Annotated in this window: 49 protein-coding genes; 38 read left to right on the plus strand and 11 right to left on the minus strand. The window is 68.7% G+C overall.

The window, feature by feature from the left end; translation table 11 throughout:
- Nucleotides 1–188: 188 nt before the first annotated feature.
- Entirely contained in the window at nt 189–422 is a 234-nt protein-coding gene (locus tag VFY73_RS01270) for a hypothetical protein (RefSeq protein ID WP_329716089.1), read from the minus strand.
- 335 nt (nt 423–757) lie between these two features.
- Here VFY73_RS01270 and VFY73_RS01275 point away from each other — a divergent pair, with 335 nt between their 5' ends.
- From VFY73_RS01275 to VFY73_RS01395, 25 genes are all read left to right on the plus strand, one after another.
- Complete coding sequence (locus VFY73_RS01275; protein ID WP_329716090.1) at nt 758–1,024, plus strand: flagellar biosynthetic protein FliQ; 267 nt, start codon at nt 758–760, stop codon at nt 1,022–1,024.
- Between the two features lie 44 nt (nt 1,025–1,068).
- On the plus strand, nt 1,069–1,845 hold the full coding sequence (locus tag VFY73_RS01280; protein ID WP_329716091.1) for a flagellar biosynthetic protein FliR: 777 nt from the start codon (nt 1,069–1,071) through the stop codon (nt 1,843–1,845).
- Nucleotides 1,842–2,942 carry an EscU/YscU/HrcU family type III secretion system export apparatus switch protein gene (locus VFY73_RS01285; protein WP_329716092.1) on the plus strand — a complete coding sequence of 367 codons (1,101 nt, stop codon included), beginning with the start codon at nt 1,842–1,844 and terminating at the stop codon, nt 2,940–2,942. Before VFY73_RS01280 ends, VFY73_RS01285 begins: the two co-directional genes overlap by 4 nt.
- Entirely contained in the window at nt 2,939–5,029 is a 2,091-nt protein-coding gene (locus VFY73_RS01290) for a flagellar biosynthesis protein FlhA (RefSeq protein WP_329716093.1), read from the plus strand. The genes VFY73_RS01285 and VFY73_RS01290 overlap by 4 nt, the downstream gene beginning before the upstream one ends.
- 25 nt (nt 5,030–5,054) lie before the next feature.
- Nucleotides 5,055–5,819: a flagellar hook-basal body protein gene (locus VFY73_RS01295; protein ID WP_329716094.1), complete on the plus strand. Its 765-nt coding sequence runs from the start codon at nt 5,055–5,057 to the stop codon at nt 5,817–5,819.
- A gap of 56 nt (nt 5,820–5,875) precedes the next feature.
- On the plus strand, nt 5,876–6,664 hold the full coding sequence (gene flgG, locus VFY73_RS01300; protein WP_329716095.1) for a flagellar basal-body rod protein FlgG: 789 nt from the start codon (nt 5,876–5,878) through the stop codon (nt 6,662–6,664).
- A 77-nt stretch (nt 6,665–6,741) separates the two neighbouring features.
- Complete coding sequence (gene flgA, locus VFY73_RS01305) at nt 6,742–7,422, plus strand: flagellar basal body P-ring formation chaperone FlgA (RefSeq protein WP_329716096.1); 681 nt, start codon at nt 6,742–6,744, stop codon at nt 7,420–7,422.
- Entirely contained in the window at nt 7,419–8,027 is a 609-nt protein-coding gene (locus VFY73_RS01310) for a flagellar basal body L-ring protein FlgH (protein WP_329716097.1), read from the plus strand. Before flgA ends, VFY73_RS01310 begins: the two co-directional genes overlap by 4 nt.
- A 2-nt stretch (nt 8,028–8,029) precedes the next feature.
- Nucleotides 8,030–9,193 (plus strand): flagellar basal body P-ring protein FlgI, encoded by a 1,164-nt coding sequence (locus VFY73_RS01315; RefSeq protein WP_329716098.1) that lies wholly within the window; start codon nt 8,030–8,032, stop codon nt 9,191–9,193.
- Nucleotides 9,194–9,214: 21 nt separating this feature from the next.
- Complete coding sequence (locus VFY73_RS01320; protein WP_329716099.1) at nt 9,215–9,568, plus strand: flagellar basal body rod protein FlgB; 354 nt, start codon at nt 9,215–9,217, stop codon at nt 9,566–9,568.
- A gap of 20 nt (nt 9,569–9,588) precedes the next feature.
- The gene (flgC, locus tag VFY73_RS01325; protein ID WP_329716100.1) at nt 9,589–10,011 is read left to right on the plus strand and encodes a flagellar basal body rod protein FlgC; all 423 of its coding nucleotides are present in this window, start codon (nt 9,589–9,591) and stop codon (nt 10,009–10,011) included.
- Complete coding sequence (gene fliE / locus VFY73_RS01330) at nt 10,008–10,340, plus strand: flagellar hook-basal body complex protein FliE (protein ID WP_329716101.1); 333 nt, start codon at nt 10,008–10,010, stop codon at nt 10,338–10,340. The genes flgC and fliE overlap by 4 nt, the downstream gene beginning before the upstream one ends.
- Nucleotides 10,341–10,402: 62 nt before the next feature.
- Nucleotides 10,403–11,863 (plus strand): flagellar basal-body MS-ring/collar protein FliF, encoded by a 1,461-nt coding sequence (fliF, locus tag VFY73_RS01335; protein WP_329716102.1) that lies wholly within the window; start codon nt 10,403–10,405, stop codon nt 11,861–11,863.
- The gene (locus VFY73_RS01340; protein WP_329716103.1) at nt 11,860–12,477 is read left to right on the plus strand and encodes a hypothetical protein; all 618 of its coding nucleotides are present in this window, start codon (nt 11,860–11,862) and stop codon (nt 12,475–12,477) included. Before fliF ends, VFY73_RS01340 begins: the two co-directional genes overlap by 4 nt.
- Nucleotides 12,478–12,587: 110 nt before the next feature.
- Complete coding sequence (locus VFY73_RS01345; RefSeq protein ID WP_329716104.1) at nt 12,588–13,262, plus strand: FliH/SctL family protein; 675 nt, start codon at nt 12,588–12,590, stop codon at nt 13,260–13,262.
- Complete coding sequence (locus tag VFY73_RS01350) at nt 13,262–14,578, plus strand: FliI/YscN family ATPase (RefSeq protein WP_329716105.1); 1,317 nt, start codon at nt 13,262–13,264, stop codon at nt 14,576–14,578. The genes VFY73_RS01345 and VFY73_RS01350 overlap by 1 nt, the downstream gene beginning before the upstream one ends.
- Entirely contained in the window at nt 14,575–15,072 is a 498-nt protein-coding gene (locus tag VFY73_RS01355; RefSeq protein ID WP_329716106.1) for a hypothetical protein, read from the plus strand. The genes VFY73_RS01350 and VFY73_RS01355 overlap by 4 nt, the downstream gene beginning before the upstream one ends.
- Complete coding sequence (locus tag VFY73_RS01360; protein ID WP_329716107.1) at nt 15,069–15,941, plus strand: hypothetical protein; 873 nt, start codon at nt 15,069–15,071, stop codon at nt 15,939–15,941. Before VFY73_RS01355 ends, VFY73_RS01360 begins: the two co-directional genes overlap by 4 nt.
- Nucleotides 15,938–16,342 carry a flagellar hook assembly protein FlgD gene (locus VFY73_RS01365; protein WP_329716108.1) on the plus strand — a complete coding sequence of 135 codons (405 nt, stop codon included), beginning with the start codon at nt 15,938–15,940 and terminating at the stop codon, nt 16,340–16,342. The genes VFY73_RS01360 and VFY73_RS01365 overlap by 4 nt, the downstream gene beginning before the upstream one ends.
- 32 nt (nt 16,343–16,374) lie before the next feature.
- Nucleotides 16,375–17,583 (plus strand): flagellar hook-basal body complex protein, encoded by a 1,209-nt coding sequence (locus VFY73_RS01370; protein WP_329716109.1) that lies wholly within the window; start codon nt 16,375–16,377, stop codon nt 17,581–17,583.
- 1 nt (nt 17,584) lies between these two features.
- Entirely contained in the window at nt 17,585–18,817 is a 1,233-nt protein-coding gene (locus tag VFY73_RS01375) for a FliM/FliN family flagellar motor switch protein (RefSeq protein ID WP_329716110.1), read from the plus strand.
- A 31-nt stretch (nt 18,818–18,848) separates the two neighbouring features.
- The gene (locus VFY73_RS01380) at nt 18,849–19,253 is read left to right on the plus strand and encodes a hypothetical protein (RefSeq protein ID WP_329716111.1); all 405 of its coding nucleotides are present in this window, start codon (nt 18,849–18,851) and stop codon (nt 19,251–19,253) included.
- A gap of 38 nt (nt 19,254–19,291) precedes the next feature.
- On the plus strand, nt 19,292–20,149 hold the full coding sequence (gene fliP, locus VFY73_RS01385; RefSeq protein ID WP_329716112.1) for a flagellar type III secretion system pore protein FliP: 858 nt from the start codon (nt 19,292–19,294) through the stop codon (nt 20,147–20,149).
- 22 nt (nt 20,150–20,171) lie between these two features.
- The gene (locus VFY73_RS01390) at nt 20,172–20,978 is read left to right on the plus strand and encodes a sigma-70 family RNA polymerase sigma factor (RefSeq protein WP_329716113.1); all 807 of its coding nucleotides are present in this window, start codon (nt 20,172–20,174) and stop codon (nt 20,976–20,978) included.
- A gap of 29 nt (nt 20,979–21,007) precedes the next feature.
- Complete coding sequence (locus VFY73_RS01395; protein ID WP_329716114.1) at nt 21,008–22,129, plus strand: hypothetical protein; 1,122 nt, start codon at nt 21,008–21,010, stop codon at nt 22,127–22,129.
- Between the two features lie 13 nt (nt 22,130–22,142).
- Here the strand turns inward: VFY73_RS01395 and VFY73_RS01400 are convergent, their stop codons facing one another.
- From VFY73_RS01400 to VFY73_RS01420, 5 genes are all read right to left on the minus strand, one after another.
- Complete coding sequence (locus VFY73_RS01400) at nt 22,143–22,574, minus strand: hypothetical protein (RefSeq protein ID WP_329716115.1); 432 nt, start codon at nt 22,572–22,574, stop codon at nt 22,143–22,145.
- An 18-nt stretch (nt 22,575–22,592) separates the two neighbouring features.
- Entirely contained in the window at nt 22,593–23,306 is a 714-nt protein-coding gene (locus VFY73_RS01405) for a tetratricopeptide repeat protein (RefSeq protein ID WP_329716116.1), read from the minus strand.
- A 51-nt stretch (nt 23,307–23,357) separates the two neighbouring features.
- Nucleotides 23,358–25,604: a S8 family peptidase gene (locus VFY73_RS01410; RefSeq protein ID WP_329716117.1), complete on the minus strand. Its 2,247-nt coding sequence runs from the start codon at nt 25,602–25,604 to the stop codon at nt 23,358–23,360.
- Nucleotides 25,605–25,711: 107 nt separating this feature from the next.
- The gene (locus tag VFY73_RS01415; protein ID WP_329716118.1) at nt 25,712–26,512 is read right to left on the minus strand and encodes a carbon-nitrogen hydrolase family protein; all 801 of its coding nucleotides are present in this window, start codon (nt 26,510–26,512) and stop codon (nt 25,712–25,714) included.
- A 94-nt stretch (nt 26,513–26,606) separates the two neighbouring features.
- A complete protein-coding gene (locus VFY73_RS01420) occupies nt 26,607–30,890 on the minus strand; it encodes a YhdP family protein (protein ID WP_329716119.1) in 4,284 nt (1,427 codons plus the stop codon).
- 126 nt (nt 30,891–31,016) lie between these two features.
- Between VFY73_RS01420 and glnE the strand changes: the two genes are divergently transcribed.
- The 4 genes from glnE (at nt 31,017) to VFY73_RS01440 (ending at nt 36,189) form a co-directional block, all read left to right on the plus strand.
- A complete protein-coding gene (gene glnE, locus VFY73_RS01425) occupies nt 31,017–33,887 on the plus strand; it encodes a bifunctional [glutamate--ammonia ligase]-adenylyl-L-tyrosine phosphorylase/[glutamate--ammonia-ligase] adenylyltransferase (protein WP_414654361.1) in 2,871 nt (956 codons plus the stop codon).
- A 3-nt stretch (nt 33,888–33,890) separates the two neighbouring features.
- Nucleotides 33,891–34,505, plus strand: coding sequence for a rhombosortase (gene rrtA / locus VFY73_RS01430; RefSeq protein ID WP_329716120.1), 615 nt, complete (start codon nt 33,891–33,893; stop codon nt 34,503–34,505).
- Nucleotides 34,502–35,422: a DMT family transporter gene (locus tag VFY73_RS01435; protein WP_329716121.1), complete on the plus strand. Its 921-nt coding sequence runs from the start codon at nt 34,502–34,504 to the stop codon at nt 35,420–35,422. The genes rrtA and VFY73_RS01435 overlap by 4 nt, the downstream gene beginning before the upstream one ends.
- An 80-nt stretch (nt 35,423–35,502) precedes the next feature.
- The gene (locus VFY73_RS01440; RefSeq protein WP_329716122.1) at nt 35,503–36,189 is read left to right on the plus strand and encodes a glutathione S-transferase; all 687 of its coding nucleotides are present in this window, start codon (nt 35,503–35,505) and stop codon (nt 36,187–36,189) included.
- 10 nt (nt 36,190–36,199) lie between these two features.
- On the opposite strand, the gene VFY73_RS01445 is transcribed toward VFY73_RS01440, so the two are convergent.
- Nucleotides 36,200–37,195, minus strand: a complete 996-nt coding sequence (locus VFY73_RS01445) for a MerR family transcriptional regulator (protein WP_329716123.1) — start codon at nt 37,193–37,195, stop codon at nt 36,200–36,202.
- 370 nt (nt 37,196–37,565) lie between these two features.
- Here VFY73_RS01445 and VFY73_RS01450 point away from each other — a divergent pair, with 370 nt between their 5' ends.
- From VFY73_RS01450 to VFY73_RS01485, 8 genes are read left to right on the plus strand one after another with little or no spacing between them, the layout of a single operon-like run.
- The gene (locus VFY73_RS01450; protein WP_329716124.1) at nt 37,566–38,900 is read left to right on the plus strand and encodes an NAD(P)/FAD-dependent oxidoreductase; all 1,335 of its coding nucleotides are present in this window, start codon (nt 37,566–37,568) and stop codon (nt 38,898–38,900) included.
- On the plus strand, nt 38,900–39,718 hold the full coding sequence (locus tag VFY73_RS01455; protein ID WP_329716125.1) for a DUF1365 domain-containing protein: 819 nt from the start codon (nt 38,900–38,902) through the stop codon (nt 39,716–39,718). Before VFY73_RS01450 ends, VFY73_RS01455 begins: the two co-directional genes overlap by 1 nt.
- Nucleotides 39,715–40,938: a cyclopropane-fatty-acyl-phospholipid synthase family protein gene (locus VFY73_RS01460; RefSeq protein ID WP_329716126.1), complete on the plus strand. Its 1,224-nt coding sequence runs from the start codon at nt 39,715–39,717 to the stop codon at nt 40,936–40,938. Before VFY73_RS01455 ends, VFY73_RS01460 begins: the two co-directional genes overlap by 4 nt.
- Nucleotides 40,939–40,946: 8 nt before the next feature.
- On the plus strand, nt 40,947–41,492 hold the full coding sequence (locus VFY73_RS01465) for a chalcone isomerase family protein (protein WP_329716127.1): 546 nt from the start codon (nt 40,947–40,949) through the stop codon (nt 41,490–41,492).
- Complete coding sequence (locus VFY73_RS01470; RefSeq protein ID WP_329716128.1) at nt 41,489–42,778, plus strand: MFS transporter; 1,290 nt, start codon at nt 41,489–41,491, stop codon at nt 42,776–42,778. The genes VFY73_RS01465 and VFY73_RS01470 overlap by 4 nt, the downstream gene beginning before the upstream one ends.
- A complete protein-coding gene (locus VFY73_RS01475; RefSeq protein ID WP_329716129.1) occupies nt 42,775–43,311 on the plus strand; it encodes a DUF3833 domain-containing protein in 537 nt (178 codons plus the stop codon). Before VFY73_RS01470 ends, VFY73_RS01475 begins: the two co-directional genes overlap by 4 nt.
- A 9-nt stretch (nt 43,312–43,320) precedes the next feature.
- On the plus strand, nt 43,321–44,106 hold the full coding sequence (locus tag VFY73_RS01480) for an SDR family NAD(P)-dependent oxidoreductase (protein WP_329716130.1): 786 nt from the start codon (nt 43,321–43,323) through the stop codon (nt 44,104–44,106).
- 22 nt (nt 44,107–44,128) lie between these two features.
- Entirely contained in the window at nt 44,129–44,566 is a 438-nt protein-coding gene (locus tag VFY73_RS01485; protein ID WP_329716131.1) for a nuclear transport factor 2 family protein, read from the plus strand.
- 4 nt (nt 44,567–44,570) lie between these two features.
- On the opposite strand, the gene VFY73_RS01490 is transcribed toward VFY73_RS01485, so the two are convergent.
- Nucleotides 44,571–45,800 (minus strand): hypothetical protein, encoded by a 1,230-nt coding sequence (locus VFY73_RS01490; RefSeq protein WP_329716132.1) that lies wholly within the window; start codon nt 45,798–45,800, stop codon nt 44,571–44,573.
- A complete protein-coding gene (locus tag VFY73_RS01495) occupies nt 45,797–46,462 on the minus strand; it encodes a sigma-70 family RNA polymerase sigma factor (protein WP_329716133.1) in 666 nt (221 codons plus the stop codon). Before VFY73_RS01495 ends, VFY73_RS01490 begins: the two co-directional genes overlap by 4 nt.
- Before the next feature lie 143 nt (nt 46,463–46,605).
- Between VFY73_RS01495 and VFY73_RS01500 the strand changes: the two genes are divergently transcribed.
- A complete protein-coding gene (locus tag VFY73_RS01500) occupies nt 46,606–47,037 on the plus strand; it encodes a hypothetical protein (RefSeq protein ID WP_329716134.1) in 432 nt (143 codons plus the stop codon).
- On the opposite strand, the gene VFY73_RS01505 is transcribed toward VFY73_RS01500, so the two are convergent.
- Both VFY73_RS01505 and VFY73_RS01510 read right to left on the minus strand, forming a co-directional pair.
- Nucleotides 47,018–47,467, minus strand: coding sequence for a hypothetical protein (locus tag VFY73_RS01505; protein WP_329716135.1), 450 nt, complete (start codon nt 47,465–47,467; stop codon nt 47,018–47,020). The genes VFY73_RS01500 and VFY73_RS01505 overlap by 20 nt on opposite strands.
- A gap of 268 nt (nt 47,468–47,735) precedes the next feature.
- Nucleotides 47,736–48,465, minus strand: a 730-nt coding sequence (locus VFY73_RS01510) for a CorA family divalent cation transporter (protein WP_329716136.1), incomplete at its 5' end; no start/stop codon positions are given.

Raw genomic sequence — 48,465 nt, forward strand, 5'->3', positions numbered from 1 at the left:
AAGAAACGGTCAAGGCTGCCCATCTGACCCACGGGCTTGGGCGTCCATCGACGCTTGGCCCAAAGTCTTTGCGGCATCACCCTGACCGGCCTGGTTCATGATGCCATCGGCTTCAATCACGTCGGCCTGAGGAAGATACGAAGTCTTGCAATGCAACACTGACCCAGACAGCTGCTGAGAAGGAAACGTCACCCAAGGGCCGCTGCGCGGCCCTTGGTGCTTCTGGCAATCGCTGAAGCTCGGCGCCCGAGTTCGATCAGCTCGATGTCCTTGCGCAGCAGGTCATTGACGAGGGTCGAGAGCTCGACGCCCTTGGCGGTAGCCAGCGCTGCGAGCGTGGCCTGCACCTGGTCGTCGAGGTAGACGGGCAGGCTGAGCTTGGCGCCCGGCCGATCAAACTGAAGAACCGCTGCAGCCCGCATGAATGCTGGGGTTGCGGGCGATTGCCGATGGTGCGGTTTGCAGGAAACGGGTCCAATCGATATCGAATCCTTGCAAACTGCACCGAGGTTTGGATGGGCCCGAAGCCGGCTGATGTGATCAAGACCTGTTCCGCACCGAGTTGGCTAACCTGATCGACCATCGGCACGACCCCGCCTGATGCCAATCAGAGGTGGCATTTCGGCACATCGGAGGGTTTACCCTTATAAACAACCTTCAACCCGTGCGAACTTCTGACTGTTCGTCACCCCACCTGCCCCTATAGACTCCCGCCTCACACGTCGATACAGACGCACACAACATGAGAGGGAGTCCAATGCGCGCTGACATGGCGCTTCAGATGCTGGGCGATCTGTTCTGGACCGGGCTGCTGGTGTGCGCCCCGGTGCTGGGCCTGACGATGCTGGTGGGCTTGGTCATCAGCGTGCTGCAAGTGGTCACCCAGGTGCAGGAAATGTCCCTGACCTTCGTGCCCAAGCTGGTTGTCGCGGCCGGCACGCTGGTGATCTTCGGCCCCTGGATGCTGCGCACGCTGTCGGCCTTCTCGGTCCGACTCTGGTCCGGCATTCCGGCCATGTTCTGACCGCCCCCCGGCCGTCAGACGACATTACTTCTTCTGCAAACGTCATGCTGGGCATGGACGCGGGCTGGCTTGTCGCCGCACTGTTGGTGTCGGTGCGGCTGGGTGCGCTCGCCCTGATGGCACCGCCGTTGGGCGGCGCGATGGTGCCACCGACCGTGCGCGTGGCCATCGTGCTCAGCTGGGCCGCAGTGCTGGCGACAGTGAAGCCGATCGGGCCTGAACTCCTGTCGGCCGGCGGTGTGCCCGGTGTCGGGCCCTTGCTGGCCGCAGCGGCTTCCGAGGCTGCCCTGGGCGCCGTGATGGCGCTGGGCCTGAACATGGCCTTCGCGATGTTCAGCTTCGGCGCCCGCCTGGCCGATGTCCAGATCGGCTTCGGGATGGGCCAGGTGTTCGATCCGATGACGCGCCAGCAACTGCCCATCCTGAGTGCCATCTTCACCCAGGTCGCGCTGGTCGGGTTCTTCCTGCTGGACGGACACCACGCCCTCTTGCGCGGCGTCGCGCTGAGCCTTGAGGCCACGCCGCCCGGGCACGCCTGGCTGCTCGATCCGTTGCTGTCGGCAGTGGCCAGACAAGCCGGGCAGATGTTCAGCCTTGGCTTCGCGATGGTGGCGCCGGTGGTGTTCTGCCTCACGCTGGTCGAGCTGGGTCTGGGTGTGTTGTCACGCAATCTGCCGCAGATGAACACGCTGGTGGTCGGCGTGCCGATCAAGGTGGTCGTGGGCTTGGCGGCCCTGGCCGTATGGGCCACCGCCAGCGGCGGCGTGATGCAGCGGGCCTACGCCAGCACGTTTGCGATGTGGGGGGTGCTCTGGCGATGAGCAGCGAGCAGGATCTCGACCGCAACGAAGCCGCCACGCCGCACAAGCTGGACGAGGCGCGCAAGAAGGGCCAGGTGGCCAAGAGCGCCGACATGGTCTCGGCGCTGGTGTTCACGGTTGGCGCCGTGGCGCTCTACGCCAAGGGCTGGGAGAAGCTGGTCGAGCTGTTCAGGTTCGACCACCATCTGATGGGCTTCGCGCGCGCTGCGCGCGGCGGTCCCGACGATGGCTGGCGCTTGTGGGATCTCGCTGCCCACGTCGTGCAAGGCGGCCTCGTGCTGGTGCTGCCCGCGATGGGGGCGCTGATGATCGCCGGGATCCTGGCCAACATCGGACAAACGGGCCCGATCTGGAGCTGGCATCCGGTCAAGCCCGACTGGAATCGCCTGAACCCGATGAACGGCTTCAAGCGGGTCATGTCGCTGCGCACCCTGTTCGACGCCTTCCGCGCGCTGGTCAAGCTGACAGTGCTGGGCGTGGTGGTCGGCAGCACTGTGCGCGACATGGTCCCGCACTTCGGTCAGCTAGGCGATGTGACGCCGTATGGCCACGCCGGCCTTTTGCTGCAGGACCTCGGCTCGCTGGCCTTGCGCGTCGCCCTCGCGCTTTGCGTGATCGCGTTGCTTGACTATGGCTACACCCAGCGCGAGTTCGCCAAGAACATGCGCATGAGCCGTCGCGAGATGCGCGACGAATCGAAGAATCGTGACGGTGATCCTCGCATTCGCGCCCGGTTGCGCGAGTTGCGCCGCGAAATGCTCAAGCGCAGCCTGGCCGTGCAGCGGACGGCGCAAGCCGACGTGGTCATCACCAACCCGACCCATATCGCCGTCGCCCTGCGCTACAAGCACGGCGAAATGGCGGCGCCGGTGCTGGTCAGCAAGGGCGCTGGCGCACTGGCCGCGATGATGCGGTTGATCGCGGCACGTCACCGGGTCCCGGTACTGCGCAGCCCGGCCCTCGCGCGCGCGCTGCACGCGAAGACCCGACTCGACGCGCCGATTCCCACCGAGCTGTACCCCGATGTGGCGCGCCTCATGGTGTGGGTCCTCAACATGAAAGCTGCGCGGCGCGCAACGATGGATAGCAGAGCATGAGCGCCCCGGCAACCACTTCGGGCGGCTTCTTCAGCCGCCACAGCGACATCGCGATGATCGCCCTCGTGCTGGGCGTTCTCGTCGTGCTGTTCACGCCTATCCCGTCGGGCGTGCTGGACTTTCTGATCCTGTCGAACTTCTGCTTCGCCTTCCTCATCCTGCTGCTGACGTTCTACATGGCGCGGCCGGTGGAGTTCTCCACCTTCCCGTCGCTGTTGCTGATCGCCACGCTGTTCCGCCTGTCGCTGAACGTGGCTGCCACACGCCTGATCCTGTCTTCAGCAGACGCGGGCAAGGTCATCGGCGCGATTGGCTCGTATGTCGTGGGCGGCAACTACGTTATTGGCCTGATCGTCTTCCTGATCCTGATCGTCGTGCAGTACGTGGTGGTCACGAACGGCGCGCAGCGCGTCTCGGAGGTCGCAGCCCGCTTCACGCTCGACAGCATGCCCGGCCAGCAGATGAGCATCGATGCTGACCTGAACATGGGCTTCATCGATCAGGCCGAAGCGCAGCGGCGCCGCAAGAACATCGAGAAGGAAGCGGCCTTCTATGGCGCGATGGACGGCGCGAGCAAATTCGTCAAGGGCGATGCGATCGCGGGCATCCTGATCCTGTTGATCAACATCGTCGGCGGCATCGTCATCGGGGTGATGCAAAGCGGCATGCGCTGGGACGAGGCGCTGAAGACCTACACGCTGCTGACGATCGGCGACGGCATCGTCACGCAGGTGCCCGCGCTGGTGATCGCGGTGGGCACCGGCATCATCGTCACGCGTTCGGCAGCCGACGGCAACCTGAGCCGGGAGGTGATGCGCCAGATCACCTCGTTCCCGAAGACCCTGGTGCTGGTGGCCGTGGCCCTGTTGGTCCTGTTGGCGCTGCCCGGCATTCCCGCGCTGCCGACCATGGCGCTGTTGCTGATCATGGGCTCGGCCGCCATGTGGGCCTATCGTGCCGCGGCACGCAAAGCTGCCGCCGAGGCCGTGGCCGCCGAGACCCCCGAAGACGCGGCAGGCGGACCATCGGCCGACGCCGGCGACGACCCCTACACCGCGATGGCCGTCGAGCCCATCGAGGTGCACGTGGGCGCGTACTGGGCCGCCCAGGCCGGCGCGGCCGGGAGCCCAGTGATGGAGCGCATCGCAAGCTTCCGCAAGCAGCACGCGCTGGAGTTCGGCGTGGTGCTGCCGCGGGTCCGCTTCCGCGACGCGCCCAAGCTGGGGGTGCATCAGTACGAGATCCACATCGACGGCGTGCCGGTCGGACGCGGCGAGGCGCGCGCGGATCGCCTGCTGGCCATCCATCCTTCCGGGGACCTGAAGTCGATTCCCGGTGAAGCGACACGCGATCCCACCTACGGCCTGCCCGCGCTCTGGATCGAGCACCGCCAGCGCGAAGCGGCCCTCGCGAGCCGCTACACGCTGGTCGACGCCAACACCGTGCTGCTGACGCACCTGACCGAGGCGCTGCGCCGCGAATCGGCCACGCTGATGACCCGCGCAGAAACCGAGCGACTGCTCGATCGCATCCGCAAGACGCAGGCCTCACTGGTGGAAGAGCTGATCCCGACGGTGCTGTCGGTGAGCGACGTTCAGCGCGTGCTGCAGGGCCTTCTGCGCGAGAAGGTCAGCATCCGCCACCTGGACGCCATTCTCGAAACACTCGCCGATGCAGGACGGCAGACCAAGGATGCCTCGGCGCTCGTCGAGCGCGTTCGGCAACGGCTGGGCGCGGCGATCTGCCAGTCGCTGGTCGGTGAGGGCAATACCTTGCACGTCATGACGCTGGACCCGCAGATCGAAGGCCAGTTGCTGCACGGCCTGCGTGACGTCTCCACCGGCGCCGCGCCGGCCGTCGATCCGTTGCTCGCCGAGCAATTCGTGTCGCGCCTGGTCCAGCACGCGGAAAAGATGATGAAGAGCAATCTGCTGCCCGTGCTGTTGTGCGCACCGGACCTGCGCCGGCACCTTCGCCTGCTCAGCGAACGCGTGCTGCCTCACCTGCGTGTGGTGGCGATGACCGAGGTGCCGACCACCGTCGAACTGCGTTCATTTGCCGTCGTGGCCGCCAGTGCCCCTCATTGACCGTCCGGCACCCTCGAGAACCTGTATGACTTCGATCACTGCCATCACCCTGAATGCCCTGGCCAACGACCAGGCCCGCATCGAACGCATCGCGTCCAACCTGGCCAACGTGCAGACGCCTGGGTACAAGCGCGAGCTGGTGGTCGAGCGCAGCTCGGCGCCCAGCGACTTTGCACAAGCCATGGCATCGCTCACCGCCCAGGGTGGCGACGCCGTTGCGAACCAAGTGGGCGCGCCCGGGCCGCAAACCTCCCTGGCAGCCATCAGCCGTGACATGCACACGGCTACCTTGAAGCCGACCGGCCGGCCACTGGACCTGGCCCTCTCCGGCCCCGGCTTTTTTGAAGTGGCCACCGACCACGGCCCGGCCTACACGCGACGCGGCGAGTTCCAGATCGACGCCCGCGGGCGCCTCGTCACGGCCGAGGGCCATGCCCTGCTGGGCCAGGGCGGCGAAATCACCCTGACCCAGGGCAAGCCCACCATCGACGCCGCGGGGCGAGTCTTCGACGGCGACAACCCGGTGGCGCAGCTGCGCGTCGTGACGGCCGACAGCGCGCAACTGAGCACGCTGGGCGCGGGCTTGTACGCATCCGGCGGCGTCGTGAACGAAGTGCCTTCAGGTCACGTGCAGGTTCGTCAGGGTTTTGTCGAGAACTCGAATGTCGACACCGCCCACGAAATGGTCAGCCTGACCGGAAACGTGCGCCACTTCGAAGCCTTGCTGCGTGTGGCCCAGGGTCGCGACGAAATGCTCGGCACCGCCATTCGACGGCTTGGTGAAGTTTGACCTCAACCGCCGCCGTCGACCGACCGATTCACTGAAACCCCACCCTCCAACGATCCATGTTCGACGCCTTCCAGATCGCCGCCACCGGCATGCATGCCCAGCAGCAAAATGTGGACGCGATCGCCAACAACTTGGCGAATGTCAACACGACCGGCTTCAAGAAGACGCGCGTCAGTTTCACGGACCTGGTTTCGCGCCAGACCGAAGCCGGCGCCAACAACCCGGCCGGCAACGTCGAGGGCGCGCCGAGCCCCATGCATGGCACGGGCGTCGCCATCGCGCAGATCGCCCGGTCCTTTGACGCCGGCGAAGCCAAGAAGACCGATTCCGCCTACGACGTCACCATCGCCGGCGACGGCTTCATCGAAGTCGTGTTGCCCGATGGCAGCCGCGCCTTCACCCGCGGAGGGACGCTGCGGGTCTCGGCGGACGGACAACTGGCCACCGTCACCGGCCAGGCGCTGAAGCCCAATATCTCGATTCCGGAAGACCTGCAGGACCTGACCATCACGCCAGATGGCCGAGTGCTGATCAAGACGGCGCGCCATCCCGCAGCGACTGAAGTCGGCCAGCTGGAGCTGGTGCGCTTCATCGCCCCTTCCGCCCTCGAATCGCTGGGCGACGGCTTGTTCAAGGCCACTGAGCAGGCCGGCGAACCGATCGCGTCGCGTGCGGGGCAGGACGGCGTCGGGACGATTCGCCAGGGCTTCCTCGAAGGCTCCAACGTGAAGCTGGTCGAGGAGATGGTCAACCTGATGGTGGCCCAGCGGGCCTATGAAGCCAGCGTCAAGGTCGTGCAAGCGTCCGACGAGATGTTGGGCATGGTGAATAACCTGCGCAAATGAACTTGCGGTGCATTTCCACGATGCGCGCCGTGGCGTGCGCTGCGGCATGGGTTCTGGCCGGCTTGCCCGCAGCGGCTGTGTCCGCCTCGTCCGAAGCACCGCCGCTCGCCTCGAACGAAGGCTGGGTCAGCCCTGCCATGTTCTTCGAGGCCGCCGAACGTCAGCTGGCGTCGGCGTGGAAGCCTCACTTCAGTCGCATGGAAGTGAGCATGCCGCGCCAAGGCGTCCGCGGCCTGGTGATCGACGCCGGGCCGTACGAGTTGGTCGCCCGTGCGCCACAGCCGCACCGCAACATGAGCGCGCGCATGTCGGTCTGGGTGGACGTGCGCCAGGGCGGCGTCAGCCGGCGCTCGGTGCTGGTGCCGGTGCAAGTGCGTGCCTGGCAAAGCGGGATGGTTGCGCTGCGCGACATGGCGGCCGGCTCGCGCCTGTCCAGCGAGTTGCTGCAGGAGGCAGAAGTGGATGTCGCCGCCGGTGGCCAGTGGGCCTGGCAGGGGAAGGTCGACAACCAGGTGTTGCGCACACCGGTTCTCGCCGGCCACTACGTTGGCGTGCAGCAAGTCGGCACGCCCCATGCAGTCTCGCGCGGTGAACGCGTCGAACTGCTGCATCAAGTGGGCGCCGTGCGGGTTTCCGCCGCTGCCAATGCTCTTCAAGACGGCGATGCCGGACAACACATTCACGTACGCATCGATGCCGCTCAAGGCGCGGTGCTCGCACGGGTGATCGAGCCGGGCCGGGTGGAGTTGATCAAATGAAAACGACGAAGACCAGCCGCTTGTCGGCCATCTGGCGCGTGGTGCTCGGCCTTGCAACCTTGCTGGCCCTCCAGGCCAGCCACGCGCAAAGCCTGTACGACGAGACGACCTTTCGCGCCCTGACCTCCGACCACAAGGCCTTCCGCGTCGGCGATGTGCTGACGGTGCAGGTGGTCGAGAACGCAATGGCGACAGCCAATGCCGACACCGGCACGCAGCGGCGCAACAACCTGGGCGTGGACCTGTCGGTCACGTATCCGCGTGTCAAGGCGGCAGCCGCGAACGCCGGTGTGTCCGGTGACTTCGATGGGGGCGGCCGCACCGAACGCGCGGGACGCCTGGTCGCTCAACTCACCGTGTCGATCCGCGACGTGCTGGCCAACGGCGACCTGTTGGTGGCGGGCGAACAGCAATTGACCATCAATGACGAACGTCAGCGCATCACGCTGACCGGGCGCGTCCGTCCTCAAGACATTTCCGAGAGCAACACGGTGCTGTCCACCCGCATCGCCGACGCCGACATCACCTATGTCGGCGAAGGCCATCTGGCGGATCGGCAAAAACCGGCCTGGTGGCGGCAGGTGGCAGATTGGCTGGGATTCTGACGATGCGACTGTTCAACAAATCCTGGAGCGGGCTGCTGCGTCATTTCGCCATGGCGGTCGCGCTGCTGGCGTCGGCCGTCGGCGGCGCCTCGGCGGCGCCGGTCAACGCAAGCGGCGATGGGCCTGTGCGCATCAAGGACCTGGGCCGCCTGCAAGGCTGGCGGGACAACGCGCTGGTAGGCTACGGCATCGTCACTGGCCTGGCGGGCACGGGCGATTCGCCGTCGAACCGGGCGACGCGCCAGGCCATGTCCAACCTGCTGTCGCAGTTCGGCCAGGCCGTCCCAGTCGATCAGGTGCAAAGCCGCAACGTCGCGGTGGTGATGGTGACGGCCTCGCTGCCGGTGCTCGCACGCGAAGGCGACACGCTCGACGTGACGGTGACCTCCAGCGGCGATGCACGCAGCCTGGTCGGCGGCTCGCTGCTGATGACGCCGCTGCGCGCGGCCAACGGCCGGACGTTCGCGCTGGCACAAGGGCCGCTGTCGGTCGGCGGCTACCGCTACGACGCGAATGGCAACGTGGTGCAGAAGAACCACCCGACAGTCGGTTCGGTCCCCGGCGGGGCCACGGTGGAAGTGGGCATGCCCCGCTCGCCTGCCGAGCCCACCCAGGTCACTTTCGTGCTGGGCAACCCCGACTACACCACGGCCATGCGCGTGGCAAATGCCATCAACAGCGCGTTCGGGACGCAGGTGGCCGAAGCGCGGGATGCGTCCGGCATCGAGATCCGCATCCCGGAGGACGACCGTGCGCGGCCCGTGGCCTTCCTGGCTCGCGTCGAGAGCGTATCGGTCGAGCCCGACCGCCGGGCGAAGGTGGTCATCAATGAACGCACGGGGACGGTGGTCGCCGGCGGCGACGTGCGCATCCAGCGCGTGGCGGTGTCGCATGGCGACCTGCGGGTGTCGATTGCCACCGAGACCTCGGTGTCGCAACCGATCACCGTCGGCAGCATGGCTCCGAACGCCCGGACCGCCATCGTCACCAACAGCCAGGTGGACGTCACCGAGAGTCCTGGTACCGGCTACGTCGCCAGCGGCAACACGGTGGCCGACCTGGTGCAGGCACTCGCGCGCATGCGAACGAACACGCGCGACATCATTTCAGTGCTTCGTGCGGTCAAGGCCGCCGGGGCCCTGCACGCCGAACTTGTCGTGCAGTGACAGTGGAGGAAAACCTGAGACATGAACACACCCAGCATTGAAGCGCTGACGCTGCCGGCGCTGTCGACGGCGATGGACGCCGCCATGATTCGCCAGCAGGTGACCGCCAACAACATCGCGAACGCCAACACCCAAGGCTTCACCGCACAACGGGTCAGCTTCGATGTCGCGATGGAAGCTGCGGCCGGAGGGGCGGATGCGCCGCTGCAAGCGCGGCTGCAACCGCAGGTCGGCTTGAGTGTCGATGGCGCGGTGCGCCTGGACAGCGAAGTCGCCGCCATGGCGCAGAACAGCGCGCACTACCAAGTCCTGCTCAAGGCCCTTAACCGACACCTGTCCATCATGGCCACCGCCGTCAGTGACGGCAAGCGCTGAGCCGGAGTAAGAGTAAGAGCATGACGAACAATCCTTTCGCGATCTCCGCCATCGGCATGGACATCGAGCGCCTGCGCGTCGACGTGGCAGCAATGAATCTGGCCAATGCGCACGTCGCCGTCTCGGCGACCGGCGAAGGCTATCGCCCGCTGCAGGTGGTGGCTCGCGTCAATGCCAACGGAAGCTTCTCGACGCAGTTCGACCAGTGGCTGCAATCGCCGGCCGTGAGCGTCGAGCCGACCTTGAACGCACCGCGCCAAGTGCTGGAGCCGGGTCACCCGCTGGCCGACGACAAGGGCTTCGTTCGCTATCCGGCCATCGACCACACGACCGAGATGTTCACGATGATGGGCGCCATGCGCGCCTACGAGGCAAACGTGGCCGCGATGAACACCAGCCGCGCGATGGTGCTGAAGGCACTGGACATCGGAGGTGCGCAATGAGCCTGCCCGATTTCCTGCCGCCGGTGGCGCCGCTGCCGGCCGTCGAATCGACCCAGGCGGCCAGGCTGGCGGCCATCATGCAGCCAGCTCCTGCCGAGAACGTCGCCGCTCCGGGCTTCGGCCAACTGGTGACGCAAGGACTGGAGCAGGTCAACAACTCGCTGCTGGACAGCCAGATCGACATGCAACGGCTGGCGGCCGGCGAAGTGGGCAACCTGCACCAGGTCATGTTGCGCCTGGAGCAATCGCGCCTGTCGTTCCAACTGATGATGCAAGTGCGCAATCGACTGCTGGAGTCCTATCAGGACGTGATGCGCATGCAAGTGTGAGCCGGCGACGGCAAGCGCGAATGGCATGACGCAAGGTGTTGGATTCGAGGGTTGAGGAACAGATGGACTTGAAATCGTTGTGGACAGGGCTGAGCAGAGGCGCCCGTTGGGGCTTGGGCCTCGGCGCTGCGACGATCGTGATCGTCACGATGGCACTGGGCTACTGGGCCTTGCACACCGATCACGAGGTGCTGTTCGCGAAGCTGTCGGCGCAAGACGCTGCCGCGATGACGCATGAGCTCGATCAGATGAAGGTGCCGTACCGCCTGGGCGACGACGGCACCACCATCCTGGTCGACCGCGCCACGGTCCACGCCACTCGACTGAAGCTGATGGGCAAGGACCTGCCGCTGCACGGCGCCGTCGGATTCGAGTTGTTCAACAACTCCGACTTCGGCATGACCGAGTTCGCGCAGAAGGTGAACTACCAGCGCGCACTGCAAGGCGAGCTGACCCGCACCATCCTGTCGCTGGCCGAAATCGAAACGGCCCGAGTTCACCTGGCGCTGCCGGAAGACGGCCTGTTCAAGCGGGACCAAAGCCGCGCCAAGGCCTCCATCACGCTGACCCTGCGCGACGGACGGTCGCTGCGGCGCGAGCAGGTGCGCGGCATCCAGCGCCTGGTCGCCGCAGCGGTGCCCGGCATCGAGAGCCGCGACGTGACGCTGGTCGGCGCGCAGGGCGTGGCGCTGACGCAGGAGACCGAAGACGGCGCCGACGGCATGACGTCGTCGCTGCGCGTGGACCTGAAGCGCGACATCGAGCAATACCTCGCCCACAAGGCGAACACCGTGCTCGACAAGGCCTTCGGCCCGGGCCAGGCGTTGGCCAGCGTCGATGTCACGCTGGACATGAACCAGGTACGGATGACCACCGAAGACGTGCTGACGCCCCCCGCGGCCAATGGCGAAGGCCCAGTCGGCGTCGTACTTCGCGAGCGCGAGACCATCCGCGACAGCAAGGGCGCTGCGGCCGCCGCCGTGGACGCCGTGCCGTCCGGCAGCACGCACCGAGAAGTGGACTATCAGCTCGGCCGCCGGGTGGAACAGGTCGTATCCAGCCCGGGGACGGTCACCCGCCTGCATGCCTTGGCGATCCTGAAGACTCCGCTGAATCCGGCGCAGGTCGAACAGGTCAGGCACCTTCTTTCCAGCGCCGTCGGCGCCACCCGTGAACGGGGTGACATCGTGGTCGTCCAGCCGCTGGAAGGCCTGGCGGCGAACGTCGTGACCGCACCGGCGACCAACGTAGCAGCCCAGGCCGAAGGCACCGGCGGCAACGCGCCGCGCGACGCCGCGCCCGGCACGGGCGGCTCGACGTCCATGGCGAGCTCGCTGACGGTCGCGCAGGGCCTGATAGGCATCCTCGCAGCGCTGATGCTGATCTCGCTGGTCATGTGGGCCCGCCCGCGGCGAACGGCAGTCGCAGCACCATTGGATCCGGCGCAACGCGACGCGACGCTGGCCCAATTGCGGGACTGGCTGAAGCAACCTGCATCCCCGTCGCACGAGGATGTCCGGTGAACGCGCTCTTCGCCGACATGGTCACTTCCGAAACGTCGCAGCCCGCTTCGCAACCGCCTCGCCGTTCCGCAGCCTTGCTGCTGCACTCGCTGAGCGATACGGACCGGGCCTGGGCCTTGTCGCAACTCGATTCGGGCGCACGCGACGCGCTGCGGCCCTTGCTTGATGAGTTGCTGGAGCTCGGCGTCCCCCGGGACCCGGTCTGGGTCCGCCAGGTGCTGGCCGAATCGGCGCCTTCGCCGTCGGGCCGGATGGACGCGATCCACGCCCCGCGAGAGCGCATCGCCAACGCGGATCCGCAGTCCGTGGCGAGCCTGTTGCTGCGCGAGCCGCGTGGCCTCGTCCAACGCGTGCTGGCCATGGGGCCTTGGCCTTGGACCGAGGCCGTGCGGGCCGCTTTGAAGCTGCATCGCGGCGACCTTTTCGAGCCGTCTGTGGTAACGCCACGACAGCCCACGCCGAAGGGATCGGCACTCGAGCAGGCACTGCTGGCGCAGCTCACAGCCGCCCTGGACAAGATGTCGCCATCTCATCGCGCCATTGGTCCCGCCAACGGCGTCCGGCCCAGCCTGGCCCAGCGGTTTTCCAACCTTCTGGCGGGGCGCCATCGATGAACACGAGCAAGGTACTGCGCAGTCCGCTGGTGGACCCTCAACGAAGGGTCTTGATCGGGCCCGCGGCCGCGGAAGCGGCGCAACCGGCGCCGATGGCCCAGGCGCCGCGAGTGGCCGCCATGTCCGTGGCCGCACCGCCGGTGTCCGCGCCCGCCCCGGATCCGGCACCCGCGGTGCCGGCGCCCGGGTTCGAAGAAGGCTATGCGGAAGGCCTGCGCCAGGGCTTGGCCGAGGCGCAGGCGCGCATCGAACGCGAGATCGAGTCGCGGTGGCAGGCCCAGAAGTCCCAGCTGGACCATGCCGAACGCCGCCGAACCGACGAGCACGCCCATCGCATCGCAACCCTCGAAGCCATGCTGCAGCCCATGCAGAAGGCCATGCCGGAACGATTCCTGGCCCTGGAGCGCCAGGCGATCGAACTGGCCTACGAAGCCCTTTGCCGCGTCTGCGGCCCGCATGCCGAACAGGAGCGCGGCGTCGGCCGTGCCGGGCTGCTGGCCGACCTGATGCGCCAGGCCGTGCAGCAGTTGCGTGGCCAGGCCTGGCTCGGCGTCCGCCTGCATCCGAAGGACCACGCGGTGCTGTTGGGGTCCGAGGCAGGGCGGTCGCTGGTCGAACGCTATCCGCAGGTGCGGTTCGCGGCCGACGCCGCGCTCGAGCCGCTGGCCATCGTCATCGAGTCTGATCACGGGCAGCTCGACGCCAGCCTGCAGACCCAGCTCTCCCGCCTGCGCGATCTCTGGGCGCAAGCCGCCGGCACGCCTGTGGAGCAGGAGGAGCCCTGATGCTTGAAGCACTGAGGCAGTCCACGGCTACCGCCGAACTGGTGCGACGCATTGGCGTCGTGCGCCAAGTCAGCGGCCTGTCGATCGAATCAGAAGGTCCCGACGTGACCCTGGGCGAACTGTGCCGGGTCCATACCCGCCTGGACGCGGCGCCGGTGTTGGCCGAGGTCGTCAGCCTGCGACGCGGCCTGGTGACCTTGATGCCCTTCAAGACGGCGCAGGGTCTGGCCGCCAGCTGCCGTGTCGAAGCACTGGGCCACGGTGCCAGGATTCCGGTGGGGCCAGCCTTGCTGGGTCGCGTGATCGACGGATTCGGGCATGCGCTGGACGGTCTGCCGGATCCATCGCGGGCCCAGACCCGTCCGGTGAAGGCCGCACCGATCAATCCCTTGCATCGGCCACGCGTCGAGCAGGTGCTCGAAACCGGCGTGCGCGCCATCGACACCTTGCTGACGCTGGGCCGCGGTCAGCGCGTGGGCATCTTTGCCGGCAGCGGTGTCGGCAAGAGCACCCTGCTCGGGATGATCGCCCGGCATGTCAAGGCAGACGTCAACGTCATTGCCTTGATCGGCGAACGCGGACGCGAAGTCAAGGAATTCATCGACAAGCACTTGGGCGAAGAAGGCCTGAAACGCTCGGTGGTGGTGGTCGCGGCATCGGACCAGCCTGCCCTGGCGAGGCTGCACGCCGCGTACGCAGCCATCGCGATCGCGGAAGCGTTCCGTGATCTCGGCCGGCACGTGGTACTGACCATGGACTCCATCACACGCTTCGCGATGGCCCGGCGCGAGATCGGCCTGTCGGCCGGAGAGCCCCCAACAGCGCGCGGCTACACGCCGTCGGTCTTCGCCGAACTGCCCGAGCTGTGCGAACGCTGCGGCACGGCCCCGTCGGGCGGTTCGATCACCGCCTTGCTGACGGTGCTGGTCGAAGGCGACGACCCGAACGAACCGATCGCAGACAACCTGCGCGCGATCCTCGACGGGCACGTCATGCTTTCGCGGCAGCTCGCCCAACAGACGCACTTTCCGGCGATCGACGTGCTCAAGAGCGCCAGCCGGGTGATGACGGACCTGGCCACCGGCGACGAGTTGCGCACAGCGCGTCAGGCGCTGGCCACTCTAGACGTTCTGGAGCGCAACCGACAGCTCGTCGAGATCGGCGCCTACGTCACCGGGAGTAACCCGGAGCTCGACCGCGCCCTTCGGATGAAGCCGGCCCTGCAGAGCTTTCTTCGGCAGTCGGCCTGCGGCGAGGTGAGGCAGCTGGCGCAACAGTCTTTGAAGCAGATCGTCTATTCGGAGGGCGAAGCGTGAGCGGCACTGACCTGCGGGGTTTCGAATACGCCATGGAGCCCGCGCGCCAGCGCGCGCACCATCGCGTGGATACTTCGATCAGCCAATTGGGTCAGTGCCAACAGGCGCTGTCTCGCGCCCGCCAGAAAGAGCAGGAACTGCGTGAGCGGTGCGGCGATGTCGCGCGCAACAGCACCCCATCGCACAGCGGCGTCATCGACCCCTGGCGTGCTATGGCGGCGTCCGGTCAATGGCTTCAATTGCGGAAGGCGGGCGATCTGGCGGAGGAAGCCCGCCGGAAGTGTGAGGCGGAAGTGGCTGATGCGCAGCGCCAGCTCAACCGCGCCCGCATCGAGCAGGAGACTTTCGACACGCATCGCCGCGACGTACTGGCCGAGCACGTCCTGACGCTGGCGCGGCGCCAGCAAACCATCGTCGACCAGGATTGGCTGGCCCGGCAGCAGCACGTTCGCGCCGAGGCAAGTTCTGCCTCGCGCCCCGGAGAACGCGAGTGAAACTGCACACCTTTCATGCGACAGTCACCGCGACCCAGGCTCGATCGGATGAAGCTGCCCGCCTGCCTTCGAGCCCGGATACCCAGGCCGCCTTGGCGTGGCGTCGCGAGATGGAACGAGCGCAGGCCGATGCGTGGTTCAAGGGCTCGCTGCCCACTCCAGACAGCCACCTCGCCAACGATACGCAACAGCACTCGACTCGTTACGACCCGGCCGGGCGATCGAGGGCTGCGTTCGACGCTCCAGCCGATCACCGTTCGCCCGACACCGTCCATGCCGATGTTCTTGGAACAGCCACGGTGACGGCTTCGCCCTCGGTGAAGCCGGCCCTCCAGCCGGGGTCATTGATCATGCCGACCGGCAGCGGAACGCGCATCGAGGGACGCATCGGATTGATCAGCGCCGACTCAAGCCGTCCAACGGGCAAAATCATGGGTCGCCAGCAGAGTGCTCCCGAGCCCGCACGAGTGAACCCCGCCAGTCTCAGTTCAGGGTTCGGAACCCAGGTCGACGCAGACGAAGACGCACCTGCATCAGAAGGCCCCTCAGCATCGCCGCGCCGCGACGCAGCCGGTGCATCGGACAACGACGCCCAGCCGCTAGTTCGCGTGCATGTGGAGGGTGATGCCGAACGCTCCACCGTCTGGCTGGGCATCGATGCGTCGGCCCGACCCAGCCTGCTCGCCATCACCGAGGTCGTCTCCCGTTGGCTGGCGCGAGCCGGCTACGGCACGCCCACCTGGATCTGCAACGGCCAGGCCATCGGCGATCCCGGTGACGGCGACGCGTCCTACCTCACTCCGGCCGACAAGCCCGTCAAGGCCGCCTTGTCCTTCAAGATCGAACCACCCATCGGAGAGTCCGCATGAGTTCCATTGGCGCCGTGGGCGCAACCTCGACCAACCTGCAGTCCTCCAACATCGGCATGCAGGACTTCCTGAACATCCTGCTGACCCAGCTGACCTACCAAGATCCGCTCAAGCCCATGGACAACAAGGAATTCATGGCGCAGCTGGCCCAGTTCACCACACTAGGGCAGACACAAGAGCTCAACGGGAAGATCGATTCGCTGTTGTCGACGCAAGCATCAATGCAGTCCGTGGGACTGCTGGGCAAGACGGTGACCTTCAACTCCCAACAGGGCCCGCTCACAGGCAAGGTGGACTCCCTCTCGTGGGCCGGCACGACGCCTCAATTGGCGATCAAGGACATCCCCAATGTGGGAACACTGTCGGGGATCAGCCTGTCCGATGTCACGCTCATCAAGTGAGCATTGACACAACAAATCGCTAGGAGCATTCGATGCTGGATTCCATCTTCATCGGGATGAGTGGCCTGATGGGCTACTCGCGCGGACTGCGCGTGATCGCCAACAACACCGCCAACATCAATACGCCCGGCTTCAAGGGTGCCGCGCTGCAATTCGGAGACCTCTTCTACGCCAGCGGCCCTGCGAGTGGCACTTTCTCTGGGGCCGGGGTAAATCAGTTGGGGCAGGGCTTGGGCACCTACTCGACGACGCTCGACTTTAGCCAAGGCGAACTCCGTCAGTCCGGCAATGCCATGGACCTGGCGGTCGACGGTCAGGGCTTGTTCACGCTCAAGGACAAGAATGGCGAACTGCGCTACACGCGAGATGGTGAGTTCAAGTTCGATGATGACGGCTTCCTCGTCAGCCGCTCAACTGGCGCCAAGGTGATGGCCCGCGACGATAGCGGCGCGCTTGTCGATGTCAGCTTGGAGAATCTGCGGACGAACAACGCCGAGGCGTCGAGCACGGTCAAGTTCAGTGGGCAACTTGCAAGTCACGAGACCACCGACACTCATGTGCGCGACGGTAGCCACACCTTGTCCGAAGTGGTGATCTATGACGCCATGGGGGCTAAGCACACGCTGCGCCTTGAGTTCAAGGAAGCTGCCAACTCGACACCCCTGGAGACGCGCTGGGACGTGACAGTCAAGGAGGGCACGGCGACTCTGAGCACCGGCAGCTTGCGCTTCGTGAACCAGGACATTGATGCGTCCACGGCCAAGATAACCTTCGACTACAAGCAAGGCCAGCAGATCACGCTCGATTTCAGCGCCAACGTGAAGACCGTCTCCAGCGGAAATCTCACGACGCTCGCCGTCTCGTCGATCGACGGCCACGACTTCGGCAATCTGACCGAGGCATCGTTCGACGCCGACGGCATCCTGAACCTGAAGTACTCGAATGGCCAGACAACCAAGGGCGTGCGCCTGACGCTGTCGCGATTCACGTCGACAGACAATGTCCGAGCCGCCGGCGACAACATGTTCGAACCCGTCGACTCTTCGTCCTGGGAGATTGGTGCGGCACAAACCGGAGCCTTCGGGGCCATCCGATCAGGCGTGGTCGAGATCTCCAACGTCGACCTGTCTTCGGAGTTCAGCGACCTGGTCATCATGCAGCGTGGCTACCAGGCTTCGTCGCAGGTCGTCTCCACCGCCAACGAAATGATCCAGGAATTGTTTTCGCTGAAGGGCCGCTGAGATGCTGATCGGCCCCGGAGTTCAGTGCGATATCCGCGCCTTGCGCTGGCACGACTCGGTGCGCCTGCGCGCGCTCGAGAGTCGCCTGCAACCCGAATGGCAGGCCTGGGCCGATGCCTGGGACCTCGGCCCCGTTCTCGTCACCTGCGAACCTGCCGGCTCGGTTCAAGCGCCTGCCTCGACGGTCTGGCGAACCCTGGTGACAGGCGAGGACGGCCTGCCTCGGGCCTGGTTGGCCGAGCCCGCGGCCGCCGATACACTAAGCCTCGCTGCACTGCTGTTTGGCGACGAGCCAAGGCCGTCAGGCGACTCGACCGGTGCCACCGTGGCCCTGTCGGTGGCCGGCGATGCATGGCAGGCGCTTCGTGTCGCAGCGGCTTGCGGTCTGCACCAACGCGCGGTCCCGGCCAAGCAGGCCGATGCGATCGCCGAGCTTCCGGCTCGGCAATGTCGCGCCTGGTCCGGGTCGGTGCGGGTGACCGCGTCGTGCCGAACCAGCGGCGCCAGCGCCTGGGTGATGCACGTCAGTGCGGAACTCGTCGACATCGACAATCCGCGCACGCCGAGGCCGAAAGGTGCTGACGGTTCGCTCCAGGCCCTGCCTCATGCGCTCGCTCGCCACATCGTTCGCGTGAAGGCGCGGCTGTCCGATCTGTCCGTCTCGCTGGGTGACCTTTTCGGGCTGCAGGCCGGCGACGTGCTGGTGGTGCCGCATCCACTGACCGCCCCCTTGAACATCTTCACGGATGCCGCCCCGTCTCAAGCCCTGTGCGCGGCCCGACTCCTGCAGCGCGAGGGCCGCGTCTGCATTGCGCTGACGAATGCCACCGTCACGTCGTCCACGACGCCCGGTCGGCCTGAAAGAAACCGAATGACCTCTGCCTCATCTTCTCGCCCGTCGACCGCCGAGCCTTCCCCCGCCGCACAGTGGGTGAGCCTTCCGGAGGCTGTCGATCCAGTCGTCGGCGCGCCCGCCTTGAGTGTCACGACAAACCCGCTACTGGGCGTGAAGGCCACACTGCAGGTCTGCGTCGGCGAAGCGGTGGTGACTGTTGGTGAGTTAACCCAATCCCGCGTGGGCCAGGTGATCAAGCTGGACCGCGAAGTCGACGGCCTCGTCGATCTGATGCTCGATGGCCAAGTGGTGGCTCGCGGCCAGTTGGTGGCAGTCGACGATTGCTTCGGCGTACGCCTGACCGAACTGCCGCTGCCCTTGGTTCCTTCGACCACCTAAGCTGCGGATGGCTTCAACAGCAATGGCCTCCATGGCCACCGCACCTGCGGCCGAAGCCTCTACATCGTTCGCGGCTTCGGCGCCGGTGCTGTTCAAGAGCGACGAGACCGAAGTCGACTTTCCGTGGGCGGGAGCGTGCCTGCTGGTCCTGCTGGCGGTGGTCGCTGTCCTGGTACGCCGGCGCGCCGCGGGCGGACATCGCCAGCGCGGTCCGAAGTGGTTGCAACGATGGGCGGCTGCGAGCGGTGCCGGCCAGCCCCCCGAGCCTCGCGCAGCATTGACCATGCAATCGTCGATCCGACTCAATGCCCAGACGCAACTGCACGCCGTCAAATGGCGTGATCGTCACTTTCTCATTGCCACAAGTTCGAATGCAGGCCCAGTGCTCCTGCACAGCGAATCGCCGACGGTAAACCCGTCAGAGGCTTCATCTTGAACGCTGGCTTTTTCTGGCAAAGCATGAGGCGTTGGGCTATGGCCCTCGCCATTTCATCGCTGGTCGCGGCATCTTCCTGGGCTCAGGATACGTCTGAATCGGAACGCGCGACTGCGCCGACGGCAACGAACAGCGTTCCTGCTGCTGCCAACGGCAGTCGAGCATCGTCATCAATCACCTCCACACCAAGACGGACGCCCGACGCTTTGCCGGCCGGAGCGATCGCGAACCTGAGTCTGGACCTACCGGAAATCGAGAGGCGCGCAGGCGACTCTGCATCGGCGGTTCGTATCGTGCTGGCGCTGTCACTGCTGGCGATCCTGCCCTCGATGCTGGTCTGCCTGACGGCTTTCCTGCGTATCGTCATCGTGCTGTCCATGTTGCGTCACGCCTTGGGCATGCCGGAGACCCCGCCCAACACCGTCGTCATCGGCCTGGCCCTGTTCCTGACCCTGTTCACGATGAACCCGGTGCTGCAGCAGGTGAACACCGAAGCCCTGCAGCCCTTCATGGCCGGCAAGCTCGGCGTTCAGCAGGGCATGGACAAGGCGGCCAAGCCCTTGCGCGAGTTCATGGTGCGGCAAACACGCGAGCAGGATCTCGCCTTGATGGTCGAGATCTCCAAGAGCCGGCGGCCCGACAGCATCGACGACATCAGCAACCTGCAGCTCATCCCGGCGTTCATGCTGTCGGAGCTGCGGGCTGCTTTCCAGATCGGCTTCGTGATCTTCCTGCCGTTCCTGCTGATCGACCTGATCGTCTCCAGCATCCTGATGTCGCTCGGCATGATGATGATGCCGCCCGTCACCATTGCGCTGCCGATCAAGATCCTGATGTTTGTCCTGGTTGATGGTTGGAGCTTGATCGTCAAGGCATTGGTCGGATCGTTCCACTAGGGACCGGGTGGTGACTTCGTCCGTGAACGCTGCCGAAAAACCGAATCAGATCGCCGGCTTGTCTCTGACGACGGCGCCTGATGAGCAGCGCTTGTGGCGGCAGTGGCGCGAAGCGCAGGACGCGTCGTCTCGCGAGGCGCTACTGGCCATGCATCTGCCCTATGCGCGGATAGTCGCCGCCTTGTTGTTCAGTCAGCGCGCGCGTGGCGACGTCGACTTCGACGACTACCTGCAGCTGGCGCGAATCGGTTTACTCGAATCATTCGATCGCTACGATCCGGAAGGTGGAGCGCAGTTCAGGACGTTCGCGAGCCGCCGCATGCGAGGTGCGGTGCTCGACGGCGTGGCGCGTCTGACCGAACGACAACAGCAGATGAGCGTCAGGTGCCGCGTGATTTCAGAGCGGATCTCGTCCGTGGCCAAAGCTGTCGAACTGCCCCTCGAATCGATCCCCACCAACTCGCCGTCGGGAAATCGATCCGACCTTTTCGACTACTTGGCAGAAGTCGGCGTCGGTCTGGCACTCGGATTCATGCTCGAAGATACCGGCATGTTCCGCGGCAAGCAGGAACCGGCGACAGAGCCGGACCCCGTCTACCAGTCGGTGGAGCTGAAGCACACTCGACAGCAGCTGCACTCGATGCTGAAACAACTCCCACCTGCAGAGCAGCGCGTCGTAACGCTGCACTATGTCCAGGGCCTCGCGTTTGACGAGATCGCTCGCGACCTCGGCCTGACCAAAGGCCGGATCTCGCAGATCCACAAGAAGGCGTTGATGAGCCTGCGGCCCTTGATTGCCAGCCGGCGCGCGTGCGATCGCGCATTCTGATTCCCCGCATTCACTTCGAAACCCCCACCATGAGTGCCATGTCCCCCACCGATCCGCTAGCCCGGCTTGAGGGCTACCTCGAGCAAGATCCGCGAAACGAGGGGCTGCTCGTCGAGACCTTCGAGCTCGCGTTGCGATCCGGTCGCCAAGACCGCGCCGAAGTGCACCTGGCCACAGGCCTGGCGAACGGCGCGAACCCGCTCGGTTGGCGCCTTCGCCAATCGCACTGGCACATGGCGCGCCGCGATTGGCCGGCGGCGAGGGATGTCCTGAACGGGCTGCTGGCGGCGCAGGACAGCCCGCCGCCGCTGGTCGCGGCCGTTCGGCAAGACCTGGCCTTGATCGCCCTGCACACCGGATCCACCCAGGAGGGGCTGGACATGGTCGCACCGTTGCTCGCCGCGTCGGCAGGCTCTGCGGTCGAGCCCGACCTGCAGGCGCTCTATCTGCGATTGCTGCATCGTGCCGGCAATATCGACGCCGTCTTGAGCGCAGCCGGCCAATGGGCCCAGGCCGGTCAGCTGAGCGCCGAGGCCGCGGGCATTGCATCGCTGGCCGCGTTCGATGCCGAGCAACTGGATCTGTGTCGCATCTGGGGGCAGGGCGCGCTCAGGAGCGTGCCGAACCAGCTTGAAGCGAGTGTCGCCTGTGCCGGCCTGGCCCTAGCCGGACAGGATGCGGCCGGAGCGCAAGCGCTGCTGGATCCGGTTCTGAAGGCGCATCCGCAAGACGGCCGCGTGTGGTCCACCTGGGCTTTTGCGCAGATGCTGACTGGCGACCTGCCGCATGCGCGCTTGAGCCTGCAGCGGGCCGTGACATACATGCCGGGGCACATCGGTACCTGGCACGGGCTGGGATGGACCGAACTGCTGCTCGGCAACCTGGAAGGGGCGCGGGCCGCCTTCGAGCAAGCGATGGCGCTCGATCGCAATTTCGCCGAGAGCCACGGCGGCATGGCGGTCGCGCATGCCAGGTCGGGTGATCGGGCCGCAGCCGAACTGGCCATCGAGCTGGCGCTGCGCCTGGACCGCAACAGCATGTCCGCCCACTATGCGCGTGCGGTGCTGGACGGACGGGCAGAAGACGCCGACGAAGTCCAGCAACTGGCGCGGCAGCTGTTTGCCGCGCGTCGGGCACGACGCGCCAACTGACCCCTCCTCGGCCTCAGCGGCCGAGGCGCCTCACCAGACGATCAGCGGCCTCGTCCATCAGGGCCTGGAGGACGGGGTCAGTTTCCATCTGGACCTGCACGGATTCGACCAACTGGTAGAAGCCCGGGTCGTTGATCAATTGAGGGCCCCACTCGTCGAGCAGGACCGATTCCAGGAAAACGCGAAAGGCCTTGCGTCGCCGCTCGGGATCGGCCTGGTCGATAGCGGCGACGCGTCGCGCGATACTGGTGGCTAAGTCTTCTTCGGCTGCGCGCGCAGAGTCCAACTCCGTCGACAGGGCCCGACTTCGGTCTTCCTTGCCACCCTTGCGCGATACGGCCGTCTGCGGGGTCCGCGCTGGCGCGACCGATGCCGACCCACGCAACGCGCCGATCTGGCCGCGCAAGTACGTCGCCAGCTCGTTGACGGGATTGATGCTGCTCATCGCACTGATGACCGGCGGTCAGTGCGCGGGGCCGTGGTGCTGGTAGTTGGAAAGCAGCACGTGCAGCCCCGGCTCTTCCTCGGCGGCTTCGGTCGCTTCGGGCGAGACCGCAGAAGGGGTGACGGCCTGCTCGCCTGCCTCCGGATGCGCCGGTCCTTGGGTTTGATCGTCGATCCGGTCCAGCAGCATCTGCAAATCGCGGTTCAACGCTTCGTTGTCCCGATTCAAGGAAATGGCTTCGCGGAAGCAGGCCTTGGCCGCGTCGAAGTCATCTTGCGTCAACGCCGCAAAGCCGTGCACGACACGTTGCAGCCCATTCTCTGGCGGTCGCTGGAACAGCGGCTCCCACGTCACCAGCGCGAGCGGCACACGGCCTGAAGTGAACTGGATCAGGCCGAGCTGGTAGCGCGCCATGTCGAGCTCAGGCGCCAGGACAACCGCCGTGGCGAATGCCGCCTCGGCTTCGTCCATCCGTCCAGCCTGTGCGAGTTCGGCTCCGATGAGGAAGTGAGGCAACCCCGAATTCGGCACCAGCCCTGCGGCCTGCTGAAAGATGGACAAGGCTTCTTCGACCTGATCGGCTTGGCTGGCAACCATCCCTCGCTTGATCAGATCATCGGCCACTGCAATGTTGTCGGTCACGTTTGAACTCGAAATGTGAAAGGCGCGGAAATGGTCATCCCCGCATTCGCGCCTGGCCAAGTTTAGGGCGTGTGAGCGCACGCGCTGCACCTAGCGCGAGTGGCGAGCGGGAACAGCAGCACGACAACAGCGGAATCGAGGCTATTTTGGGCGGCGCCGCAGGCCCAGCGCCGCTACCAACAGCCCCAGTGCCCATACCGGCGACATCGCGCCACCACCCCCACCACCATCCGACGCTGCCGGGCTGATGGTCAGCGTGCGGCTGGTGCTGGCCTGCAGGCCGGTGCTGTCGGTGATCGTCAGGCGCACGGTGACCGAGCCGGCGGTGGTGGTGGCCAGTGTCGCGGTGGCGGCGTTGGTGGCGCCGCTGAAAGAGGCCAGGGTGGCGCCGGAGGTGATCTCCCACTTGTAGGCGGTGATCGAGCGGCCTGCGTCGACGACCGAGCTGCTGGCGTTCAGTGCGACGTTGTCGCCGGCCTCCGGCGCAATCGGGCTGGCGTTGATGGCGGCGGCCAGCGCAGAGGCGCTGACGTCGAGCGGCTGGCGGATCGAGGTGCTGGCGCCGAGGTTGTCGGTCAGCGTCAATTTCACTTCGACGTGGCCGGCGCCGGTGGTCTTGACGGTCGCCGTGCTGGCATTGGTGGCGCTGGTGAAGCTCGCCAGGTCGTCGCCGGTCGTGATCGTCCATTGGTAGCTGGCGATGCTGCGGCCCGCCAGCACACTGGAGCCCGCACTGTTGAGCGCGACGCTGCCGCCGGCGACCGTGGTCAGCCTGGAAGCGGTGACGGCCGGGAACGGCCCGGTCTTCGCGCGTGTCACGGCGCCATTCGCATCGGTCATGCCGGCACCGCAGGTGCTGGTGGTGCAATAGCACTCGCTGTCTTGCGGCGTGTCGGTCGGCGCCGTGCAAGCGGTCGAGCCGCTGTCGCCGCCGGTGGTCGGGTAGGCGCGGGCGCTGGTCTTCAGCGCACTGGTCACTTGCGCCGGCGTCAACGCCGGGTTGGCCTGCAGCATCAGGGCCACGGTGCCGGCGACGATCGGCGACGAGAAGCTGGTGCCCAGCGTCAGGTGGTTGTCGCCATCGCTGTAGCTGGCGGCCACCGGGCCTTTGGTGCCGGTGTTGACGGTCGTCAGCAGCGGGTACAGGCAGGTGCCGACTTCGTTGACGCAATTGCCGCCGGGAGCGCCGACGGTGATCTCCGGCCCGAGGTTCGAGAAGCCGACCTTGCTGCCGATGTGGCGCAGGCCCGCGACAGCCACCATGCCCGGGCAATTGGCCGGCGTGCCGACGGCCAAGCCGTCGTTGCCGGCCGCAGCGACGACGACGACACCGGCGGCCGTCAGGTCGGCCATCGCCGCCTGGTACGCGGCATTGCATTCATCTTGCGAGCCCAGGCTCAGGTTCAGCACTTTTGCCGGATTCGAATTCACGGGCAGGCTGCCATCACCACTCAGGCCCGCCGCCCAGTACATGCCGGCGACGATGTCGGAGTCGTAGCCGCCGCACTTACCGAGCACCCGCACCGGCAGCACCTGCGCGTCGCGCGCGATGCCGGCCATGCCGACGCCGTTGTTGGTCACGGCGCCGACGATGCCGGCCACTTGCGTGCCGTGCCAGCTGGAATCGGATTCGCCGCAGTCCTCGAATTCACCGCTCTGGTCTTCGGCCGCGGTGATCCAGTCGCCCGGGTCGTGCGGATCGGCGTCGTCCAGATCGCCGTCGTTGGCGGTCGCAACGCTGTCGACGGCGTAGCCGACGAAATCGTAGCCCTGGACGACCTTGCTGTTCAGGTCGGCGTGGCTGGTGATGCCGGTGTCGAGCACCGCGACGGTCACGCCGCTGCCGGTCGCCAGATTCCACGCCGGCTCGACGTGGATCGATGACTTCACGCCGCCGCTGGTGGCGCGCAGGTACCACTGGCCGGCGGCCGGCGTGGTGCCGACCAGCCCATTGGGGTACAGCGGGTCGTTGGGCGCCACCAGTGCGTGACGACGGCCGTCCACCGCGGCCCATTCGACGTCAGGGTCGGCAGCCAGCTTGGCGGCCAGCGCCTGCGAGCCGATGCCGCTGCCCAGCACCAGCTGCATGCGCTCGGCCAGCATGCGGCCGTCGCTCAAGGCCAGGCCATGGCGTGCGGCCAGCGCCTGCGCATAACGCAGCGCCCGGCCGCTGCCGGCTTGGGCCGCATGCGTGCGCAGCAGGCCGGCGGCCGGCTTGTAGCGCACGATCACGCGGGCCTGCTCGTTGGTCGCACTGCGCGCAGCCGGCGCCGGGCGCAGCGGGTTGCGTTCGCCGGCAACCAGGCCCACCGTCAGGCCGACGCCGGACATCGCCAGCAGCGCGGCGGGAAGGTGTTTCAGCCAGGGGCGGGGGCTTCGTAGGGGCATGGGGCCTCGTGAATGTCTGTCGATGTGAGGGCGTCGCGCGCGCGCCCCTCGGCAGTCTACGCAGCGGCGGTTTGCTGCATCGTTGCAAAAACGGGGGTGTTGGGGCGTTAAAGCCTGCGGTGGGCCAAGGCGGGCAGTTGTTCACGCACGGCGTTGCGGCGTTCCAATGCGGCGTCGGCGACCACCATGCCCTCACCTTCGGGCTGCACCGCCAGCACCTCGCCCCAGGGGTCGATCACCATGCTGTGGCCCCAGGTGCGACGGCCGTTCTCATGCAGCCCGCCTTGCGCGCTGGCCAGCACATGGCATTGGTTCTCGACGGCGCGGGCCCGCAGCAGCAGCTCCCAGTGGGCCTGGCCGGTGGTGTAGGTGAAGGCCGCCGGCACGACCAGCAGGTCGCAGGGCGGCTGCATCAATGCGCGGTACAGCTCCGGAAACCGCAGGTCATAACAAACCGACAGGCCGACGCGCAACCCCTCGGCGTCAAAAGCCACCGGTTCGCTGCCCGCTTCGAGCACCCGGCCTTCGTCGTAACGCTCGCGGCCGTTGTCGAATGCGAACAGGTGGATCTTGTCGTAGCGCGCGACGCGTGCACCGTCGGGGCCGTAGACGCAGCAGGCGTTGCGCACGCGGTCCGCTGTGGCAGCGCGGATCGGCAAGGTCCCGCCGATCAGCCAGATGCCATGGCGACGCGCGGTGTCGGCCAGGAAGGCCTGCAGCGGGCCGTCGCCGTCGGCCTCGGCGATGGTCAGCTTGTCGTCGTCGCGCTGGCCCATCAGGCAGAAGTACTCGGGCAGCGCGATCAGGCGGGCGCCGGCATCGGCGGCCTGGGCCACCAGCCGGCGGGCGGCGGTGATGTTGCGGTCCACGTCGGGCGTGGCAACCATTTGAATGGCGGCGATCTTCATGGCGCCGATTCTGCGCCCGCCGGCCCTTGCCGTAGAGCGGGACCGCTGACGCCGTCGCGTGCCGCCCACGGGTGGCCGTCCGCCAGTTCGGGGATCAGCGCGCGGGATACGGCGCCGACGCGGCGGCGTCGAGGTCGCCGCCGGGGTAGTCGCTCGGCCGATGGCCGCCCTGCCGGTCGACGGCCCGATCGGCGAGCCGCTCGATCGGTTGCACCTGCGGGTCGGCCCAGGTACCGCCCACATGAAATTCGCGCGTGCCGGCCTGCATCAGGGGCTTGCGCAGGAACAGCTGTGCGAGAAAGGTGCCCAGGCCGATGGCCGGGTTGATCGCCGCATAGGCCAGCGATGCCGTACCGGCGTTGATCTCGGGCACCACCACCATGTGCAGGTCCTGGGTTTCGTGCTTGAGGTCGGTCTGGCCTTCGATCAGCACCGCGGCCTGCAGGCCGCGGATGCGCAGGTTGTTGCTGCGCGCCACGCCATGCTCGAGCGCGATGTCACCGGCCAGGTTGTCGAACGCGAAGCCTTGCTGGAAGACATCGCGGAAGTCCAGCGTCAACCGGCGCGGCAGTGACTGCAGGCTCAGCACGCCGAGCAACCGCGCCGCGCCGGGTTCGGCCTTCAGGAACTGGCCGGCGTCGACATTGACCTGGGCCGCGCCGCCCAGCGATGGCCAATCGGGCTGCAGGGCCGAGCCGGTCCAGTTGAATTCGCCTTGGACCCGACCCTGCCCGTTGCGCACCTGCTTGCCCATGCCCAGCCGCTCCAGCATGCTGCCGGCGTCGCTCATGTCGAGCTTCAGCTCCAGCGTCATGCGCTTGCGCCCCGCTGCCCACAGGCCATTGCCGGACAGGCGCGAATCGGCGCTGGCCAGGTTCAGGCGCGACAACCGCCAGTCGCGCGGCGCGGCACCGTCCGCCGGCCGGCCCTCGAATTCGAGCTTGCCCAGCTTTTTGCCACGCCATTCGAGCTCGTCGACGACGAGGTCGATTGCCGGTGGTGTGGTGGCGTTGGCGGCGGTACGGGCGGCCTCGGCCGTGACCTCGCCGGGGCTGGGCGTGCCGCCCTCGGCCGCTGGCAGCGCCAAGCGTGCCAGGCGCGCCTTCCAGCTCGGCCAAGGGGCCCCGGCGTTCGCCGGGCGGTAGTCGATCTGGCCCTGCGCCGCGTCGCCTTGCAACGTGCCGTGCCAGGCTTCGGCATCGCTGCCACCGCGGCGTTGCAGGGTCAGGCTGAGGTTGCCGAGCCGACGGCCGCTCAGCGTCAGGTTGGCGGTGCGCAGCGACAGGTCGTTCGGCAGGTAGCCGGTGACGTCGGGGTCGCGCGCATCGGTCGCCGCTGCGCCAGCAGTGCGCGGCTCGGGCAGGCCGGTGTGCACGCGGGCCCACCAGGCGTCGGCATTGAGTTGCGGCAGTTGCGCCGCCGCGGCCACGCCGCTGGGCGGCAGCGGCGGCAGCGCGGCTTCGCCAAGCGCCACGGCACCGCGCTGCACCCGCGCGCCGTCTGGCGTCAGTTGCCGTTCGTAGTCGGCCTGGAACACGGTGCCGAGTTCGATGTGCAGCCGATCGCGTGGCACGGCGGCTTCGGCGCCAGCGGGTAGCAACTGGGTCTGGATGCGCAGCGGCCAGCTCGCCTCGGCCGTCTTGCGCAGCGGCGCTGGCAGGTCGAGCGCCACGCCCGTCAAGGGGCTGGTGATCAACAGCTCGGTCTGCCCCTTGGTCACGCCCAGTTGCAGCTTGTAGGGCGCTTGGCCGGTCATCGCACTGGCCAGGCGCGGCACGAGGCGCAGTTCGTGCGCCTGGCGCAGGCCTTCGGCGCTGGCGGTGCCCTGGGCCGCGAAGCGCACCACCCCGTCACCGGCCAAGCCGCCTTCGAAGCTCACATCGCCACCCAACGCCCGCGCAGTGCCGGGGGCGATGGCAAAGCCACGCTGGCTGAATTCGATGCGGGTCTTGGCGTTGCCGAGCAGCGGCACATCCGGCCGCACCCGCACATCGTTGCCACCCAGCGTCAGCGCACCCTTGACCGTGGTGCTGTGGCTGTCGTTCAGCGGGATGTTCAATGCCAGCTGCAGATCGGCCTGGCCCGTGCCGGTGGCCTCGCGCAGCGCGTGTGAGAGCCAGGTGTCGATCGGCGTCGCGCCAACGAAGCGCAGCGCATCGCTCAGGGGCCCGCGGCCACCCCCTTCGATGACCAGCGTCGGCTCGTGGGTCAGGTTGGCGATCCCGCCGTTGACGTTCTTCAGCTCGATGCCCCACAGCTTGGCCCGCGCATCGCGGATGCGCATCGCCGTGCGGTCGAACACCAGCTCGCCGTTGACCTCGGTGAACGCGGGCCAGCGCGGGACGCCTTCGGTCAGCACCGGCGGCACATAGGCAAAGGTCAGGTTCTCGGCCTGCGTGGTGACGACGAACTCGCCATCGGAGCCCTTGCCGCCGCCCTGCGCAAACGGAAACTCGTGCAGGTCACCGCGCAGGCGCAGCCGCGCATGGCGCACCGTGCCGCCCAGGATCGCGCCGGCCAGGTATTCGCGCGTATGCCGCAGGCCGACCGGCATGTAACGCGGCACGCTCGTCGCCTGGCCGCGGTCGATCTGGGCGGTCAGGTCGATCACGCCCGGAAAGCGGCCGCCTTTGCCGTGGCCGCTGCCCTCGCCGGTGCGCCAGTGGGCCTGCAGCTCGCCGCGGGCGTCGGCATTCGCGAACTGGCCATCGAGCAAGCGCAGGTCGATCAACGGTGGCGGCGCGCCGGCACCGGCGGACGGGCGCTGCGGTTGAATGCGCCAGACCAGGCGGCTGCTGAAATGGTCGACCGGCAGCAGCGGGTCTTCGAACAGGCCGGGCAGTTCGAGCGCGCCGCGTCGCACCAGCAGCTTGGCCTCGCCGCCGGCCTCGTTGGCGTCGATCTCCAGGTCGGCGCCGCGCCAGCCCGGGCGGCCGATGTGCGCGGGGCCCGAGGCGGCCTGCGCTGCCGGCAGCGCGGCGATCGACAAGCCGCCGACACGGCCCTTGACGCGGTAATGCGCCGGTTGCGCCGGCGCGCCAACCCAGCTCAACTGCAGCGCCTGCACGACACCGGTCGGCGCCAGTTCGGCCAAGCCCTGGCGCAGCGAATCGGGCAACGGCAGGCGGCCGGCAATGCCGGCCATCAGCGCCAGGTCCAGCCGATCAGCGGTGAACTCGCCGCCGGCCACCGGCTGGTCGGACAAGGTCGGGCTGCTCAACCGCTGCTGTTGCGTCAACGCCAGGCTGAAGCGGCTTGCCGGCCAGCGGGCCCCTTCGGCGGTCGTGAACGCCAGTTGCTGGCCCGACAGCTGCAAGCTGCCCCCGTGGCGCTCGGCTTCGATCCGGCCCTGCAGGCGCTGCAGCGCCAGCGGCTCGAGTGCCGGGGCCAGGCGCAACGCAACGTTGTCGAGCGCCGCGTCGAGCGTCGCGCGCCGCCAGTGCCCCTTGGACAGGTCCAGCCACAGCCGCGCCGAGCCCGCGCCGCTTTGCAGGTCGAACGGCAACGTGGCGTAGTCGCGCAGCTTGGCCAGGTCGACGCCGGGCAACTGCGCATAGGCGGTGCCGGACCAGCGCGCCCAGTCGCCGCTGCGCGCCAGCAACGGCTGGCTGAATCGACCGCTCAGCATGAAGCGCTCGCCCAGGCCGGCGCCGGGTGTCGCGTCCAGCCGCATCTCGTGGCGGCGCAGGCCATTGCGCAGCACCAGGTCGGCATCGCGCAACTCCAGCGGCGGCGCGCCACGCTGCTGGTCGACCCAGCGCAGCGTGCCGTGGCGCAGCACGAACTCGGGCTGGCTCAGCAGCCAGTCCAGCCCGCCGCCTTCGGTGCTGCTGTCCAGCCGGGCCGAGCTGTCCATGTTCAACCCCGCCACGTGCAACCGGCCTTGCGGATCACGCCGCACTTCAAGCTCGGGGTTTTCGATGTAGAGCTGGGCCAACACCAGCCGCCACGCGAACAGGGACTTGGGCGACAACGCGGCGCTGACGCGCGGCAGGCGCAGCGCCTGACGGCCCTCGCGGTCGGACAAGACCACGTCGCGCAGCTCCAGCGCCGGCACCCAGCCGGAAGATTTCACGCTGATCTGGCCTATCTTCACCGGCAGCCCGATGGCCTGGCTTGCGCGCTGCTCGATCTGCGGCCGCCACTCGTCGATGTACGGCAAAATCCCCCAGTGCAGTGTCAGCCACGCGATCAGTACGATGCTCCACAACGTGAGCATCAGAACAATGGCCCCTCGCAGGGCAAAGCGTGACAAGCCCAGCAGCCAGCCGATCCGCGAACGTGAGGGCCGGTGCCAGGCCGGGCTGGGATTGTTGGGCAACAAGCTGCTGACGAGGCGGCGAAGCAAAGGCACGCGCTCGGTGGAACGAGAGAGCATCAAAGGCATGAACAAAACCGGGCGGCAGGCCCCGGCGCCAGCCTTTTGGACGGGCGCGGCCACTGGAGGCCGACGGCCTCTTGCCGCGCCAGCGGGTCAATCTAGCACAGAGCCCTCGTGGACCTGATCGGTTCCTTGCCCCCGGTTGCCCTCGGCACCGACGCGACGACGTCGTCGGCCGCGGCGCCGCCGTCCACCCACCCCACGGCCGACCACAGCCGCTTCGTGCAGCGCGTGCGCCGGCGCTACGCCGCCGAACTGCCCCTGCTGCCACCTGGCGTGCCGGACGGGCCGACCATTCTTTCGCTGATCAGCACGCTCGAACAGGCCGGCCGGCCCTTGCCGACGGCCCTGCGGGTGGCCCGCCAACTGGTGATCGAGCGCCTGGCGGTGCTGGATGTCGAGCAGGCCGCGCCGCTGGCCGACGTGACCGCCGCGATGACCGCGCTGGCCGAATCGACCCTCGAGCGCGCGCTGGCCCAGGCGCTGGCCGATGCCGATGCGCGCCACGGCGCGCCCCTGGATGCCACCGCCCGGCGCATCGATTTCTGGATCGTCGGCATGGGCAAGCTCGGCGCGCGCGAGTTGAATGTCTCGTCCGACATCGATCTGATCTATGTCTACGAGGAAGATGGCCAGACCACCGGCGGCCCGGCGGGTGTGATCTCGGCCCATGAATACTTCTCGCAGGTCGCGCGCCAGCTCTACACCTTGATCGGTGACGTGACCGACGACGGCTTCGTCTTCCGCGTCGATCTGGCGCTGCGGCCGAACGGCAACTCGGGCCCGCCGGTCGTGAGCCTGGCGATGCTGGAAGAGTATTTCCTCGTCCAGGGCCGCGAGTGGGAACGTTTTGCGTGGTTGAAGAGCCGCATCGTCGCCCCGCGCGAGGCCATCACCAGCGGTCGCGCGGTCGCGCTGCGCTCGCTGGTCACGCCGTTCGTCTACCGCAAGTACCTCGACTACGGTGTCTTCGAGGGCCTGCGCCAGCTGCACCGCAAGATCCGCGACGAGGCCCAGCGCCGCGCCGCCGGCCGGCCCGAGCGGGCCAATGACGTCAAGCTGTCGCGCGGCGGCATCCGTGAGATCGAGTTCATCGTGCAACTGCTGCTGGTCGCGCGCGGCGGGCAGTTCCCCGAGATCCGCACCCGCTCGACGCTGAAGGCGCTGGACAAGCTGGCGGCCGGCGGGCTGATGAAGGCCGACAACGCACGCAAGCTGGCCGAGGCCTATGTCTTCCTGCGCCAGGTCGAGCACCGCATCCAGTACCTGGACGACCAGCAAACGCACTTGTTGCCAACGATGGACGGCGACCTGGCGTGGATCGCCGGCAGCTTGGCATCGCTGACCAACGGCGAAAGCACGCCGCGATACGACGGCAGCTGCATGCCGCTGCCGGAAGCCTGCCGCCAGCCCAATGGCGGGCTGTCGCCGTCGTGCGCGCTGTTGGACCGCCTGTGCGGCGTGCGCGAACTGGTGGCGACCGAGTTCGACGCGCTGCTGCACGATGGCCAGGCCCCCACGGCTGGCCGGCCCGGCAACGGCGGCTGCAAACAATGTGGCGACGGCCCGCTGGCCGTCGACAACGAAGCGCTGCTCGAGCGCCTGCCTGCGGAGCTGGCCGAACGCGTGCGCGCCTTCGCCGCCCGCCCTCGTGTGCAAGCCTTGCGCGACGAAAGCAAGCTGCGTCTGGGCAAGCTGATGCTGCGCGCCGCGGTCGGCGTGGCGAAGCAAGAGTGCTCGCTCGACGCCGCCCTGCGGCTGGTCGACTGGGTCGAGCCGCTGCTGCGGCGCGAGAGTTACCTGGCGATGCTGATCGAGCGGCCCGAGGTGCAGCGCCGGCTGCTGCGCCTGCTGGGGCTGGCGCGTTGGCCGATGCGCTACCTGATCCGCCACCCGGGCGTGATCGATGAACTGGCCGACGAGCGCCAGCTGCGTGAGCGCTTCGACCGCGCCGGCTTCGTCGCCGACCTCGAAGACCGACACGCCGCCTGGGTGCGCTCGGGCGAGGCCGACGAAGGCTCGCTGCTGGACACATTGCGCCGCGCGCACCACGCCGAGGTCTTCCGCACGCTGGTGCGCGACGTCGAGCGCCGCATCACGGTCGAAGAGGTCGCCGACGACCTGTCGGCGCTGGCCGACGCGGTGGTCGACTGCTGCCTGCGCTGGGCCTGGCGCCACCTGAAACAGCGCCACCGCGAGGTGCCGCATTTCGCCGTCATCGCCTACGGCAAACTCGGTGGGCTCGAACTCGGCTATGGCAGCGACCTGGACCTCGTCTTCCTCTACGACGACGCCGACGAGCCCGATCCCGACCGCGCACAAGAGGTCTACGGCGCCTTCGTGCGCAAGTTGATCAACTGGATGACGCTGCGCACGGCCGCCGGCGAGCTGTTCGACATCGACACCGCGTTGCGGCCGAACGGCAACTCCGGCCTGCTGGTGACCTCGATCGATTCGTTCGAGCGTTACCAGCGTGGCCGCGGCAGCAACACCGCGTGGACCTGGGAGCACCAGGCCTTGTCGCGGGCACGATTCTGCGCCGGCTCACCCGACCTGGGCGCGCGTTTCGAAGCGACGCGGCGCGAGGTGCTGTCGATGCCGCGCGAAGCCGAGGCGCTGCGCACCGAAGTGGCGTCGATGCGCGAGAAGGTGCGCGACGCGCGGCCGGTGTCGAACGGCCGCTTCGACGTCAAGCACAGCGACGGCGGCATGATGGACGCCGAGTTCGCGGTGCAGTACCTGGTGCTGGCCGAAGGGGCGCGCCACCCGGCGCTGCTCGACAACAAAGGCAACATTGCATTGTTGCAGCGGGCCGAAGATGCAGGCCTGCTGCCCCGCGGCGTTGGCGCAGCGGCCGCCGATGCCTACCGCGAGCTGCGCCGAGCCCAGCACCGGGCGCGGCTGGACGAGCAGCCGACGCAGTTCGACCCGGCCCTGCTCGCCAAAGAACGCGCGGCGATCCACGCGTTGTGGCGCGCGGTGTTCGGGGGCTAGCGGTTGCCTCACCCACCGGCGCTGCGCCACCCGACACCCGCCTGGGCCTGGCCGCTGGCCACCGCCGTGGCCACGCTCGGCGCGTTGCTGCTGTTCCCGCTGCCGGGCACGGCGTTCGACTGGCAGCCGACACTGGCCTGGTCGCAGCCCTGGCGCTGGGTCACCGCCGCCTGGGTCCATTGGAGCCCACGGCATTTGCAGATGAATGTGGCCGGCTGCGCCGCATTGGCGCTGCTCGGCTGGCGCGCTGGCCTCGGCCCGCGCGCAGTGGCCGCGTGGGCGCTGGCCTGGCCGCTGACCCAGCTTGGCTTGCTGGCTCAACCGGCCCTGCGGCATTACGGCGGCCTGTCCGGCGTGCTGCATGCAGCGGCGGCCATCACCGCTTGCAGCCTGTTGGCACAGCGCGGCGATGGGCGGGCGCGCGGCATCGGCGGCCTGCTGGCACTCGGCCTGCTGGCCAAGATCCTGTGGGAGGCCCCATGGGGCGCAGCCACCCGGCTCGTCGAAGGCTGGGACTTCGCGGTCGCCCCGGCCGCCCACGCCAGCGGCACCTTGGCCGGCCTGCTGGCGTGGGCCCTGGTCGGTCGCGAGCGCCGCCGCGCCGAGCCTGGCGGATGAGCGACGGCCGCCGCCCCCACCTGGACACACTGGCCGTCGCCTGCCTGCTGTTGTGCTCGGCGCTGTGGGGCGTGAACCAGAGTGCGTCGAAAGTCGCGGTGGCCGAGATCCCGCCGCTGTTGCAAGCCGCGTTGCGCTCGGCCGGCGCGGCGGTGCTGCTGGGCCTGTTCACCTGGATCCGCCGCATCGATCTTCGCCCCGGCGGCAAGACCGTGGCCACGGTGCGCGGCGGATTGCTGGCCGGTGCGCTGTTCGCACTCGAGTTCGGCTGCATCTTCGTCGGCCTGCAGTACACGACTGCATCGCGGATGGCCGTGTTCATCTACCTCGCGCCGTTCTTCGTCGCGTTGGGTATGCCGTTCATCGCACCGGGCGAAAGGTTGCGCGGCTGGCAGCTGGCCGGGCTGCTGTTGGCCTTTGCCGGTGTCGCCACGGCGTTCGGCGACAGCTTCTCGGGTCGCGCGCCGGCGAACCCGCTGCAGTGGTGGGGCGACACGCTGGGCGTGCTCGCTGCGGCACTGTGGGCCGGCACGACATTGACGATCCGCGCGACGCCGTTGTCGAGTGCGCCGGCGGAACAGACGCTGATGTACCAGTTGGTGGTGTCGGCGCTGCTGCTGGGCGGCGCCACGCTGGCCACCGGCGAAGGCTGGCCACACCACGCCAGCGTGCTCGCCTGGGGCTCGCTCGTCTTCCAGACCGTGATCGTGACCTTCGCCAGCTACCTGCTGTGGTTCTGGCTGGTGCGCCACTACCCGGCGACGCAGATCTCGTCGTTCACGCTGTTGACACCGATCTTCGGCCTGGCAGCGGGCGTCGGCCTGCTGGGCGAGCCGTTGACGCCGCGGCTGGTGCTGGCGTTGGCCGCGGTGGTCGGCGGCATCGCGCTGGTCAGCCGGCGGCGCCACCGGGCCTGAGCGGCGCTTGTCGCATCCGCGGCAGGCCAAACCGCTCGAGCTGGCTAGACTGCGCCGATCAAATTGCGAAGGAGCGACCCATGATCACGCTGTGCGGCTTTGCCGTTTCGAACTACTACAACAAGGTCAAGATGGTGCTGCTCGAAAAGGGCATCGCCTTCACCGAGGAATACGTCGGCTCCGGCAGCAAGGACGAAACCACGCTGACCGCATCACCGCTGGGCAAGGTGCCGTTCATCCGGCTCGACGACGGCCGCACGCTGTGCGAGAGCGAGGTCATCGTCGAATACCTCGAAGCCGCTTACCCGACGCCGGCGCTGGTGCCGGCCGACCCGTGGGGCGCCGCCAAGGTGCGCGAGCTGACGACCTTCATCGAGCTGCACCTGGAACTGGTGGTGCGCGAGCTGTACCCGCAGGCTTTCTTCGGCGGAACCGTCAGCGAGGCCAACCAGGCCCGCGTGCGCAAGCTGCTGGAGAAGAACATCGTCGCCTTCAAGCGCCTGGCCAAGTTCGCGCCGTACGTGGCGGGGCCCGAGTTCACCAGCGCCGACTGCGCGGCCTTCGTCTCGCTGCCGCTGGTGGCGATGGCCAGCAAGACGATCTACGGCGTCGACCTGCTCGCCGAAGGCGGCGTCGACTGGAAGCCCTACATCAAACTGGTCGGCGAACGGCCGTCGGCGGTGAAGGTCTCGGCCGACCGCAAGGCCGCGCAGGACGCGCAGATCGCTGCGATCAAGGCCAAGGCGGCCGCCAAGCCGGCGGCCTGAGCGGCACCACTTAAACCTGCGCCGCCGCGGCGGCCGGCCCGCTCGAGCAGGCCGCCAGCGCCCGGCTGATCAGACGCAGGTCGCTGATCCGCACCACGCCGGCCGGGCCGCGCAAGCCGGCGGCGGCCGAGCCGCCCAGCCACAGGGCCGTGCCCGGCGCCAGGCGCTGGCGCAGCTGTGTCAGCCCCTGTCGCAACCAGCGCACCGGCAGACTGCCGGTGGCGCTCAGGCCAACAATCTGCGCGTGGTGCCAGCCGGCCGCCGCGACGATGTCGTCGATCGGCGTCTGCGGCCCGAGGTTGACGCACCAGGCGCCTTCCAGCGCGCACATCGCCTCGGCCATCAACAGCCCCAACCCGTGCGGCTCGCCGGGCAGCGTGGTCAGCAGCACCCGCGGCGCCGTGCCGGGCACCGGCTCGGGCAACGCCAGCAAGCCCTGGCGCAGCACACTGTGCGCCACCTCAGTGAACAGGTGCTCCTCGGCCACGCGCAGCTCGCCGCGCATCCAGCCCAGCCCCACCTCGGTGGCCAGCGGCGCCATCAGGTCAGTCACGAAGGCCGCCAGGCCCAACCGCGTCAGCGCCTGCTGCAACTGCCGTCGCAACCCCAGGCCGTCGCGGCGCGCCAGCGTGTCCAGCGCCGCCACGATCGCTGCCGATTGAAAAGCCGACGACGCCGGTCCAGCCGGCTCGGTGGCCGCTGCGGTCGCCGCAGCAGGCGCGGCCGGGCGCAGCAGGCTCTGCCGGCCCGCCTCGTCCAGCGGCACCACCCGACCCGGCCGGTGGCCCGCCCGCAGCAGCGAGGCGATCTGGCGCAACCGATCGACCTCGACCTGCGTATAGAGGCGCTGGCCCTGGGCGTCGCGCGCCGGGGCCGGAAAGCCGTAGCGCCGCTCCCAGACCCGCAATGTGTCTTTGCCGAGCCCGGTGTCGCGCTCGACCTCGGCGATGGACAACGACGGGGCGGCAGAAGTTGGCGAATTGGACATGATCGACAAGATTGTCATGGACAACGGTGTGCAAGGCGCGCGGATTTCTTCTAAGATGCGCTCGCCATATCGATTTGTCTAGGACAAACATGAAACTGCCTGCTGTCTTGCGGCCGCCACACCGATGGGCCGCGCTCGCATCGCACAAAAACCCTCACGCTGGGCGGAACTTCGCTGCTGAGGGAAACTCCCAACCTGCAGGGAAGGCTGCTTCGGCGTTCTTCCCGGGTTTGGGTTTGCGACGCCCGGGCCTGTCCTCTTTCGGCCGCGCAGCCTGCCAGTTCCACTGGCTGTCCCCCGGGAGCGCCTCTCCTCCTCCCTCCCTCCCTCATTCGCTCCAGGGCGCTGCGCGGCTCTCTTCTCTTCCCGCCCACGGGGGCTGCCGGTGATGGCGGCCCCCCTGGCGCCACGCCGCGTGGCGGTCGTCGGCTCGGGCATTGCCGGCTTGTCCTGCGCCTGGCATCTGGCCCACGACAGCACCGCCACCGCCGTCACGCTGTTCGAGGCCGATGACCGCTTCGGTGGCCACGCCCACACCATCGACCTGACGCTCGATGGCATTCGCCATGGCGTGGACACCGGTTTCCTGGTCTTCAATGAGCGCACCTACCCCGGGCTGATCGGCCTGTTCGAACGGCTGGGCGTGCCGACCGCCGCGTCGGACATGTCGTTTTCCGTCCAGGCGCCGGCGCGTGGGCTGGAGTGGAGCGGCAGCGACCTGAACACGGTCTTCGCGCAACGGCGCAACCTCGCATCTCCGCGTTTCCTGGCGATGCTGGCCGACATCCTGCGTTTCAACCGCCTGGCCACCGGCATCGCCGAGTGCGGCGACGACCAGGCGCTGAACCAGAGCGTCGGCCATTTCCTCGACGCGCACCGCTTCGGCCCGCTGTTCCGCGAGGCCTACTTCCTGCCGATGATCGGCAGCATCTGGTCATGCCCGATGGTGCAGATGCTGGCGTTTCCGGTCGGTACGCTGATCCGCTTCTGCCACAACCACGGCCTGCTGCAGGTGGCCAACCGGCCGCGCTGGTTCACGGTGCCCGGCGGCTCGCGCGAGTACGTGCGGCGCCTGGTCGCCACGCTGCCCGACGCCCGCCGCCACTGCGCGGTGCGCGCGGTGCGGCGCCGCCCGCCTGGCGCGCTGGGCGGCCAGGCCGGTGTCTGGGTCGACAGCGACGCCGGCAGCGAACGCTTCGACGCAGTCGTGCTGGCCGGCCACGCCCCGCAGAACCTGGCGCTGCTGCCCGATGCCGGCGCTGACGAGCGCGCGGTGCTCGGCGCGATCCGCACCCAGCCGAATCGCGCGGTGCTGCACACCGATGCGCGCCTGCTGCCGCAGCGACGCCGCGCCTGGGCGGCCTGGAACTACGAGGCCGCGGCCGCCGGCGCCGAGCCGGGCTGCGTCTGCCTGCACTACCTGATCAACCAGTTGCAGCCCTTGCCGTGGCAGCGGCCGGTGATCGTGTCGCTGAACCCGGTGCGTGAGCCCGACCCGGCCTTGGTGCACGGCGAATTCAACTACGCGCATCCGGTGTTCGACCTGGCCGCCATCGAGGCGCAACGCCGTCTGCCGGCGTTGCAGGGCCGCGGCGGTGTGTGGTTCGCCGGCGCCTGGACGCGCTACGGCTTCCACGAAGACGGCTTCGTCTCCGGCCGGCAGGTGGCGCAGGCCCTGTCCAACCAATGGGCCGACATGCCCGTCTGGCGCGACGCCGCATGATGAACCGGCCGACCGCCGTCCACCCGCCCCGTCCGCTGCTCGGCATCGGCGAGGTTCGCCACGCCCGCCTGCGGCCGGTGCGCCATGCTTTTGCCTACCCGACCTTCTTCTGGCTGCTGCCCTTGCGCGCGCTGCGTGCGCGGCCTGAGGCCGCGCTGGCGCGCAACCGGTTCGGCTGGGCCAGCTTCCATGACGCCGACCACGGCGACGGCCGTGCCGACTGCCTGGCCTGGTTCGACGAGCTGCTGGCCCGCGAAGGCGTGGCCGACGCCGACGGCGAAGTCTGGCTGCACTGCCTGCCGCGCATGCTGGGCCATGTCTTCAAGCCGGTCAGCTTCTGGTACGCCCACCGGGCCGACGGCTCGCTCGCGGCCATCGTCGCCGAGGTCAACAACACCTTCGGCGAGCGCCACTGCTACCTGCTGACCGGCCCGCAGCTGGGCTGGGGCAGCGAGCTGCAGGCGCGCAAGGTCTTTCACGTCTCGCCGTTCTGCCGCGCAGACGGCCTTTACCGCTTCCGCTTCATGCGCACCGCGGCACGCACGGTGGTGCGCATCGAACACGACGATGCGCAGGGCCCGCTGCTGACCACCAGCGTCAGCGGCCGGCTGCAGCCGCTGACCGCCGCCAGCTCGCGCGCCGCGCTGTGGCGCATGCCGCTGCAAAGCTTGGCCGTCGTCGTGCGCATCCACCTGCAGGCGCTGCGCCTGTGGTGGCGCGGCGTGCCGTTCTTCCGCAAGCCGGCGCCGCCGCTGCGCAGCGTGTCCGCCCCGGACCGCACCCCTTCGTCCGACCCTGCCGTTGTGAGCTCTCGATGAACACCGACACCCTGGCCCGCCCCGGCGTCTTCGGCGCGCTGCCCCGCACCGCCCCCGCCGCCGCCCGCACCACGTTGCGATTGCTGCAGCGGCTGCGAGCCGGTACGCTGCACCTGCAATGCCCCGACGGGCGGCAGCTGGTCTTTGGCACCGGCGGCGCGCCGCACGCCAACCTGCGCCTGCACGACTGGGCGGTCTGCGCCGCCACGCTGCGCAGCGGTGATGTCGGCTTCGGCGAGGCGTACATCGACGGCGGCTGGAGCTCACCCGACCTGGTCGCGCTGCTGCGCCTGTTCCTGGCCAACCGCGAGGCGATCGACCGCGCGCTGTATGGCCACTGGTGGGGTGCGATCTGGTACCGCCTGCGCCACCTGCTGAATCGCAACTCGCGCGCCGGCAGCCGGCGCAACATCGCGGCGCACTACGACCTGGGCAACCCGTTCTACCGGCTCTGGCTCGACCCGACGCTGAACTACTCCAGCGCCTGGTTCGGCGGCGACGCGACCCGATCGCTGGCCGACGCCCAGCGCGCCAAGATGCGCCGCGCGCTCGACGAATGTGGCCTCGAAGCGGGCCAGCGCGTGCTGGAGATCGGCTGCGGCTGGGGCGCGGTGGCCGAGCTGGCCGCCGGCGAGCGCCAGTTGGCGGTGACCGGCGTCACCTTGTCGAAAGAGCAGCTGGCCCACGCGCAGCAGCGCCTGGCCGGCCAAGGCCTGGCGGCCGACCTGCGGCTGCAGGACTACCGCGACATCCCCGAGGCCGGTTTCGACGGCATCGTCTCGATCGAGATGTTCGAGGCGGTGGGCCGCGAATACTGGGCCGACTACTTCCGCAGCGTGCACGACAAGCTCAAACCGGGCGGCCGCGCCTGCATCCAGTCGATCACGATCCGTGACAACCTGTTTGAACGTTATGTGCGCGGCACCGACTTCATCCAGCAGTACATCTTCCCGGGCGGCCTGCTGCCCAGCCCATCGGCCTTTCGCGCCGCGGCGGCCGAGGCCGGGCTGGTGGTGGTCAACGAACTGGACTTCGGCGCCGACTACGCGTTGACGCTGCACCACTGGCGGCGCGCCTTCCTCGCGCAAGAGGCGCAGGTGCGCGCACAGGGCTACGACGACCGTTTCATGCGGCTGTGGGAGTTCTACCTCGCGTACTGCGAGTCCGCCTTCGAGGCCGGCAGCACCAGCGTCATGCAGTTCACGCTGCAGCGCGCCTGAGGCCCGCGATGCAACGCCGTGTGGTGCTGGCCCTGCCGCTGAGCCTGCCGGGGCTCGGCTGGGCCGAGGCCGCGGCGCCGCCCGAGCTGCGCGGCGAATGGCCCGATGCGCCCCCGCCGCGACGGCAGGGCCAGGGCCGCCTGCGTTTTCTCGGCCTGCCGGTCTACGACATCACGCTGTGGGCGCCCGAGCCGGTGCGGCCCGGCGAGGCCGATCGACAGCCGCTGGCGCTGGAGATCGTCTACCGCCGCTCGCTCAGCGGCGAGCGCATCGCCGAGCGCTCGCTGGCCGAGATGCAGCGCGCCGGCCCGCTGGACGAAGCCACCACCTCGGTCTGGCTGGCGCAGATGAAGCGCCTGTTCCCCGACGTGGCCGACGGCGACCGCATCACCGGCGTGCAGGTGCCCGGCCAGGCGGCGCGCTTCCATCTCAACGGCCGCTTTGTCGGCGAGTTGCGCGACACGCGTTTCACCGCATTGTTCTTCGGCATCTGGCTGGCACGCTGGACGTCGGAGCCGGGCCTGCGGCAGGCGTTGTTCGAAGGCCCACGATGACACCGGCCGCCCAGGCCCTCGGTGCGCGGCCCACCCCGCGGCCGGCGCCTCTGCAAGGATGGCAGGGGGTTTGCTACGGCCTGCTGGGCCTGCCGCTGGCGTTCGTCGCGCTGCCGCTGTATGTGCTGCTGCCGCACCACTACGCCGCCGGCCTCGGCGTACCGCTGGCCTCGCTCGGTGCGCTGCTGCTGGCCGTGCGGACGCTCGACGCGCTGCTCGACCCGCTGATCGGCCGCCTCGTCGACCAGTTGCTCGATTGGCCCCGTGCCCGCCTGATCGCGGTGGCCGGCGCGGTAGCGGCGCTGCTCGCCGCGGCGTTCCAGGCGCTGTTCTTCCCGCCGGTGCGCGGAACACCAGCGCTGCTGGCCTGGGCCGGCGGCGCGCTGGTCGCCTGCTACCTGGCCTACAGCGGGCTCAGTGTGCTGCACCAGGCCTGGGGCGCGCGGCTGGGCCAGTCGGCCGCCGAGCGGGCGCGCGTGGTCGCGTGGCGCGAAGGCGCTGCCCTGCTCGGCGTGATCGTGGCCAGCGTGCTGCCGAGTGCCGCCGGCTTGGGCGTGACCAGTGCGGCGCTGGCCCTCGCGCTGGCGCTGGGCCTGGCCACGCTCGGCATCGCCCCGGCGCCGCAGGCCGCCGACACCGCCTCGCCGCCCGCCGGGCTGTGGGTGCCGTGGCGCTGGCCGGCGTTTCGCCGCCTGCTGGGCATCTACCTGCTGAACGGCGTGGCCAGCGCACTGCCGGCGACGCTGGTGCTGTTCTTCATCCGCGACCGGCTGCAATGGCCCGAGGGCGAGCCCTGGCTGCTCGGGCTGTACTTCAGCGCCGCGGCAGCGTCGCTGCCGGTGTGGGTGCGCATCATCGGCCGCCTCGGCCTCGCGCGGGCCTGGGCCCTGGGCATGGCGCTGGCGATCGTGAGCTTCGTCGGCGCCGCCACGCTGGGCGTGGGCGACGGTCTGTGGTTCGCCCTGGTCTGCACCGGCAGCGGCTTGGCGCTGGGCGCCGATCTGTGCGCCCCGGCGGCGCTGCTGGCCGGGCTGCTGCGCCAGGCCGGTGGCCGAGCCGAGGGCGTGGCCTTCGGCTGGTGGAGCGCCGCGACCAAGCTGAACCTCGCGCTGGCCGCCGGCCTGGCGCTGCCGCTGCTGCAGTGGCTGGGCTACCAGCCCGGCGAGCAAAACCCAGCCGGCATCTCGGCGCTGGCAGCCGTTTACGCGTTGCTGCCTTGCGCGCTAAAGGCCACGGCGCTGGCCTGCTTGTGGTGGGGATGGATACGACAGGAGCCTGACGCATGAAACGCACTGACCAACGATTGAGCACTACAGCCCTGGTCATCGCCGGCCTGGCCGGCTGTGCCGGCCCGACGCCCGCCGACTACGCCCGTGAAACGCCGGTGCTCGACCTGGCGACCTACTTCAACGGCCCGCTGCAGGCGCACGGCGTGTTCACCGACCGTTCGGGCAAGGTCGTGCGCCGCTTCACGGTCGACCTGGTCGGCCGCTGGAATGGCAACGAGGGCGTGCTCGAAGAAGACTTCCGCTACAGCGACGGCCAGACCCAGCGCCGCGTCTGGCACCTGACCCGCGGCGCCGATGGTCGCTACACCGGCCGCGCCGACGACGTGGTCGGTGCCGCCGAGGGCCAGGCGCGCGGCAATGCGCTGAACTGGCGCTACACGCTGGCGCTGCCGGTCGACGGCCGGGTCTGGAACGTGGCCTTCGACGACTGGATGTGGCTGGTCGACGAGAAGGTGATGCTGAACAAGGCCCGCATGAGCAAGTTCGGCATCGACCTGGGCGAGGTCACGCTGTCGTTCCACAAGCCCTGAAGGCCGACGATGCCCTTGAACCCGCGGATCGACGACTGGCAGGGCCGGGTGGCCTGGCTGGTGGGCGCCTCCACCGGCATCGGGCTGGCAGTCGCCCAGGCGCTGCATGCTCGCGGTGCGCGGGTAATCGTTTCGGCGCGCAGCGCGCCGGCGCTCGCCGCCTTCGTCAGCGCGCACCCGGGCGCCGAGGCGCTGGTGCTCGACGTGGCCGACCGCGCGCTGGTGCAGCGCGCGGCCGACTCGCTGCACGCGCGCCACGGCCGGCTCGATCTCGTGCTCTACGCCGCCGGCATCTACCAGCCACTGCGCGCCACCGAGTTCGACCTCGACGAGATGCTGCGGCACCAGCAGGTCAACGTGACCGGCGCGCTGCATGTGATCGCGGCGGTGCTGCCGCGGTTGCGCGCGCAGGCCGCCACGCGCCAACCGGCGCACCTGAGCCTGGTGGCCAGCGTGGCGGGCTACCGCGCGCTGCCGAAGGCACTGGCCTACGGGCCGACGAAGGCGGCGCTGATCCACCTGGCGCAATCGCTGCACCTGGACCTGGCGCCGCTGGGCGTCGGCGTGTCGCTCGTGAACCCCGGCTTCGTGCGCACGCCGCTGACCGCCGGCAACGACTTCCGCATGCCGGCGCTGATCGAGCCCGAGCAGGCCGCGCAGGAGATGCTCGCCGGCTGGGCGCGCGGCGATTTCGAGATCCACTTCCCGCGCCGCTTCACGCGGCTGCTGAAAGCGATGCGCTGGTTGCCGACCGGCCCGTACGAGGCGCTGGTGCGCCGCGCCACCGGCCTTTGACCCCTGGACCTTCCGCCACACGATGCCGAACACCCCCGAGCCCCATATCGCCCGCGCCGTCGGCTTCTTCGAAGCCATGGCCCCGGCCGACCTCGACCGCCTGGACGACATCTACGCCGCGCAGGCCCGCTTCAAGGACCCATTCAATGACGTGGTCGGTGTCGACGCGATCCGCCGCATCTACGCCCACATGTTCGAGGCGCTGCAGGCACCGCGCTTTCGCATCACCCAGGTCATCGGCGGCGCCACCGACTGTGCGCTGGTGTGGGACATGGCTTTCGCGCTGCGCGGCCGGCCGATGACGATCCACGGCGCCAGCCACCTGCGCTTCGACGCCGGCGGCCGCATCACCCAGCACCGCGACTACTGGGATGCCGCCGAAGAGCTTTACGCCAAGCTGCCGGTTCTCGGGGTGCTGATGCGCGCTCTGCAGCGCAAGCTCGCAACGCCGCCGGCCTGACGCTTCAACGCGGCGGCGCCACCGTCCAAGGTGCCCGCCAGACCGCGCCATCGGTCTGCAGCCAAGCGTGACCGTCGGCCAGCGTGATCGAAAAGCCTGCGCCATCCGGCCCATGCAGACGCCAGGTCGTCGCGGACGCGACCGATGCCGGCAACGCTTGATGCCAGTTCTGCCAACGGCCCGCCGTGCCGGCCAGCATGGCCTGCCACCAAGCGCGCCGCGGCGAGGCCACTTCGGCTGGACCCTGCAGCTGCCAGCCTGGCGGCCAGTCGGTCGCGCCGTTCAAGGCATTCGAGAACTTGGCCAGCGATGGCGGCCACGCGGCCGATGATGGTGCCGCGGCCATGGAGGCCTCGGCTTGCTTGGCCCGTCCGGGCGCCTCCGGCTTGGCTGCGACGGCGGCCAGAGGCGCCGTTTCACTGCGGGCACTGTCGGCACCGGGACGGGCCGGGAACGGCGCGGCGGCCACGCCGGTCGGTGCAACGGCAGCGGGGGCCGGTGCCCCCCCGCGGGCACGCATGTCGGCCGAGGCGCGGCCATCAGCGGCCCCCGCATCGGCCATCCTGCCAACGTTCGCCCGCTCTTCCCTGGCCAGCGCCTTGTCGTCAGCGTCCGCCGCGGGAGGGACTGCCGCCACGACAGGCGCGGCCGGGGCAGGCGGCGCCGCAGCGGCGGGCGCGTCCGTCGTGGTCGAGGTGATCGACGGCGGGCGTGTCGCCGGCGCGGGCGCTGCGTCACGCCGAGCCGGCGCTTGGGCGGCCCCCATCGGTTGACGCTCAAGGCGCGGCGCGGACTTCGCCGCCGACTCCTCCCGCGGCGTGGCCGCAGGCGCAGGTGCCTCAGGCACCTTTTCACCCAACGGTGGCGCCGGCGGCTCCGGCGCGGCGGCGCGCTTGGCTTCGGACACGGTCGCCACCTTGTCGAACTCGGTCGGCGCTGGCGCCTTCGACAAATGCCAGACCAGGTTCAGCGCCAGGCCGAACGCCCCCACGCCGGCCACCGCGGTCCACAGGCGCGGCGTGCCGGATTGGCCCGGTTCGATGCCGAGCAGGCGTTGCCACCACGCCGGCCGCGGCGGCAAGGACGCTCGCGCCGCCTGCAGCACGGCGCTGCGCAGCGCTGGCGACGGGCGGCTCGCGCCATCGGGCGCGTGCAACAAGGCCGAGCGCAAGCGCGCGTCGGGACGCAGCTCGTCATCGCTGTCCGGCGGCAGATTCGGCGGCACAGCATTCATGCTCCGCCTCCTTTCAGGTCTGCCGCCGGCAGGTAGGCGCCCATGCAGGTGCGCAGCTTCGACAAGCCGTAGCGCAGGCGGCTCTTCGCGGTCTCGAAGCCGATGCCCAACGCGCCGGCCAGTTCGGCCACACTCAGGTCGTCTTCATGGTGCAGCAAGAACGCGGCCTTCTGCGGCAGTGGCAACTCTTCGAGGCAGCTCAGCAGCCGCTGGCCGGCGCGCTGCCAGAACGCCAGCTCTTCGGGCGCGGCCGCGGTCGGCGCAGGCCAGTCGAGCCAGGGCTCGCCGGCCGGTGCGAACGGCGCGTCGCCAGCGTCGCCGATGTCGGCATCGATGCCCCAGGCCTGCTCGCGGCCGCTGCGGCGCAGCATGTCGATCGCGCGGTGGTGGGCGATCGTGAACAGCCAGGTGCGAAAGCGCGCACCTTGCGGCGACCACTGCGGCGCGGCCTGGATCATGCGCAGCCAGGTGTCCTGGAACACCTCGTCGGCCTGCGACACAAGATCGCGGCCCAGCAGGCGGCGCACGAAACGGTACAGCGCCTGTTCGTGGCGCGCGTAAAGGGCATCGAAGGCCCGCGCGTCGCCGGCGGCAAACGCGCGCACCAGGGCATCGTCTTGGGCGTCGTCGGCGATGTTGAGGCAGGCGTCGGTGGGTTTCACGGGCGCCGGCCAGTCTGCCACACAGCTCATTCAGGGTGATACGCGGGAGCCGGCCGTTCGGGGTCAATCGCGGCTTCGGGGGTTTTCGGGGGAAGCCCGCCGCTGGGCCGCGGCCACTGCGCTGGCCTGGCTGATGGCCGACCGTGATTGCGACGCAGTCGATCTGGCTGCGCACCACCGGCCTGCCAGAGCGCGGCCTGCTGTCGGCGCTGGTCGCCGGCTTCGAGCTGTCGCTGCAGGTGCGGACCGACAACCTCCGGATGCAGCCGCTGCTGGCAGTGGCCGCGATCTCGTCGCAGTCCGTCTGGCGCTACGAGTTCGTGCCGGGCCGGCCCAGCGCCGGCAGCGCACACCGCTTCCCGGCCAACCTTTGCGGTGCCGCGGCTGAGCCGCCGCGCCGCCCGCGCGAAACACTTGCTCGGCTACCGCTGGCAGCGTGCGGGCCCCAGGCGCGTGCAGCGCCGCCGCCTTCAAGTGGCGTGCGCGGATCCGGCCCGGCCGGTCCGCTGCGCGAGCCCCCTTCGGAGGCAGCCCGCCGGAGCGGGCGTGGGGACTCTATCTCTGCCCCTCGGTGAGCGTATCGACCTGGAACTTGCCTGTCTTGTCGACCAGCCAGATCTCCCGGTAGGTCACCCGTTCCAACCGAACCGGCGCCGGAAACTGGGTCTTGCGCAGCAATGCGAGCACCCATGGCCCGACCTCTTTCGCGGCGGCCGGCTCGCGGACCATCCGCACCTCCGTCACGCGGCCGCTCGCATCGATGTCGGCCTCGGTGATCGTGATCGCATACATCAGCGGCGGCAGCTTGCCGCGGTGGATGTGCATCGGGAACGACTCGTAGACGCGCTTGGCGGCATCTCGTCGGTACTCCTGCGCAGTCGGTGCCTCGGACACCGCGCCTGCGCTGAGCGCAAGCGGGGATGGCACCTGGTTGAATTGCGCCAGCGCCGGAGAGCTGGCAGTCGCACATACGGCGATGAGACCGGCAGCGAGCAGAGTGTTCATGCTGCAGTCTTCGTTCGAGTGCGCTGCAGCATTGAGCGGGGTAGTCCCTCCCCAAGTGCAACCGAACGCGACGCCGGTGACTTATTGGCGCTTTGCGCGTCACCTCATTCGGCGATCGCGTAGCGCAACGCCAAGCGCGAGCAACTTGAATTGCGTGAGCGCGCGAAGCGCCGCTCACCTCCAAGCGGCGTGCGCGGATCCGGCTCCGCCGGGCCGCTGCGCGAGCCCCCTCGGGGGGCAGCCCCTGGCAAGGGGCGTGGGGGCTCTACTACCTCATCCAGCCCTTGCTGCGGAAATAGAGCAGCGGCGCGGCGACCGACGCGACCATCAACCCGATCGCGAAGTAGTAGCCATAGGTCCAGTTCAACTCCGGCATGTGCTGGAAGTTCATGCCGTAGACGCTGGCGATCAGCGTCGGCGGCAGCAGGGCGACCGACGCGACCGAGAAGATCTTGATGATCTTGTTCTGGTTGATGTTGATGAAGCCGACGGTGGCGTCCATCAGGAAGTTGATCTTGTCGAACAGGAACGCGGTGTGTGAATCGAGCGAATCGATGTCGCGCAGGATCTGGCGCGACTCCTCGAACTGCTCGGCGTTGAGCATGCGGCTGCGCATCATGAAGCTGACCGCGCGCCGCGTGTCCATCACGTTGCGGCGGATGCGGCCGTTCAGGTCTTCCTCGCGCGCGATCGCGGCCAGCGCCTCGCCGGCGGCGGTGTCGTCCACCTCCTGCTGCAGCACGCGCGCGCTGACGAGCTCGAGCTTGTCGTAGATGCCCTCGAGCGCGTCGGCCGAGTATTCGGCGTCGGCGTCGTACAGCTTGAGCAGCACGTCCTTCGCGTCTTCGATCAGCGCCGGCGTGCGGCGCGCGCGCAGGCGCAGCAGCCGGAACACCGGCAGGTCTTCGCCGTGGATCGAGAACAGCACGCCGCGGCTGCGCAACTCGGTGTTGTGCTGGTTGAGGATGAAGGCCACGCGCACGGAGCGCGGGTTCTCG

Source organism: Ideonella sp. (genome assembly GCF_036277275.1).
In the GTDB taxonomy this organism is placed as follows: domain Bacteria; phylum Pseudomonadota; class Gammaproteobacteria; order Burkholderiales; family Burkholderiaceae_C; genus Ideonella.

Coding starts and splice junctions, on each gene's coding strand:
- VFY73_RS01400 (WP_329716115.1), bottom strand. CDS start 22,574: ATGAGCAGCATCAATCCCGTCAACGAGCTGGCGACGTACTTGCGCGGC.
- VFY73_RS01465 (WP_329716127.1), top strand. CDS start 40,947: ATGCAACGCCGTGTGGTGCTGGCCCTGCCGCTGAGCCTGCCGGGGCTC.
- VFY73_RS01315 (WP_329716098.1), top strand. CDS start 8,030: ATGCGACTGTTCAACAAATCCTGGAGCGGGCTGCTGCGTCATTTCGCC.
- VFY73_RS01395 (WP_329716114.1), top strand. CDS start 21,008: ATGAGTGCCATGTCCCCCACCGATCCGCTAGCCCGGCTTGAGGGCTAC.
- VFY73_RS01480 (WP_329716130.1), top strand. CDS start 43,321: ATGCCCTTGAACCCGCGGATCGACGACTGGCAGGGCCGGGTGGCCTGG.
- VFY73_RS01285 (WP_329716092.1), top strand. CDS start 1,842: ATGAGCAGCGAGCAGGATCTCGACCGCAACGAAGCCGCCACGCCGCAC.
- VFY73_RS01420 (WP_329716119.1), bottom strand. CDS start 30,890: ATGCTCTCTCGTTCCACCGAGCGCGTGCCTTTGCTTCGCCGCCTCGTC.
- VFY73_RS01320 (WP_329716099.1), top strand. CDS start 9,215: ATGAACACACCCAGCATTGAAGCGCTGACGCTGCCGGCGCTGTCGACG.
- VFY73_RS01290 (WP_329716093.1), top strand. CDS start 2,939: ATGAGCGCCCCGGCAACCACTTCGGGCGGCTTCTTCAGCCGCCACAGC.
- VFY73_RS01415 (WP_329716118.1), bottom strand. CDS start 26,512: ATGAAGATCGCCGCCATTCAAATGGTTGCCACGCCCGACGTGGACCGC.
- VFY73_RS01295 (WP_329716094.1), top strand. CDS start 5,055: ATGACTTCGATCACTGCCATCACCCTGAATGCCCTGGCCAACGACCAG.
- VFY73_RS01450 (WP_329716124.1), top strand. CDS start 37,566: ATGGCGGCCCCCCTGGCGCCACGCCGCGTGGCGGTCGTCGGCTCGGGC.
- VFY73_RS01275 (WP_329716090.1), top strand. CDS start 758: ATGCGCGCTGACATGGCGCTTCAGATGCTGGGCGATCTGTTCTGGACC.
- flgG (WP_329716095.1), top strand. CDS start 5,876: ATGTTCGACGCCTTCCAGATCGCCGCCACCGGCATGCATGCCCAGCAG.
- VFY73_RS01310 (WP_329716097.1), top strand. CDS start 7,419: ATGAAAACGACGAAGACCAGCCGCTTGTCGGCCATCTGGCGCGTGGTG.
- fliE (WP_329716101.1), top strand. CDS start 10,008: ATGAGCCTGCCCGATTTCCTGCCGCCGGTGGCGCCGCTGCCGGCCGTC.
- VFY73_RS01470 (WP_329716128.1), top strand. CDS start 41,489: ATGACACCGGCCGCCCAGGCCCTCGGTGCGCGGCCCACCCCGCGGCCG.
- VFY73_RS01445 (WP_329716123.1), bottom strand. CDS start 37,195: ATGACAATCTTGTCGATCATGTCCAATTCGCCAACTTCTGCCGCCCCG.
- VFY73_RS01455 (WP_329716125.1), top strand. CDS start 38,900: ATGAACCGGCCGACCGCCGTCCACCCGCCCCGTCCGCTGCTCGGCATC.
- fliP (WP_329716112.1), top strand. CDS start 19,292: ATGGCCCTCGCCATTTCATCGCTGGTCGCGGCATCTTCCTGGGCTCAG.
- VFY73_RS01380 (WP_329716111.1), top strand. CDS start 18,849: ATGGCCACCGCACCTGCGGCCGAAGCCTCTACATCGTTCGCGGCTTCG.
- VFY73_RS01440 (WP_329716122.1), top strand. CDS start 35,503: ATGATCACGCTGTGCGGCTTTGCCGTTTCGAACTACTACAACAAGGTC.
- VFY73_RS01280 (WP_329716091.1), top strand. CDS start 1,069: ATGCTGGGCATGGACGCGGGCTGGCTTGTCGCCGCACTGTTGGTGTCG.
- VFY73_RS01350 (WP_329716105.1), top strand. CDS start 13,262: ATGCTTGAAGCACTGAGGCAGTCCACGGCTACCGCCGAACTGGTGCGA.
- VFY73_RS01475 (WP_329716129.1), top strand. CDS start 42,775: ATGAAACGCACTGACCAACGATTGAGCACTACAGCCCTGGTCATCGCC.
- VFY73_RS01485 (WP_329716131.1), top strand. CDS start 44,129: ATGCCGAACACCCCCGAGCCCCATATCGCCCGCGCCGTCGGCTTCTTC.
- VFY73_RS01410 (WP_329716117.1), bottom strand. CDS start 25,604: ATGCCCCTACGAAGCCCCCGCCCCTGGCTGAAACACCTTCCCGCCGCG.
- VFY73_RS01375 (WP_329716110.1), top strand. CDS start 17,585: ATGCTGATCGGCCCCGGAGTTCAGTGCGATATCCGCGCCTTGCGCTGG.
- VFY73_RS01505 (WP_329716135.1), bottom strand. CDS start 47,467: ATGAACACTCTGCTCGCTGCCGGTCTCATCGCCGTATGTGCGACTGCC.
- VFY73_RS01370 (WP_329716109.1), top strand. CDS start 16,375: ATGCTGGATTCCATCTTCATCGGGATGAGTGGCCTGATGGGCTACTCG.
- flgC (WP_329716100.1), top strand. CDS start 9,589: ATGACGAACAATCCTTTCGCGATCTCCGCCATCGGCATGGACATCGAG.
- VFY73_RS01490 (WP_329716132.1), bottom strand. CDS start 45,800: ATGAATGCTGTGCCGCCGAATCTGCCGCCGGACAGCGATGACGAGCTG.
- VFY73_RS01365 (WP_329716108.1), top strand. CDS start 15,938: ATGAGTTCCATTGGCGCCGTGGGCGCAACCTCGACCAACCTGCAGTCC.
- fliF (WP_329716102.1), top strand. CDS start 10,403: ATGGACTTGAAATCGTTGTGGACAGGGCTGAGCAGAGGCGCCCGTTGG.
- VFY73_RS01435 (WP_329716121.1), top strand. CDS start 34,502: ATGAGCGACGGCCGCCGCCCCCACCTGGACACACTGGCCGTCGCCTGC.
- VFY73_RS01270 (WP_329716089.1), bottom strand. CDS start 422: ATGCGGGCTGCAGCGGTTCTTCAGTTTGATCGGCCGGGCGCCAAGCTC.
- VFY73_RS01460 (WP_329716126.1), top strand. CDS start 39,715: ATGAACACCGACACCCTGGCCCGCCCCGGCGTCTTCGGCGCGCTGCCC.